Annotated in this window: 57 protein-coding genes (2 of these 57 only partly in view); 33 read left to right on the top strand and 24 right to left on the bottom strand. The window is 68.9% G+C overall.

Features of this window, described 5'->3' with window-relative positions:
* The 4 genes in view from DPV79_RS05865 to DPV79_RS05880 are tightly spaced (at most 60 nt apart) and all read right to left on the bottom strand, a layout consistent with a single transcriptional unit that may run on beyond the window.
* Nucleotides 1–705 carry the 5' portion of an ABC transporter permease gene (locus tag DPV79_RS05865; RefSeq protein WP_060126225.1) on the bottom strand. It extends 198 nt beyond the left edge of the window, so 705 of the gene's 903 nt are visible here — the first part of the coding sequence; its start codon is at nt 703–705; its stop codon lies beyond the left edge, outside the window.
* 10 nt (nt 706–715) lie between these two features.
* Entirely contained in the window at nt 716–1,540 is an 825-nt protein-coding gene (locus DPV79_RS05870; RefSeq protein WP_060357387.1) for an ABC transporter permease, read from the bottom strand.
* A 17-nt stretch (nt 1,541–1,557) separates the two neighbouring features.
* Nucleotides 1,558–2,586 (bottom strand): ABC transporter substrate-binding protein, encoded by a 1,029-nt coding sequence (locus DPV79_RS05875; protein ID WP_021159576.1) that lies wholly within the window; start codon nt 2,584–2,586, stop codon nt 1,558–1,560.
* Nucleotides 2,587–2,646: 60 nt separating this feature from the next.
* Nucleotides 2,647–3,672 (bottom strand): LacI family DNA-binding transcriptional regulator, encoded by a 1,026-nt coding sequence (locus DPV79_RS05880; RefSeq protein ID WP_021159575.1) that lies wholly within the window; start codon nt 3,670–3,672, stop codon nt 2,647–2,649.
* 952 nt (nt 3,673–4,624) lie between these two features.
* Between DPV79_RS05880 and DPV79_RS05895 the strand changes: the two genes are divergently transcribed.
* The 5 genes from DPV79_RS05895 to lpdA all read left to right on the top strand — a co-directional run bounded on the left by DPV79_RS05895 (nt 4,625) and on the right by lpdA (nt 10,669).
* Entirely contained in the window at nt 4,625–5,251 is a 627-nt protein-coding gene (locus DPV79_RS05895; protein WP_042975097.1) for a flavin reductase family protein, read from the top strand.
* A gap of 406 nt (nt 5,252–5,657) precedes the next feature.
* Nucleotides 5,658–6,890, top strand: coding sequence for a 3-methyl-2-oxobutanoate dehydrogenase (2-methylpropanoyl-transferring) subunit alpha (locus tag DPV79_RS05900; RefSeq protein WP_042975095.1), 1,233 nt, complete (start codon nt 5,658–5,660; stop codon nt 6,888–6,890).
* A gap of 2 nt (nt 6,891–6,892) precedes the next feature.
* Nucleotides 6,893–7,933, top strand: coding sequence for an alpha-ketoacid dehydrogenase subunit beta (locus tag DPV79_RS05905; RefSeq protein ID WP_034195800.1), 1,041 nt, complete (start codon nt 6,893–6,895; stop codon nt 7,931–7,933).
* Nucleotide 7,934: 1 nt separating this feature from the next.
* Nucleotides 7,935–9,272 carry a dihydrolipoamide acetyltransferase family protein gene (locus tag DPV79_RS05910; RefSeq protein WP_060230963.1) on the top strand — a complete coding sequence of 446 codons (1,338 nt, stop codon included), beginning with the start codon at nt 7,935–7,937 and terminating at the stop codon, nt 9,270–9,272.
* Nucleotides 9,273–9,277: 5 nt separating this feature from the next.
* Complete coding sequence (gene lpdA / locus DPV79_RS05915; protein WP_113044997.1) at nt 9,278–10,669, top strand: dihydrolipoyl dehydrogenase; 1,392 nt, start codon at nt 9,278–9,280, stop codon at nt 10,667–10,669.
* 96 nt (nt 10,670–10,765) lie between these two features.
* Here lpdA and DPV79_RS43605 read toward each other — a convergent pair whose 3' ends face one another.
* Nucleotides 10,766–10,894 carry a hypothetical protein gene (locus DPV79_RS43605; protein ID WP_279636543.1) on the bottom strand — a complete coding sequence of 43 codons (129 nt, stop codon included), beginning with the start codon at nt 10,892–10,894 and terminating at the stop codon, nt 10,766–10,768.
* Nucleotides 10,895–11,352: 458 nt separating this feature from the next.
* Here DPV79_RS43605 and DPV79_RS05930 point away from each other — a divergent pair, with 458 nt between their 5' ends.
* Nucleotides 11,353–11,982 (top strand): NAD(P)H-binding protein, encoded by a 630-nt coding sequence (locus tag DPV79_RS05930; RefSeq protein WP_059486676.1) that lies wholly within the window; start codon nt 11,353–11,355, stop codon nt 11,980–11,982.
* A 102-nt stretch (nt 11,983–12,084) separates the two neighbouring features.
* Here the strand turns inward: DPV79_RS05930 and DPV79_RS05935 are convergent, their stop codons facing one another.
* Nucleotides 12,085–13,002: a LysR family transcriptional regulator gene (locus tag DPV79_RS05935; protein ID WP_113044998.1), complete on the bottom strand. Its 918-nt coding sequence runs from the start codon at nt 13,000–13,002 to the stop codon at nt 12,085–12,087.
* 127 nt (nt 13,003–13,129) lie between these two features.
* Between DPV79_RS05935 and speB the strand changes: the two genes are divergently transcribed.
* From speB to DPV79_RS05965, 5 genes are all read left to right on the top strand, one after another.
* Nucleotides 13,130–14,095, top strand: a complete 966-nt coding sequence (speB, locus tag DPV79_RS05940; RefSeq protein WP_059554907.1) for an agmatinase — start codon at nt 13,130–13,132, stop codon at nt 14,093–14,095.
* Entirely contained in the window at nt 14,088–14,552 is a 465-nt protein-coding gene (locus tag DPV79_RS05945) for a GNAT family N-acetyltransferase (protein ID WP_060058154.1), read from the top strand. Before speB ends, DPV79_RS05945 begins: the two co-directional genes overlap by 8 nt.
* 136 nt (nt 14,553–14,688) lie before the next feature.
* Nucleotides 14,689–15,366, top strand: coding sequence for an SOS response-associated peptidase family protein (locus DPV79_RS05950; RefSeq protein WP_021159549.1), 678 nt, complete (start codon nt 14,689–14,691; stop codon nt 15,364–15,366).
* A gap of 303 nt (nt 15,367–15,669) precedes the next feature.
* The gene (locus tag DPV79_RS05960) at nt 15,670–17,100 is read left to right on the top strand and encodes a purine-cytosine permease family protein (RefSeq protein WP_048023706.1); all 1,431 of its coding nucleotides are present in this window, start codon (nt 15,670–15,672) and stop codon (nt 17,098–17,100) included.
* A gap of 160 nt (nt 17,101–17,260) precedes the next feature.
* Nucleotides 17,261–18,331 (top strand): porin, encoded by a 1,071-nt coding sequence (locus DPV79_RS05965; protein WP_060052112.1) that lies wholly within the window; start codon nt 17,261–17,263, stop codon nt 18,329–18,331.
* Nucleotides 18,332–18,389: 58 nt separating this feature from the next.
* On the opposite strand, the gene DPV79_RS05970 is transcribed toward DPV79_RS05965, so the two are convergent.
* Nucleotides 18,390–19,346 (bottom strand): LysR family transcriptional regulator, encoded by a 957-nt coding sequence (locus tag DPV79_RS05970; RefSeq protein WP_113044999.1) that lies wholly within the window; start codon nt 19,344–19,346, stop codon nt 18,390–18,392.
* A gap of 188 nt (nt 19,347–19,534) precedes the next feature.
* Here DPV79_RS05970 and DPV79_RS05975 point away from each other — a divergent pair, with 188 nt between their 5' ends.
* From DPV79_RS05975 to DPV79_RS05990, 4 genes are all read left to right on the top strand, one after another.
* Nucleotides 19,535–20,845 carry an MFS transporter gene (locus tag DPV79_RS05975; protein WP_113045000.1) on the top strand — a complete coding sequence of 437 codons (1,311 nt, stop codon included), beginning with the start codon at nt 19,535–19,537 and terminating at the stop codon, nt 20,843–20,845.
* Between the two features lie 31 nt (nt 20,846–20,876).
* On the top strand, nt 20,877–22,148 hold the full coding sequence (locus DPV79_RS05980) for a Zn-dependent hydrolase (protein ID WP_113045001.1): 1,272 nt from the start codon (nt 20,877–20,879) through the stop codon (nt 22,146–22,148).
* Nucleotides 22,149–22,201: 53 nt separating this feature from the next.
* Nucleotides 22,202–23,224 (top strand): histone deacetylase family protein, encoded by a 1,023-nt coding sequence (locus DPV79_RS05985; protein ID WP_113045002.1) that lies wholly within the window; start codon nt 22,202–22,204, stop codon nt 23,222–23,224.
* A 105-nt stretch (nt 23,225–23,329) separates the two neighbouring features.
* Nucleotides 23,330–23,629 (top strand): hypothetical protein, encoded by a 300-nt coding sequence (locus DPV79_RS05990; protein WP_133295617.1) that lies wholly within the window; start codon nt 23,330–23,332, stop codon nt 23,627–23,629.
* 32 nt (nt 23,630–23,661) lie between these two features.
* Here DPV79_RS05990 and DPV79_RS05995 read toward each other — a convergent pair whose 3' ends face one another.
* From DPV79_RS05995 to DPV79_RS06020, 6 genes are all read right to left on the bottom strand, one after another.
* The gene (locus tag DPV79_RS05995; protein ID WP_113045004.1) at nt 23,662–24,624 is read right to left on the bottom strand and encodes a Csu type fimbrial protein; all 963 of its coding nucleotides are present in this window, start codon (nt 24,622–24,624) and stop codon (nt 23,662–23,664) included.
* Complete coding sequence (locus DPV79_RS06000) at nt 24,621–26,930, bottom strand: fimbria/pilus outer membrane usher protein (protein ID WP_425267351.1); 2,310 nt, start codon at nt 26,928–26,930, stop codon at nt 24,621–24,623. The genes DPV79_RS05995 and DPV79_RS06000 overlap by 4 nt, the downstream gene beginning before the upstream one ends.
* An 82-nt stretch (nt 26,931–27,012) precedes the next feature.
* Complete coding sequence (locus DPV79_RS06005) at nt 27,013–27,732, bottom strand: fimbrial biogenesis chaperone (RefSeq protein WP_048023676.1); 720 nt, start codon at nt 27,730–27,732, stop codon at nt 27,013–27,015.
* A gap of 15 nt (nt 27,733–27,747) precedes the next feature.
* Nucleotides 27,748–28,245: a Csu type fimbrial protein gene (locus tag DPV79_RS06010; RefSeq protein ID WP_113045006.1), complete on the bottom strand. Its 498-nt coding sequence runs from the start codon at nt 28,243–28,245 to the stop codon at nt 27,748–27,750.
* A gap of 576 nt (nt 28,246–28,821) precedes the next feature.
* Entirely contained in the window at nt 28,822–30,027 is a 1,206-nt protein-coding gene (locus tag DPV79_RS06015; RefSeq protein ID WP_027787910.1) for an MFS transporter, read from the bottom strand.
* A gap of 740 nt (nt 30,028–30,767) precedes the next feature.
* Entirely contained in the window at nt 30,768–31,679 is a 912-nt protein-coding gene (locus DPV79_RS06020) for a LysR family transcriptional regulator (protein WP_059486699.1), read from the bottom strand.
* Between the two features lie 179 nt (nt 31,680–31,858).
* On the opposite strand from DPV79_RS06020, the gene DPV79_RS06025 reads away from it, so the two are divergent.
* The gene (locus tag DPV79_RS06025) at nt 31,859–32,779 is read left to right on the top strand and encodes a pyridoxal-phosphate dependent enzyme (protein WP_021164262.1); all 921 of its coding nucleotides are present in this window, start codon (nt 31,859–31,861) and stop codon (nt 32,777–32,779) included.
* Between the two features lie 190 nt (nt 32,780–32,969).
* Here DPV79_RS06025 and DPV79_RS06030 read toward each other — a convergent pair whose 3' ends face one another.
* Together DPV79_RS06030 and DPV79_RS06035 are read right to left on the bottom strand one after the other, a co-directional pair.
* Nucleotides 32,970–34,193, bottom strand: coding sequence for a DUF2242 domain-containing protein (locus DPV79_RS06030; RefSeq protein ID WP_113045052.1), 1,224 nt, complete (start codon nt 34,191–34,193; stop codon nt 32,970–32,972).
* A gap of 115 nt (nt 34,194–34,308) precedes the next feature.
* Nucleotides 34,309–35,202: a LysR family transcriptional regulator gene (locus DPV79_RS06035; protein ID WP_059554891.1), complete on the bottom strand. Its 894-nt coding sequence runs from the start codon at nt 35,200–35,202 to the stop codon at nt 34,309–34,311.
* A gap of 108 nt (nt 35,203–35,310) precedes the next feature.
* On the opposite strand from DPV79_RS06035, the gene DPV79_RS06040 reads away from it, so the two are divergent.
* On the top strand, nt 35,311–36,066 hold the full coding sequence (locus tag DPV79_RS06040; RefSeq protein ID WP_113045007.1) for a TerC family protein: 756 nt from the start codon (nt 35,311–35,313) through the stop codon (nt 36,064–36,066).
* 96 nt (nt 36,067–36,162) lie between these two features.
* Nucleotides 36,163–36,498 (top strand): TFIIB-type zinc ribbon-containing protein, encoded by a 336-nt coding sequence (locus DPV79_RS06045; RefSeq protein ID WP_027787904.1) that lies wholly within the window; start codon nt 36,163–36,165, stop codon nt 36,496–36,498.
* Nucleotides 36,499–36,592: 94 nt separating this feature from the next.
* Here the strand turns inward: DPV79_RS06045 and DPV79_RS06050 are convergent, their stop codons facing one another.
* Nucleotides 36,593–37,003: an Hsp20/alpha crystallin family protein gene (locus DPV79_RS06050; protein WP_048025420.1), complete on the bottom strand. Its 411-nt coding sequence runs from the start codon at nt 37,001–37,003 to the stop codon at nt 36,593–36,595.
* 16 nt (nt 37,004–37,019) lie between these two features.
* Entirely contained in the window at nt 37,020–37,460 is a 441-nt protein-coding gene (locus tag DPV79_RS06055) for an Hsp20/alpha crystallin family protein (protein ID WP_021162690.1), read from the bottom strand.
* A 247-nt stretch (nt 37,461–37,707) separates the two neighbouring features.
* Between DPV79_RS06055 and DPV79_RS06060 the strand changes: the two genes are divergently transcribed.
* On the top strand, nt 37,708–38,625 hold the full coding sequence (locus DPV79_RS06060; RefSeq protein WP_059486706.1) for a 3-hydroxyacyl-CoA dehydrogenase NAD-binding domain-containing protein: 918 nt from the start codon (nt 37,708–37,710) through the stop codon (nt 38,623–38,625).
* 54 nt (nt 38,626–38,679) lie between these two features.
* Here the strand turns inward: DPV79_RS06060 and DPV79_RS06065 are convergent, their stop codons facing one another.
* Together DPV79_RS06065 and DPV79_RS06070 are read right to left on the bottom strand one after the other, a co-directional pair.
* The gene (locus tag DPV79_RS06065; RefSeq protein ID WP_048025418.1) at nt 38,680–38,958 is read right to left on the bottom strand and encodes a DUF4148 domain-containing protein; all 279 of its coding nucleotides are present in this window, start codon (nt 38,956–38,958) and stop codon (nt 38,680–38,682) included.
* 170 nt (nt 38,959–39,128) lie between these two features.
* A complete protein-coding gene (locus DPV79_RS06070; protein WP_021162693.1) occupies nt 39,129–39,977 on the bottom strand; it encodes a LysR substrate-binding domain-containing protein in 849 nt (282 codons plus the stop codon).
* A gap of 328 nt (nt 39,978–40,305) precedes the next feature.
* Between DPV79_RS06070 and madL the strand changes: the two genes are divergently transcribed.
* The 11 genes from madL to DPV79_RS06125 all read left to right on the top strand — a co-directional run bounded on the left by madL (nt 40,306) and on the right by DPV79_RS06125 (nt 49,057).
* Nucleotides 40,306–40,701: a malonate transporter subunit MadL gene (gene madL, locus DPV79_RS06075; protein WP_021162694.1), complete on the top strand. Its 396-nt coding sequence runs from the start codon at nt 40,306–40,308 to the stop codon at nt 40,699–40,701.
* Nucleotides 40,702–40,712: 11 nt separating this feature from the next.
* Nucleotides 40,713–41,480 (top strand): malonate transporter subunit MadM, encoded by a 768-nt coding sequence (gene madM / locus DPV79_RS06080; RefSeq protein WP_021162695.1) that lies wholly within the window; start codon nt 40,713–40,715, stop codon nt 41,478–41,480.
* A 135-nt stretch (nt 41,481–41,615) separates the two neighbouring features.
* Complete coding sequence (mdcA, locus tag DPV79_RS06085; protein WP_027787897.1) at nt 41,616–43,262, top strand: malonate decarboxylase subunit alpha; 1,647 nt, start codon at nt 41,616–41,618, stop codon at nt 43,260–43,262.
* A 10-nt stretch (nt 43,263–43,272) separates the two neighbouring features.
* A complete protein-coding gene (mdcC, locus tag DPV79_RS06090; RefSeq protein ID WP_021162697.1) occupies nt 43,273–43,587 on the top strand; it encodes a malonate decarboxylase acyl carrier protein in 315 nt (104 codons plus the stop codon).
* Nucleotides 43,584–44,519, top strand: coding sequence for a biotin-independent malonate decarboxylase subunit beta (locus DPV79_RS06095; protein WP_059681973.1), 936 nt, complete (start codon nt 43,584–43,586; stop codon nt 44,517–44,519). Before mdcC ends, DPV79_RS06095 begins: the two co-directional genes overlap by 4 nt.
* The gene (mdcE, locus tag DPV79_RS06100) at nt 44,506–45,213 is read left to right on the top strand and encodes a biotin-independent malonate decarboxylase subunit gamma (RefSeq protein ID WP_048025415.1); all 708 of its coding nucleotides are present in this window, start codon (nt 44,506–44,508) and stop codon (nt 45,211–45,213) included. The genes DPV79_RS06095 and mdcE overlap by 14 nt, the downstream gene beginning before the upstream one ends.
* Nucleotides 45,200–45,868 carry a malonate decarboxylase holo-[acyl-carrier-protein] synthase gene (gene mdcG / locus DPV79_RS06105; protein WP_059498152.1) on the top strand — a complete coding sequence of 223 codons (669 nt, stop codon included), beginning with the start codon at nt 45,200–45,202 and terminating at the stop codon, nt 45,866–45,868. Before mdcE ends, mdcG begins: the two co-directional genes overlap by 14 nt.
* Nucleotides 45,865–46,731 (top strand): triphosphoribosyl-dephospho-CoA synthase MdcB, encoded by an 867-nt coding sequence (mdcB, locus tag DPV79_RS06110; protein ID WP_113045008.1) that lies wholly within the window; start codon nt 45,865–45,867, stop codon nt 46,729–46,731. The genes mdcG and mdcB overlap by 4 nt, the downstream gene beginning before the upstream one ends.
* On the top strand, nt 46,728–47,660 hold the full coding sequence (mdcH, locus tag DPV79_RS06115; protein WP_113045009.1) for a malonate decarboxylase subunit epsilon: 933 nt from the start codon (nt 46,728–46,730) through the stop codon (nt 47,658–47,660). The genes mdcB and mdcH overlap by 4 nt, the downstream gene beginning before the upstream one ends.
* A gap of 105 nt (nt 47,661–47,765) precedes the next feature.
* Complete coding sequence (locus tag DPV79_RS06120) at nt 47,766–48,287, top strand: phospholipase D-like domain-containing protein (protein ID WP_059681979.1); 522 nt, start codon at nt 47,766–47,768, stop codon at nt 48,285–48,287.
* A 125-nt stretch (nt 48,288–48,412) separates the two neighbouring features.
* The gene (locus DPV79_RS06125) at nt 48,413–49,057 is read left to right on the top strand and encodes a phosphoribosyltransferase (protein WP_059681981.1); all 645 of its coding nucleotides are present in this window, start codon (nt 48,413–48,415) and stop codon (nt 49,055–49,057) included.
* 7 nt (nt 49,058–49,064) lie between these two features.
* On the opposite strand, the gene DPV79_RS06130 is transcribed toward DPV79_RS06125, so the two are convergent.
* Nucleotides 49,065–50,282, bottom strand: a complete 1,218-nt coding sequence (locus DPV79_RS06130) for a polyhydroxyalkanoate depolymerase (RefSeq protein ID WP_113045010.1) — start codon at nt 50,280–50,282, stop codon at nt 49,065–49,067.
* 171 nt (nt 50,283–50,453) lie between these two features.
* Here DPV79_RS06130 and DPV79_RS06135 point away from each other — a divergent pair, with 171 nt between their 5' ends.
* Both DPV79_RS06135 and DPV79_RS06140 read left to right on the top strand, forming a co-directional pair.
* Complete coding sequence (locus DPV79_RS06135) at nt 50,454–51,083, top strand: glutathione S-transferase family protein (protein WP_113045011.1); 630 nt, start codon at nt 50,454–50,456, stop codon at nt 51,081–51,083.
* Nucleotides 51,084–51,256: 173 nt separating this feature from the next.
* Entirely contained in the window at nt 51,257–51,463 is a 207-nt protein-coding gene (locus DPV79_RS06140) for a hypothetical protein (RefSeq protein WP_081064585.1), read from the top strand.
* Nucleotides 51,464–51,571: 108 nt separating this feature from the next.
* Here DPV79_RS06140 and proP read toward each other — a convergent pair whose 3' ends face one another.
* Nucleotides 51,572–53,059 carry a glycine betaine/L-proline transporter ProP gene (proP, locus tag DPV79_RS06145; protein WP_027787885.1) on the bottom strand — a complete coding sequence of 496 codons (1,488 nt, stop codon included), beginning with the start codon at nt 53,057–53,059 and terminating at the stop codon, nt 51,572–51,574.
* A gap of 540 nt (nt 53,060–53,599) precedes the next feature.
* Here proP and DPV79_RS06155 point away from each other — a divergent pair.
* Nucleotides 53,600–53,932 (top strand): YnfA family protein, encoded by a 333-nt coding sequence (locus DPV79_RS06155; protein ID WP_060062026.1) that lies wholly within the window; start codon nt 53,600–53,602, stop codon nt 53,930–53,932.
* A gap of 27 nt (nt 53,933–53,959) precedes the next feature.
* Here the strand turns inward: DPV79_RS06155 and dnaQ are convergent, their stop codons facing one another.
* The 3 genes in view from dnaQ to DPV79_RS06170 are tightly spaced (at most 37 nt apart) and all read right to left on the bottom strand, a layout consistent with a single transcriptional unit that may run on beyond the window.
* A complete protein-coding gene (gene dnaQ, locus DPV79_RS06160) occupies nt 53,960–54,694 on the bottom strand; it encodes a DNA polymerase III subunit epsilon (protein ID WP_113045012.1) in 735 nt (244 codons plus the stop codon).
* 37 nt (nt 54,695–54,731) lie between these two features.
* Nucleotides 54,732–55,175, bottom strand: coding sequence for a ribonuclease HI (gene rnhA / locus DPV79_RS06165; protein WP_021163370.1), 444 nt, complete (start codon nt 55,173–55,175; stop codon nt 54,732–54,734).
* Nucleotides 55,172–55,828 carry the 3' portion of a class I SAM-dependent methyltransferase gene (locus DPV79_RS06170; RefSeq protein WP_027787882.1) on the bottom strand. 156 nt of this gene lie beyond the right edge of the window, so 657 of the gene's 813 nt are visible here — the last part of the coding sequence; its start codon lies off the right edge, out of view; it ends in the stop codon at nt 55,172–55,174. Before DPV79_RS06170 ends, rnhA begins: the two co-directional genes overlap by 4 nt.

Here is a 55,828-nt window from a genome sequence, read left to right on the forward strand (position 1 = left end):
GTTGAATTCGCCGATCGACAGCGTGAGCACCGCGAGCGCGCCCGCAACGATGCCGGGGCGCAGGTTCGGCAGCACGATCGTGACGAAGCGCGTGACGAACGATGCGCCGAGGCTGGCCGCACCTTCCTCGAGCGTGCGCAGGTCGGCACCGGCCGCGACGGCTGCCACCGCGCGCACCATGAACGGCAGCGTGAACACGACGTGGCCGGCGACGATGAACCACAGGCTCATCCGGAACGCGGTGAAGCCGCCGTAGACGACCAGCAGCGCGAGCGCCGACGCGAGGCCGGGCAGCGCGACGGGCAGCACCAGTGCCTCCTCGATCGCGCGTGCGACGCGGTGCTTGCTGCGCGCGAGCGCATAACCGGCCGGCACGCCGACGACGAGCACGATCGCGAGCGTCGCGAACGCGACGTAGAGCGACAGCGCGACCGAGCCGTGATACTGCTGCCACACTTGTTCCAGCCAGCGCAGCGTGAGGCCGCTCGACAGGCCGCGAAAGTAGTTGACGGTGAGGCCCGCGAGCACCGACATCACGACGGGCACGATCAGGAACGCGCACAGCAGCAGCGTGACGCCCCATTGCAGCGCGGCGATCATGCGCGCGCCGGTGACGCGCGGCGCGCGGCGGGCGACACCGTTCGCCTGCGCGGGAGCAGGTGCCGGCGAAGGCGACGGCGCGGAAGAGCCGGAAAGCGATTGCATGCGGAAATCCTCAGGCCGCGGCGGCGGCGGTGTGGCCGGTGAAGCGGCGCGCGAGCGCGAGCACGGCCCAGGTGACGATGCCGAGCACGATCGACAGGCCGGCCGCCGTCGCGATGTTCGCGTTCAGCGTGAACTCGGTGTAGATCGTCATCGGCAGCACGTTCAGGTCGGTGGCGAGCGTGAATGCGGTACCGAACGCGCCCATCGCGGTCGCGAAGCAGATCGCGCCCGCCGCGATCAGGCCCGGCGCGAGCGCCGGCAGCACGATGTCGACGAAGATGCGCCACGGCGACGCGCCGAGCGAACGCGCGGCTTCCTCGAGCGACGCGTCGAGCTTCGATGCGGCCGCGATCACGGTGACGATCACGCGCGGAATCGAGAAGTACAGGTAGCCGACGAACAGCCCGGCGACCGAGTACGCGAACACCCACTTGTCGCCGGTGAGCTTCGCGGACAGCATGCCGATCAGCCCCTGCCGGCCGGCGAGCATGATCACCATGAAGCCGACCACGACGCCCGGGAACGCGAGCGGGAACGTGAGCAGCGCGAGCAGCACGCGCTTGCCCGCGAATTCGCGGCGCGCGAGCAGGAGGCCCGAGACGGTCGACAGCGCGAGCGTCGCGAGCGTGACGCCCGCGGAGAGCGCGACGGTTTCGCCGAGGCTTTTCATGTAGCGTGCATTGCCGAGCAGGGCCGCGTAGTGCGGGAAGAATGCGCCGTCGGCGGACACCCGGACGAGCGCCGCCATCGGCAGCAGCCAGAACGCGGCGAACACCGCGAGCGCCGGCGCGACGAGCGCGACGCGCCAGCGCAGCGGGAAAGTCAGGTCGAGCATCGGTTGCGTCCTGGCGCTTACTGCATGACCTGCAGGTACTGCTGGCCGAATGCCTGCTGGCCGGCCGCCATCTTGCCGAAGTCGACCGATTTCGCGCGGGCGTATTCGCTCGCCGGCAGGAACTTCGACGCGACGTCGGCGCCGAGCGCTTGAGCGCGAACCGGACGCAGGTACGCGTTGGCCCACAGCTTCTGGCCTTCGTCGGACAGCACGAAGTCGAGCACCTTCCTGCCGTTCGCGTCGTGCGGTGCGCCCTTCACGAGACTCATCACGTACGGCACCGCGATCGTGCCTTCCTTCGGAATCACGAACTCGACGTTCGCGCTGTCCTTGTACTTCGCGCGATACGCATCGAAGTCGTAGTCGAGCAGGATCGGAATCTCGCCCGACAGCACGCGCGCATACGCGGTCTGCTTCGGCACGATCGGCGCGTTCGCCTTCAGCTTCCTGAACCAGTCGAGCGCCGGCTTGAAGTTGTCGAGGCTGCCGCCGAGCGCCTGGTTCACGGCGACCGCGCCCGCATAACCGACGAACGCGCTCGACGGGTCGAGATAACCGACCATGCCCTTGTATTCCGGCTTCAGCAGGTCGGCCCACGAGCGCGGCACCGGCTTGCCGTCGAGCGCGTCCTTGTTCACGAAGAAGCCGAGCGTGCCCGAGTGGATCGCGAACCAGTAGCCTTGCGGGTCCTTCAGGTTCGCGGGGATGTCGTTCCAGTGCGCGGGCTTGTACGGCGCGATCACGCCCTTGTCCTTCGCCTGGAACGCCGACGACACGCCGAGGTAGACGACGTCGGCCACCGGGCTCTTCTGCTCGGCGATCAGCTGCGCGATCGACTGGCCCGAGTTCTTGTTGTCGAACGGCACGCGGATGCCGGTCTTCTGCTTGATCGCGGCGATCTGCGCGGCCCAGTCGGCCCATTCGGGCGGGCAGTTGTAGCAGATCGCCGTTTCGTCGGCGTGGGCGGCGGGCGCGCCGGCGATAAGCGCGGCGCAGGCTACGGGAGCTGCAAGCGCGCGCAGCAGCGAGGTCAGGCGAAAGGACACGGTAGGTCTCCGGGCGAGGGTGAGGCGCTGGGGTGAGGCGATCAGGGGCGGTGTGCGCGTTCAGGCCTTGCGCAGTTGCAGGTCGGTGGCCGGCGGGGCGACGGTTGCGCCGTCGCGCACCACGTGCGGCAGGATCAGCGACGAGCGTTCGATTGCCGCGCCGCCGATGCATTCGACGAGACGTTGCCATGCATGGCGACCGATGTCGCGGTTCGGCGTCGCGACGCTCGCGAGCGGCGGCGCGAGCAATTCGCCGATCGCGATCCCGTCGAAGCCGAGCACCGACAGGTCGTCCGGGATCGAGAAGCCCGCGCGGCGCAGGCCGCGCATTACGACCATCGCGAGCAGGTCGTTGCTGCAGAAGAGGGCGGTCGGGCGCGTCGCGTGTGCGGTGAGATGCGCGAGCACCGCATCGGGCAGCTCGGGCGCGTTGAAGTCGACTTCGACCGGAGGCAGCGTGGCAACGCCGCTTTCCTCGAGTGCCTGCGCATAACCGAGATGGCGCTGGCGTGCGCGATCCGACGCGGCGAGCGAGCCGGCCAGCATCAGCACGCGGCGGTGACCGCGCGCGGTCAGCAGGCGCACGCCGTCATAGGCGGCGCTGCGGTTGTCGACCGACACCGACGGGCGGCGCTGCGTGTCGTTGTGCATCAGCACGTAGTGCGGGCCTTCGTGGTCGAGCATGTCGAGCAACGGGTGCGTGTCCGCGTCGGCGACGGTGAGGATCAGCCCTTCGACGCGCTGCTCGCGCAGCGTCTCGATCGCGTGACGCTCGCGCGCCGCATCGTATTCGGTCGTCATCAGGATCAGCTTGAAGCCGGCCGCGGTCGCGAGCTCGTCGATGCCTTGCAGGCAGTCGGCGAACACGGGGTTCGACAGCGTCGGCACGACGACGCCGACGAGCCGCGTGCGCTCGCCGCGCAGTTGCCGGCCGAGCGGGCTCGGGCGGAATTGCAGCGTGTCGATCGCGGTGCGGATGGTCTGCAGCGTGGCGGGGCTGACGGTATGCGGTGCGTTGATCGCGCGCGAGACGGTGGCGATCGAGAAGCCCGCGAGGGCAGCGACGTCCTTGATGGTCGAGGTCATGAAATAACGCGATGTAAACGTTTTCGGCCGGGAAATTATCGAAAACGTTTGTGACTTCGCGATGACGCAAGCGATGCCTGTTTCGCAAAGAGCGCGATACAAACATCTGACGGATGAGGCCGCCGGACGACGCGGATCCGATTGTATCGGGGATGTTGCGGCGCGGGAGAAAATCGTGGGCGGCGCTGTTCCGGCGTCGATTGCACAGGATGAATCCGTGCGGCGCCGGGAGATGTCGCCATGCGGCGGCGCAGAATAAGGGAACGCATGCGCAAGCAATGGTAGAATCGCGTCCGCCCTCTTGCCGGGGTGATGAAATTGGTAAACATAGCGGACTTAAAAGATTGAGTGCCCGGCCGGAAACGGTCGGTGCAGAACCCTTCAAATTCGGCGAAACCCCTGATGCGCGCATCGAGGCAACGCCGAGCCAAGCCTCGCGGCATCCGCGAGGAAGGTGTAGAGACTAGACGGGGGGCGCCTAAGGCGCACGGGCAGCAGGCACGCCCGCGCGCGACGGTGAAGGCATAGTCCAGCGCACGAACGGCATCGCGTCCGCGACGCCGGCTTTGAAAGAAGCAGTGTGACGAAAATCCGCCGCCTTAACTGGCTTGCCGGTTCGAGTCCGGTCCCCGGCACCACGATCGCTTTCAGCGCGATTCGATGAAGGGAAGAAAGCCCGCGAGAAGCCATATGCTCGCGGGTTTTTTGTTTTTGGTGCGTCCGGACGCGCGTGAGCGCGGAACGTTGCCGCTGTCGCGCTGCCTTCGTCCGGTCGTTCGATCCGCGCGACGGCGCCTTGCGGTTCATCTGCGTCCACCGGCCCTTCGAGGCAGCGAACGCGACGCCATGTGATACTGGCCGCGCACGTCGTACCGAACGCCGTTACCGTCATCGGCCCGCGTGATTCGCCGATGGAATCCAACGCAGTTTGCATGCCGCAAGACCGCCCGTCATGACCGATTCGACCCACCACTATTACGAACCGTCGCAAGGCCACGGCCTTGCACATGATCCCTTGAATGCGATCGTGGGCCCGCGCCCGATCGGCTGGATCTCGTCGCGCGGCAGCGACGGTACGGTCAACCTCGCGCCCTACAGCTTCTTCAACGCATTCAACTACCATCCGCCGATCATCGGCTTTTCGAGCGTCGCCGCCAAGGACAGCCTGCGCAACGTGCAGGAGACCGGCGAGTTCGTGTGGAACCTCGCCACGCGCGAGCTTGCCGAGCGGATGAACCAGACGTGTGCCGCGGTGCCGTATGAGGTAGACGAGTTCGAACTTGGCGGCCTGACCGCCGTGCCGTCGCGCCTGGTCGACGTGCCGCGCGTGGCGGAAAGCGGCGTCAACTTCGAATGCAAGGTGACCGACGTGGTTCGCCTGCGCGATCACCAGGGCGTGGAAACGCCGGCGTCGCTGGTGCTCGGCGAGGTCATCGCCGTTCATATCCGGCAGGATCTGCTGAAGGACGGCATCTTCGACACGTTCGGCGCCGGCATCATTCTGCGCGCGGGCGGCCCGTCGGCCTACGTGCACGTCAAGCCCGACAGCCGGTTCGACCTGTTTCGCCCCGACGCATGATCCGTCGCACGCCGCAACGATCGCCCAGGGCGCGCTGACGCGCCCGAACAGACGACAAGAGACCCCGCGGATATCCAGGATTCCGCGGGGTCTTTTGCTTCGTGTCGTCATGCAGCCCGGGTGCGCCGATCCGTCCGGCGTCGATGCCCCGGCACTGCGCACCGGGTACCGCACCGCCGCAAATGCGTCATGGGTTTACCCCGCCGGCAATGCAGATGGCCTGCCGACGCCCGTCATGGCAAATCTGCTCACCGCGATCGAGCGGCTTGGGCATCGACGTCCGTCGCCGCAGGGCATAAATTTTGAAGGTTGACGTGCTTATCCGCCCGTCAGCCCACGCGCAGGCCGGCAACCGGTCGCGCGTTCCCAAACAGCGTGAGACACAATCGAGCGTGGAGACGACACGATGAGCCTGTCAGAGCCATTGCGTCTGCATGTGCCGGAGCCCACCGGGCGCCCGGGCTGCAAGACGGATTTTTCCTATCTGCATCTATCGCCGGCCGGCGCAGTCCGCCGCCCGCCGATCGACGTAGCCGCGGCGGACACCGCCGATCTCGCCCGCAGCCTCGTGCGCGTGCTCGACGACAACGGCAAGGCCGTCGGCCCGTGGGCACCGGATCTCGACGATGCGCGGCTGATCGCCGGCCTGCGCGCGATGCTCAAGACCCGCATTTTCGACGCGCGCATGATGATCGCGCAGCGCCAGAAAAAAATCTCCTTCTACATGCTGAGCCTCGGCGAAGAGGCGATCGGCACCGCGCATGCGATGGCGCTGCGCGACGGCGACATGTGCTTCCCGACCTACCGCCAGCAGAGCATCCTGATCGCACGCGACGTGCCGCTCGAGCGCATGATCTGCCAGCTGATGTCGAACGAAGGCGACCCGCTCAAGGGCCGCCAGCTCCCCGTGATGTACTCGGATCGCGACGCGGGCTTTTTCTCCATTTCCGGCAACCTCGCGACGCAGTTCATCCAGGCGGTCGGCTGGGCGATGGCGTCGGCGATCAAGGGCGACACGAAGATCGCGTCCGCGTGGATCGGCGACGGCGCGACGGCCGAATCCGACTTCCACACCGCGCTCACGTTCGCGCACGTGTACCGCGCGCCGGTCGTGCTGAACGTCGTCAACAACCAGTGGGCGATCTCGACGTTCCAGGCGATCGCGGGCGGTGAGGGCACGACGTTCGCGGGGCGCGGCGTCGGCTGCGGGATCGCGTCGCTGAGGGTCGACGGCAACGACTTCCTCGCGATCTACGCGGCGTCGAGCTGGGCGGCCGAACGTGCGCGCCGCAACCTCGGCCCGACGCTGATCGAGTGGGTGACCTACCGTGCGGGCGCGCATTCGACGTCGGACGATCCGACCAAGTACCGGCCGAGCGACGACTGGTCCCATTTCCCGCTCGGCGACCCTGTCGAACGCTTCAAGCGTCACCTGATCGTCAAGGGCATCTGGTCGGACAGCGCACACGAAGCGTTGACGGCCGAGCTCGAGGCCGAGGTGATCGCCGCGCAGAAGGAAGCGGAAAAATTCGGCACGCTGGCCGACGACCGGATTCCGTCGCCGGCCTCGATGTTCGACGACGTCTACAAGGAGCTGCCCGCGCACCTGCGCCGTCAGCGCCAGGAACTGGGAGCATGATCATGGCGCAACACGAGACAGGCACGGCAACGCAGCCGATGACGATGATCCAGGCGCTGCGCTCGGCGATGGACGTGATGCTCGGGCGCGACAGCGACGTGGTCGTGTTCGGGCAGGACGTCGGTTATTTCGGCGGCGTGTTCCGCTGTACCGAAGGACTGCAGAACAAATACGGAAAGTCGCGCGTGTTCGATGCGCCGATCTCCGAAAGCGGGATCGTCGGCGCGGCGGTGGGGATGGGCGCATACGGGCTGCGCCCGGTGTGCGAGATCCAGTTCGCCGATTATTTCTACCCGGCATCCGACCAGATCGTGTCGGAAGGCGCGCGGCTGCGCTATCGCTCCGCCGGCCAGTTCACCGCACCGATGACGATCCGCATGCCCTGCGGCGGCGGCATCTACGGCGGCCAGACGCACAGCCAGAGCCCGGAGGCGATGTTCACGCAGGTGTGCGGGCTGCGCACGGTGATGCCGTCGAATCCGTACGACGCGAAAGGGCTGCTGATCGCGTCGATCGAGAACGACGATCCGGTGATCTTCCTCGAGCCGAAACGGCTGTACAACGGGCCGTTCGACGGCCATCACGACCGGCCCGTCACGTCGTGGCTCAAGCATCCGTCGAGCGCGGTGCCCGAGGGCTACTACACGGTGCCGCTCGATACGGCCGCCGTGGTGCGTCCCGGCAACGACGTGACGGTGCTGACCTACGGCACGACGGTGCACGTGTCGCTCGCCGCAGCCGAGGAGACGGGCATCGATGCGGAGGTGATCGACCTGCGCACGCTGTGGCCGCTCGACCTCGACACGGTCGTCGCGTCGGTGCGCAAGACCGGGCGCTGCGTCGTGGTGCACGAGGCGACGCGCACCTGCGGTTACGGGGCGGAACTGGTGTCGCTGGTCCAGGAACATTGCTTCTACCACCTCGAGGCGCCGGTCGAGCGCACGACGGGCTGGGACACGCCCTATCCGCATGCGCAGGAGTGGGCGTACTTTCCGGGCCCGGCCCGGGTCGGTGAAGCGTTGCGACGCGTGATGGAGGCGTGAGATGGGGATTCATGTCATCAAGATGCCGGATATCGGCGAAGGGATTGCCGAGGTCGAACTGGTGGCCTGGCACGTGGAAGTCGGGCAGACGATCAAGGAAGACCAGCCGCTCGCCGATGTGATGACCGACAAGGCGGCGGTCGAGATTCCGTCGCCGGTGACGGGCAAGGTGATCGAACTCGGCGGCCGGATCGGCGAGATGATGGCGGTCGGCAGCGAGCTGATCCGCCTCGAGGTCGAAGGCGCCGGCAACCTGAAGGCCGGCGCACCGGTGCGGGAATCAAAGGTAGAAACCGCACCGGTCGCGGCCGCGCCGTCGACGGCGGCGGCCGACGCGCCGGCAGAGTCGCCCGCCAGGCCGGCGACGAAGCACGCGCCTGCGGAGCCGCGTCAAGCGAAGCACGCCGAACGCAAGGAACACGTGGAGCCGCCGCGCGCGGCACTCGCGCCGGGTGAACGGCCGCTCGCGTCGCCGGCCGTGCGCCAGCGCGCATGGGACATGGGCATCGAGCTGCGTTATGTGCGCGGCACGGGGGAAGCCGGCCGGATCCTGCACGCGGATCTCGATGCGTATGCGGGCAGCGGTGGCGGTGCGGCGCGCGGCGCACGCGGATCGCGGGCGCACGGCTACGACGAACGCAACGACGAAACCGAGGTGCCGGTCATCGGCTTGCGGCGCGCGATCGCGCGCAAGATGCAGGAAGCGAAGCGCCGCATTCCGCATTTCAGCTACGTCGAGGAGATCGACGTCACCGAGCTCGAATCGTTGCGGACGGATCTGAACCGCCGCTACGGCGACACGCGCGGCAAGCTCACGCCGCTGCCGCTGCTGATCCGCGCGATGGTGATCGCGTTGCGCGACTTTCCGCAGATCAACGCGCGTTTCGACGACGAAGCGGGTGTCGTCACGCGCTACGGCGCGGTGCACATGGGCGTCGCGACGCAGACGGACAGCGGCCTCACGGTGCCGGTGCTGCGTCACGCGGAAGCGAAGGACGTGTGGTCGATTTCCGCCGAGATCGCGCGGCTCGCCGACGCGGTGCGCACGAACCGCGCGCAGCGCGACGAACTGAGCGGCTCGACGATCACGATTTCGAGCCTCGGCGCGCTCGGTGGCATCGTGTCGACGCCGGTCATCAATCATCCCGAGGTCGGCATCGTCGGCGTGAACCGGATCGTCGAGCGGCCGATGTTCCGCGACGGCGCGGTCGTCGCCCGCAAGATGATGAACCTGTCGTCGTCGTTCGACCATCGTGTCGTCGACGGCGCGGACGCGGCCGAATTCATCCAGGCGGTGCGCGCGGTGCTCGAGCGCCCGGCACTGCTGTTCGTGGAGTGAGCGCAATGAAGAACGAACACACCACGCTACTGGTGATCGGCGGCGGCCCGGGCGGCTACGTCGCCGCGATTCGCGCCGGCCAGCTCGGCATCCCGACCGTGCTCGTCGAGCGCGACCGTCTCGGCGGCACGTGCCTGAACATCGGCTGCATTCCGTCGAAGGCGCTGATCCACGTGGCCGACGCATTCGAACAGGCGCGCGGCCACGCGGGCGAGGGCGCACTCGGGATTCGTGTGAGCAAGCCCGAGATCGACATCGCAAAAAGCGTCGCATGGAAGGACGGCATCGTCGACCGGCTCACGCGCGGTGTCGGCGCGCTGCTCAAGAAGAACGGCGTGCGCGTGCTGCACGGCGACGCACAGGTGGTCGACGGCAAGACCGTCGACGTCGTCGCCGGCGGCCACACGACGCGGATCAGTTGCGAGCACCTGCTGCTCGCGACCGGTTCCGAACCGGTCGCGCTGCCGTCGATGCCGTTTGGCGGGCATGTCGTGTCGTCCACCGAGGCGCTGTCGCCCACGACCTTGCCGAAGCGGCTGGTCGTGGTCGGGGCCGGATACATCGGGCTCGAACTCGGGATCGTCTATCGCAAGCTCGGCGTCGACGTGAGCGTCGTCGAAGCGGCGGAGCGCGTGTTGCCCGCGTACGATGCCGAACTCGCGCGGCCGGTTGCCGATTCGCTCGCGCGGCTCGGCGTGCGGCTGCTGCTCGGCCACAAGGTGCTCGGCCTCGCGGAACAGGGCGCGGTGCGCGTGCAGGCCGCCGACGGCGCGGAGCAGACGCTGCCGGCCGATCGCGTGCTGGTTGCGGTCGGCCGCCGGCCGCGTGTCGACGGTTTCGGGCTCGAGTCGTTGCCGCTCGATCGCAACGGCCGCGCGCTGTGGATCGACGACGAATGCCGGACGTCGATTCGCAACGTCTGGGCGATCGGCGACGTGGCTGGCGAGCCGATGCTCGCGCATCGCGCGATGGCACAGGGCGAGATGGTGGCCGAGCTGATCGCCGGAAAGCGCCGCAAGTTCATGCCCGCGTCGATCCCGGCCGTGTGCTTCACCGATCCGGAGATCGTCACGGCCGGCTGGTCGCCGGACGACGCACGGGCGGCCGGTGTCGATTGCGTGAGCGCGTCGTTCCCGTTCGCGGCGAACGGGCGCGCGATGACGCTGCAGGCGACCGACGGCTTCGTGCGCGTCGTCGCGCGGCGCGACAACCACCTGATCGTCGGCTGGCAAGCGGTCGGGCGCGGCGTGTCGGAGCTGGCCGCGGCGTTCTCGCAGTCGCTGGAAATGGGCGCGCGGCTGGAGGACATCGGCGGCACGATCCATGCGCATCCGACGCTGGGTGAAGCACTGCAGGAGGCCGCGCTGCGCGCGCTCGGGCATGCGTTACACATCTGACGGGCGCAGGTGACACGAAGCCGCCGGTGCGCAACGCGTGCATCGGCGGCTTTTCGTTTGCTGCGCCGGATTCCGCGCCGGCGCTTGCGCCGTTCGTCATGACGGCGCGCGCAGGTCGACGTGGGGCGCCGTCACGTCGCGATGGAACGCATCGATCGCATCGATCATCTGCGGCAGCCCGGGCTGCTCGAGCGGATAGCGGCCCGCGTTCTCCGGCATCGTCACCTGGGCGGCTGTCGATCAAGGAAATCGCGCAGGAACCGGGATTCAGCGACATGTCGTCGTTCTCGCAGGCATACGAGCGCTGGACGGGGGTCGCGCCGAGCGTGTCGCGACAGGAGACGGCCGGTTTGTAGTGGACGCCGGCACCTTGTTCAAAAGACGGCGGAAAATGAACGCTTTCTTTTTCAGTGGTCGCGTCATTTGTCGTATCGATGTCGAATAAATATCGATACCGAGCGCTTTGATGCGATAAAAATTTCGAATGTGCGTGGAAATGAAGCGTCGGCGAACCGTGGCGGGAGGCGTGCCGCGTCAAGTCGGAGCGTTGCCATGAGCCCGGCCTGTAACTTTTCGAGATGTTGGGCGCTTGTCGGCGCCGAGTCGGCCGACGATCATGTGGGAAGCCGGAAACCGGGGCGTTCCCGCTCCGCCCACGCAGGCTCCACACGGAAGAACCGGACATGAAATTGCTGCTCGTCGGCGCGACCGGACTCGTCGGGCGTCACGTCCTCGAAGTCGCGCTCGCCGATGCGCGGGTCGATCAGGTGATCGTCCTCGCGCGCCGCCCGTTGTCGCCGCACCCGAAGATGCGTGCGATCGAGGTCGATTTCGATCATCTGCCCGACGTGGCCGACTGGTGGCATGCCGATGCCGTGATCTGCACGCTCGGCACCACGATGCGGGCCGCCGGCTCGAAGGCGGCGTTCCGGCGCGTCGACCACGACTATCCGCTCGCGGTCGCGCGGCTCGCGCACCGCCACGGCACCCCGGCCTATGTCCTGAATTCCGCACTCGGTGCGGACCCGGCATCGAGCATCTTCTACAACCGCGTGAAGGGCGAGGTCGAGCAGGCGCTCGCCGGCGTCGGGTTCGCGTCGCTCACGTATGTGCGGCCCGGGCTGATCGGCGGCAGCCGCGACGAATTCAGGCTCGGCGAGCGGCTGATGGTGTTCGCGTTGAACGCGGCTCGCCCCGTGTTGCCGGCGAAGTGGCGCGTGAATCCCGCGTCGCGGATTGCCCGCGCGCTGCTCGACGCGGCGATCGACGCGCGGCCGGGCGTGCAGGTCATCGCGTCCGACCGGCTCGCCTGACGCGCATTCGGCCGCCCGCTTTCCCGGTTATTCGCCTGACGCGCATTCGGCCGCCCGCTTTCCCGGTTATTCGCCTGACGCGCAACGGGCGGCGCGCGCCGGTCACGGGCCAGCGAAGCCATCGAGCTCGCCGAACTGTTCGGCGAGCGCCGCCGTGAACGCTTCCAGCGCTTCGCCGCCGTCGCAGTTGCGCGGCGTCGCGAGCTGGAATTCCACCGTATGGCTCAGCTTGCTCGCGAGCAGCCGGCGCATCTTCCCGGCGGCGACCCACGGCGCCGCGACATGGTCGGGCAGGAAGCCGACATGCGCGCCGGACAGGATGAAGATCACGTCGGCGTCGACGTTTTCGGAGAACGCGGTCGGCTGCGCGTTGCGCAGCGCCGCACCCGACGTGTTCGTCTTGTAGAGCCGCGCGACGTTGCTCGCGCGCGCGATGTCGTTGACCGACACGGTCTTTTTCGCAAACAGCGGATGCCGGGCGCCGCAGTGCAGCGACTGGTGCTCGACGAACAGCGGTGCGTAGTGCAGGCCGGCCTGGTGGCCGGAAAAGTAGCCGATCGCGAGCTGCAATTCGCCCTTCAGCAGCCTGCGCTCAAGTTCGTCGGGCGGAACCGCGATCATCTCGAGCAGTACATCAGGCGCCCGTTCGCGGAAGCTGCCGACAGCCGCCGCGATCGATTCGACGACGTCCGGTGCGAGCCGCTCGGACAGCCCGATACGCAGCTCGCCGAGCAACGTGCCCGACACGTGCTGCGTATCGCGCGTGAACACGTCCATCGCATGCAGGAGCCGCCGCGTCGACTGCAGCACGCGTTCGCCCTTCGGCGTCAGCCGGAAGCCGCTCTTGCCACGATCGCATAGCCGGAACCCGAGACGCGTCTCGAGCTTGGCCATCTGCGTGCTGATGGTCGAAGGCGCCATGCCGAGCGTGCCCTGCGCGGCGCTGAAGCCGCCGCTTTCGACGATCGTCAGAAAGAGCCGCAGCAGCTGCACATCCATGTCTCTCAAGCGGGTCAGCATGGCGATACGTCGCATTTTGTGAAGTTGGCTTATGTTAGTTCATATTTTTCGTCGGATGCCGGGGCGGCAGAATCGGGCACGAGGTCGCCAGCCGCGCGGCCGTCCCCCTTCAGACAGGAATCCGACGATGAGCCAGAACGATTTCGCATTCACGCGCGACAGCCTCTACGGCACGCAGGCCGAGCCGACCTTCGCGGGCGCGACGAGCTTCATGCGCCGGCGTTTCAGCCGCGATCTCGACGGCGTCGACCTCGCGATCACGGGCGTGCCGTTCGATTCCGCCGCATCGCACCGGCCCGGCACGCGCTTCGGCCCGCGCGGGTTGCGGATCGCGTCGACGGGCATCGCGTGGGAGCGCCCGTGGCCGTGGTCGTTCGATCCGTTCGACGTGCTGGCCGCGGTCGACTACGGCGATTGCGCGTTCGATCTCGGGCAGCCCGAATCGGTGCCGGGCGCGATCGAGCGGCATGCCGACGGAATCCTCGCGCGCGGCTGCGCGATGCTGACGCTCGGCGGCGATCACTTCATCACGTATCCGCTGCTGAAGGCGCACGCGAAAGTGCACGGGCCGCTGTCGCTCGTCCATTTCGATGCACACACCGACACGTGGCCCGATCACGGCGTCAAGCGTATCGATCACGGGACGATGTTCTATCACGCGGCGCGGGAAGGATGGGTCGTGCCCGGACGGTCGGCCCAGGTCGGCATCCGGACGACCAACGACGCGCCGATGGGTTTCGACATCCAGGATGCGCGCCACGTGCATGCGTCGACGCCCGCCGCGATCGCCGCGCGCATTCGCGACCGGGTCGGCGATCACCCCGTGTACCTGACGTTCGACATCGACTGCCTCGATCCGGCGTTCGCGCCGGGTACGGGTACGCCGGTCTCGGGCGGGCTGTCGAGCCACCAGGCGTTCGAGATCCTGCGTCACCTGGAGGGCATCAACCTGGTCGGCATGGACGTGGTTGAAGTGTCGCCGCCGTATGATCATGCGGAAATCACGTCGCTGGCCGGCGCGACGATCGCGCTGGAGCTGATCTGCCTGTATGCGTCGCGCCGGCGCGCCACGGAAAAATCGAACGATGACTGAACTCACCTGGCGCAAGGCCGTTCCCGACGACGCGGCCGCGTGCATCGAACTGCGCGGCAAGACGCGCGAGAACGCATTCACCGACGCGCAGTTGCGCGACCTCGGCATCACCGTCGAAAGCTGGGGCGACGGCATCCGGGACGGCCTGGTCTCGGGCCGGGTCTGCTGCGCGAACGGGCGCATGGTCGGCTACTGCTTCGGCGACACCGGATCGGGCGAGATCGTCGTGCTCGCGATCCTGCCCGAGTACGAGGGGGCGGGGATCGGCAAGCGGCTGCTGCGGCAGGTGATCGACGCGTTCGCCGCGAACGGCTTCACGTCGCTGTTTCTCGGCTGCTCGACCGATCCGGCGTCGCGCTCGTACGGCTTCTACCGGCATCTGGGCTGGACGCCGACGGGCACGCTCGACGAAGCCGGCGACGAAATCCTGACGCTGCGGATCGCGCGGCACGCATGACGGCACGCGTCGGAGGCGCGAGGCGCTGCGTCGATTCTTCGAATCGTAAAACTGTTTCGTCATACCAAGCGATAACGTGACCGCGGCGCCTGCGCTGACCTACGATGGAGACATTGCTTCCACCGTCCACCGAGCCGTGTGCACCCACTACCGCGCTCCCGATGAAGACCCGGGCATCAGCGAACTGAAGATCGGAATCGGCGACCTGTTCCGCCGCGACCCCTGGGCACCCGACGTGTATCCCGACTACGCGGCACCGGTCGCGCGCGCCGACGGCGACGGCCTCGAGGTCGTCGCGGCCGTGTTCGGTTTCTGGCCGAAATTCATGCAGCCCGAGCGGATCGACGAGCACGGCCGAAAAAGAAAGAAACTCGATACGGTGAACGCGCGGGCGGAAACGGTCGGCGCGTCGCGGCTCTACGGCACCGCGTGGCGCAACGGCCAGCGCTGCCTGATTCCGGTGCGCTGGATCGTCGAGCCCTGTTACGAAACCGGTCGCAACGTGTGGCACCGGATCGGCGTCGCCGGCTGGCAACCGTGCTGCGTCGCCGGCATCTGGCGGCGCTACGAAGGCGCCGACGGCCGCGAACGCGTGGGCATGGCGATGCTCACGGTCAACGCCGACGCGCACCCGCTGTTTGCGCGGATGCATCGACCCGGCGAAGAGAAGCGGGGCGTCGTGATCCTGCGCCGCGACGATTACGACGAGTGGCTGCACGTGCGCGATATCGAGGCAGCCCGGCGCATGCTGAACCTGCTCCCCGCCGACGACATGACGGCCGAACCCGATCAGGCATCGCCCGCGCGCACCTGAGCTTTCATTATTCCGACGTCCTGCTTTCGACCAAACTGGCCGAACGTGTGCCGATTATTCGGACGATTTCGAAAATCGGCCGATACCGGGTAATCACCGATATCTCGCAAGTTGTATATACAAGATCATCCGCTGGCAATGTCGGCACACGTCGTGCCGCTTGCGCGCCAGCGCGCAAACCGTGCGTGCGTGGCGCATGCCGGCGATCCACGGCGCCCCGCACCCGCAGAGCCGAAAGGGCGGCTCGCAGCTTCCCGTCTTGTTCGAACCATTTGTGATCCTGAGTATTTTGGAGATTTGCCCGTGTCAACGAATCCCAGTGGAAAAGCCGGCGGCCTGATCGAAGTCCGTTCGATCGACTTCATTCCCGACGCCGAGCGCCACGGCGGCCTGCTGAGCCAGTTCACCCTGTGGCTGTCGGCCAACCTGCAGATCACGGCCATCGTCACGGGCGCGCTCGCCGTCGTGCTCGGCGGCGACGTGTTCTGGTCGCTGGTCGCGCTGCTGCTCGGCCAGCTCGTCGGCGGCGCGGTGATGGCGCTGCACGGCGCGCAGGGGCCGCAGCTCGGGTTGCCGCAGATGATCTCGAGCCGCGTGCAGTTCGGCGTCTATGGGGCGATGATCCCGATCGTGCTCGTGTGCCTGATGTACATCGGCTTTTCCGCGAGCGGCTCGGTCCTGGCCGGGCAGGCCGTCGCGCAGTTGCTGCACGTCGACGACGCGGCCGGCATCCTGCTGTTCGCCGCCGTGATCGTCGTGCTGACCGTGTTCGGTTATCGCGCGATCCATGCCGTCGGCCGGGTCGCGAGCGTGATCGGCATCGCCGCGTTCGTCTACATGTTCACGCAGCTGTTCGCGAACCACGACATCGGCGCGCTGCTCGCGAACCGGCATTTCTCGCTCGCGAGTTTCCTGCTGTCGATGTCGCTGTCCGCGTCGTGGCAGATCGCGTTCGGTCCGTACGTCGCCGATTATTCGCGTTACCTGCCGCGCTCGACGTCGTCGGTCGCGACGTTTCTCGCGGTCGGCCTGGGCTCGGTGATCGGCGCGCAGGCGGCGATGGTGTTCGGCGTGTTCGCGGCCGCACTGGCCGGCAGCCAGTTCGCGCACCATGAGGTGGCGTATATCGTCGGCCTCGGCTCGACCGGCGCCGTGGCCGCACTGCTGTACTTCAGCATCGCGTTCGGCAAGGTGACGGTGACGGCGCTCAACGCCTACGGCAGCTTCATGTCGATGGCGACGATCGTCAGCGGCTTTCGCGGCAAGGGCGCCGTGTCGTCGAAGAGCCGCCTCGTGTACATCTTCGGGATGATCTGCGTATCCACGCTCATCGCGCTCGCGGGCCGCCATTCGTTCCTGAAGGAATTCACCGCGTTCATCCTGTTCCTGCTCGCGTTCTTCACGCCCTGGAGCGCGATCAACCTGGTCGACTACTACTGCTTCACGCGCTCGCGCTACGACGTGCCGGCGCTGTCCGATCCGGACGGCCGCTACGGCCGCTGGAACGTGATGGCGATCACGATCTACGTGGTCGGCATCCTCGTGCAGTTGCCGTTCATGTCGACGCACATCTACACGGGCCCGCTCGTCGATGCGCTCGGCGGCACCGACATCTCATGGATCCTCGGCCTGATCGTGCCGGCCGTGCTGTATTACATCGGCGCGCGCGCGTCGCGCCGCAGCATTCCCGAACGCCTGATCCTGCCGCTCGAACGCGGCGAAGTTCACCACTGACGACACGTCACGCGCATCGGGCCGGCCGGCTGCCGGCCTGATTGCCGCGCGAGCCGGGCGCTGCCTGCGCCGGGTTCTTCCACACGTTTTCCTTTCGACGATGCCGGTGCGGCGCGGCTGCCGCGCGCGGTGTCGTTTCATTCTCAGGCCATTGAATAGTATGACTAAGAAAATGACAGCCCGCGGCAGCGATGCCCGGGCGCGGATGGTGCACGCCGGTCTTCGCGTGACGGTGGCGGCGGCGTGCGCCGCCGGATCGGGCGCGGCGCTCGCGCAGGACGGCGTCACGCTGTACGGCGTGATCGACGAGTTCGCGCAATACGTGAACACGGGCAACGGCTATACGGCGGCGATCGGTTCGGGCGGCCAGTGGGGCAGCCGGTTCGGGCTGAAGGGCGGCGAGGATATCGGCGGCGGGCAGAAGATCGAGTTCGCGCTGGAGAACGGCTTCAACCCGAACGACGGCTCGCTGGCGAGTTCGGGCAGCCTGTTCAACCGGCAGGCATGGGTCGGCATCGCGGGGCAGTGGGGCAAGGTACGCGCGGGCCGCCAGAATTCGCCGCTGTTCAACGACCAGGGCGGGCAGGATGCGTTCGGCGGTGTCACGCAGGCGTCCGGCATGGACAACCTGACCGTGTTCGCGTTCCGCACCAGCAATACGCTGTCGTACCAGAGCCCGGAGATCGCCGGCTTCCAGGGCGGGCTGTACTTCGGGTTCGGCGATGCGGGCGGCGTGCGCTCGGCCGGCGCCAGCCAGCAGTTCGACCTGACTTACGAACACGGGCCGTTCGGCGCGTTCGTCGCCGGCCAGTGGCTGAAGAACGCGACGGCGACCACGACCGATCGCACGATCATGGCCGGCGCGTCGTACGAGATCGGCAAGGCGACCGTGTACGGCGGTTTTTCCGCGGTGAAGTGGGCCGATCTCGGCATCGATTCGCGCGTGTACGGGCTGTCGGTCAAATACCAGTTCAATCCGGCGAACTACGTGGCGCTCGGCTACGCGTATCTGCACGACCAGTCGTCGCAAGGCAACAATGCGGACCAGCTCGGGCTGATGTACGAGTACGACCTGTCGAAGCGCACGAGCTTCTACGGCGCGCTGTCGTACCTGCGCAACCGCAACCAGGCCGGCTACACGCTCGCCGGTGCGGCGAACCCCGGCCTGCCGCTCGCGTATCCGGGCGCGAATGCGCGCGGCGTGCAGCTCGGCATCGTGCATCGCTTCTGACGTTGCCGACGCGCCGGGCCGGGTGCGCCCGGCGCTTTCCTCCGGCGCGCTCGCGCCGCTACTTCCCCAGCCGCTCCGCAAGCGAATGGCGCTGCATGCAGCGCTCCATCGCGTCGAGAAACGCGTGCTCGGCCGCGTTCATCTTGCGATCGCGATGCCACAGCAGGAACACGTCGACGTCGACGAGCCCTTCGTCGGGCGGCAGCCGCCACAGCCGCTGTTGCGCGATGTCGTCGCGCACGATGTGTTCGGGCAGGCAGCCGATCCCGTAACCCGCGAAGATCAGCCGCCGCACTTCCTCGAGGCTCGGCGACGATGCGACGATGCGCCCCGTGAAACCCTTCTGGTCACGAAACACGGTGAGCGGCGACAGGCTGTCGCCGATCTGGTCGCTCGTGAACGACACGAAATTCTCGGCGAGCAGATCGTCCATGCGCAGTTGCGTTTGCCCGAACAGCCGGTGATGGCGGCCGCAGTAGATCGCATAGCGCTGGCGCAGGAAGCAGCGCATCTCCAGCTTGTCGTGCGGCGTGCGGCACAGGCCGAGCCCGGCCGTGGCGGTTTTCTGCAGCAGCGAAGAAAGGATGTCCGACGAGCGCATCACCTCGATCTGCAGGTCGATGCGCGGATACGCGCGATGGAATTCCGCGAGGAATTCGTCATAGACGGGCGACTCGATGCGGCTCACCGTCAGCAGCCGGATCGAGCCGGTCAGGTCGGCCGTGCTGTCGTCGATTTCGGTTTCGAGGCGCGAGATGCCGCCGTAGATGTCGCTCGCGATCCGGTACACGGCTTCGCCCGCCGGCGTCATCGCGAAGTGCGTGCCGCGCCGCTCGATCAGCTTGCGTTCGAGCGTGTCCTCGAGCCGCCGCAATGCCTGGCTCACGGCCGGCTGCGTCACGTGCAGGCGCGCGGCCGCGCGGCTCACGCTGCGCTCCTGCACGATGACGAGGTAGGTGCGCAACAGGTTCCAGTCGAGACGGTCGTTCAGGAACGGGGCGAGGTCGGGGCGCATCGGGTCTCCGGGCGAGGCGTCGGGTGAATATTAGTTGAATTTATACGGCGAATAATAACTTGAAATTTGACTAATGATTTGCGGTCGCCGATAAAGGAGGGGCGCCGCAGCGTGCGGCGCAAGGCCGCGACAGACGGCCGTCCACGATATTGCGCGTCGCGCCGCAGCGGCGCGCGTCAGGAGCCCGCATGACCCAGTCCCTTCCTTCCGCCCGCCAGCCGGGACGCGCCGCGACGGCCGCGTTCATCGGCACGATGATCGAGTGGTACGACTTCTACATCTACGCGACCGCCGCCGCGCTCGTGTTCGGCGAACTCTATTTCCCGTCGCATGACCGCTTCGTCAGCACGATGGCGTCGTTCGCGACCTTCGCGGTCGGCTTCTTCGCGCGGCCGCTCGGCGGCGTGATCTTCGGGCACCTCGGCGATCGCATCGGCCGCAAGAAGGCGCTGATGACGACGCTGATGATGATGGGCGTCGCGACCGTCTGCGTCGGGCTGCTGCCCGATTATTCGACGGTCGGCCTGCTCGCGCCGGTGCTGCTCGTCGCGCTGCGCGTGGTGCAGGGGATCGCGGTCGGCGGCGAATGGGGCGGCGCGGTGCTGATGGCGGGCGAGCATGCGCCGCAGGGGCGCCGCACGTTCTTCGCGTCGTTCGCGCAGCTCGGCAGCCCGGCCGGGCTGATCCTGTCGCTGATCGCGTTCCGTGCGGTCACGTCGATGGACAAGGCGGACTTCCTCGCATGGGGCTGGCGCCTGCCGTTTCTCGCTAGTTCGGTGCTGCTCGTGGTCGGCATCCTGATCCGGCTCGGCGTGAACGAGTCGCCGGAATTCGCGCGCGTGAAGGAAACCAACCGCACGGTGAAGCTGCCGGTTGCGGAAGTGTTCCGCTCGGCGTCGGGGCTCGTGTTCCTTTGCATCGGCGCGAACACGATCGGCATCGCGGGCGTCTATTTCACGAACACGTTCATGATCGCGTACACGACGCAGTACGTCGGCGTCTCGCGATCGCTGATCCTCGACAGCCTGTTCGCGGTCGCGATCATCCAGTTCTTCGCGCAGCCGGTCGCCGCGTGGATCGCCGAGCGCATCGGCGGCGCGCGTTTCCTGAAACTCGCGGCGCTGCTCGCGATGCTGTCGCCGTATCCGATGTTCATGCTCGTGCAGGGCGGCACGTCCGCGTCGCTGATTGCCGGCATCGCGCTCGCGGTGGTCTGCATGGCCGGCTTCTATTCGGTGATCGCGGGTTTCGTGAGCGACGTGTTTCCCGCGCACGTGCGCTATTCGGCGATCTCGCTGGCTTACCAGATCTGCGGCGCGATCGCGGGCGGGCTGACGCCGCTCGTCGGCACGTGGCTCGCGCATCGCTTCGCGGGCCAGTGGTGGCCGCTCGCGGTGTTCTACACGTGTCTGGCCGGCGTCTCGCTGCTCTCCATCGTCGCGATCGACGCACGCCGCGCCGCGCGGCCGACCGTCGCCGAAGCGCTCGGCTCACAGTGACTCTCAACGAACGAATTCATCCGGAGTGCACATGAAAGACCTGCTGGAAATCGACGGCGCCCGCTTGTGGCAGAGCCTGGCGGACATGGCGCGCGTCGGCGCGACGCCTCGCGGCGGCGTGCGGCGCCTGGCGCTCACCGACGACGATCGTCGCGGGCGCGACCTGTTCGCGCAGTGGTGCCGCGACGCGGGGATGACGGTGAGCGTCGACGCGGTCGGCAACCTGTTCGCGCGGCGCGACGGCGTCGATCCGCAGGCCGCGCCGGTGCTGATCGGCAGTCATCTCGACACGCAGCCCGAGGGCGGCCGGTTCGACGGCGTGTATGGCGTGCTCGCCGCGCTCGAGCTCGTGCGCACGCTGAACGACGCAGGCATCGCGACCGGCAAGCCGCTGGAAATCGTGTCGTGGACCAACGAGGAGGGCGCGCGTTTCGCGCCGGCGATGCTCGGCTCGGCCGTGTTCACGGGCGCGTTGCCGCTCGACGATGCGCTCGCGAAGCAGGACGCCGACGGCATCACGCTCGGCGCGGCACTGGACGCCTGCGGTTATCGCGGCGCGCGCGCGACGGGCGGCGCGGTCGATGCGTACTTCGAAGCGCATATCGAACAGGGCCCGGTGCTGGAGGCCAACGGTACGACGATCGGCATCGTCACGGGCGGGCAGGCGATCCGCTGGCTCGACGTGACGGTGACGGGCGTGGCCGCGCATGCGGGCACGACACCGATGCCGTATCGCAAGGACGCGTATTTCGCGAGCGCGCAGATGGCGCTCGAACTCGAACGGATCGTCGCCGGTCATGCGCCGCGCGGGCTCGCGACGATCGGGCAGGTCGGCATCCGCAACGCGTCGCGCAACACCATTGCCGGCGACGTGACGTTCACGGTCGACCTCCGTCATCACGACGATGCGCAAGTCGACGCGATGGAGCGCGAACTGCGCGATGCGTGCGCACGTGTCGCCGCGGCACGCGGCGTGCAGGTCGCGATCGACACCTGCTGGCGCAGCCCGGCGACGCCGTTCGATCGCGACTGCGTCGAGCTGGTCGCGCAGGCGGCTGCGGCGTTCGGCTATACGAACGAGCGGATCGTCAGCGGCGCCGGGCACGACGCGATCCTGCTCGCGCGCCGCGTTCCGACCGCGATGGTGTTCATCCCGTGCGTCGACGGCCTGTCGCACAACGAAGCCGAGGACGCCCTGCCTGCCGACGTGACGCGCGGCACGAACGTGCTCCTTCATGCGGTGCTCGCGCGCGCCGGTGTCGCGGCGAGCGTTGCCGTGGCGGCCGCCACGCAGGATGCGTGACACCGCGAACCGATCGATCGACAGACAGACAGAACAACCGACGAGGGCAAACGATGAACACCTATTTCCATCCCGAGCAACTGCTGCACCATCCGCGCAGCTACCTGTCGCGCGGCCGGATGCGCGAGCCGCAGGAAGTGCCCGAGCGCGCGGCGCGGCTCGTCGCGGCCGTCCGGTCGCTCGACTTCGACGTACGCGAGCCGGCCGACCGCGGCACCGCGCCGATCGCGGCCGTGCACGACATGAACTACCTGCGCTTTCTGGAAGAAGCGCACCGCGACTGGAAGCGGATGCCCGACGACTGGGGCGACGAAGTGATGTCGAACGTGTTCGTGCGGGACCCGAACCCGCTGCGCGGCGTGCTCGCGAAGGCCGCGCGCTATCTCGCCGACGGCAGTTGCCCGGTCGGTGCGAACACGTGGCGCGCCGCGTACTGGTCCGCGCAGAGTGCGCTGGCGGCTGCGGCCGACGTCAACGACGGCGCACGCGACGCGTACGCACTGTGCCGGCCGCCCGGCCATCACGCGCGCCGCGACGCGGCCGGCGGCTTCTGCTACCTGAACAATGCGGCGATCGCCGCGCAGTCGCTGCTCGGCCGCCATCGCCGGGTCGCGATCCTCGACACCGACATGCATCACGGGCAGGGCGTGCAGGAGATCTTCTACGGCCGCGACGACGTGCTGTACGTGTCGATCCACGGCGACCCGACCAACTTCTACCCGGTCGTCGCGGGTTACGAGGAAGAGACGGGCGCGGGCGCCGGCGACGGTTTCAACCTCAACCTGCCGATGCCGCACGGCGCGCCCGAGTCGGCGTTCTTCGAGCGGCTCGACGACGCGCTGCGCGCGCTCGCGCGGTTCCAGCCCGATGCGCTCGTGCTCGCGCTCGGCTTCGATATCTACAAGGACGATCCGCAATCGCAGGTTGCCGTCACGACCGACGGTTTCGGCCGGCTCGGCGGGGCCATCGGCGCACTCGGGTTGCCGACGGTGATCGTGCAGGAAGGCGGCTATCACCTCGAAAGCCTCGACGCCAACGCGCGCGCGTTCTTCGGCGGGTTCGCCGCCGCGCTCTGACCGGCGCGGCGGGGTTCGGTCGAATGCGTGCGGATTGAGGTTTTCCGCGCGCATGCCGATAATGCGCGCATCTGCCTGGATGGATGCACGAAGGAGGGCCGCACGATGACAGCCGGCCGGATCACACGCCGTGCGATCGCGCTCGCCGCGCTCGCCGCACTGGGCGCAGGGTCGCTCGCGAGCGCGGCGGAACCGTCGATTCCGCTGCGAGTCAGTCTCGTCATTCCGGAAACCTGCACGATCGACACCGGCGCGCCGCAGGCGGCTGCCGATGCCGGCATGCCGAGCGTCAGCTGCGTGCACGGCACGCCGTTCGTGCTCAGCCACGCGGCGCTGCCCGATGCGCGCCCGGCGCCGCGCGGCATCGGCACGGGCGCGCCGTCCGCATGGACCGTCACGTTCTGAACGGCGCGCCCGCCCGTTCATGCCGTTGAACGCTAGAAACTGATCGTCGCGGTGATCGTGTCGCTGTAGCTGCCGGGCGCGGGCGTGGTCTGTGCCGGCACCGCGCCGTACACGGTCACGACCTGCGACGTGCCCGTGCCGACGCCCGTGACCGTCGCGCTGCCGCCCGTGCCGTCGCCCCATCGGATCGAGTGCGCGGCGTCCGTATACAGCCCGTAACCGATCGTCCCGCCACCACCGCTGCGCTTCATCTGGCGCGCCGTCACGTCGCCGCTGCCGCCGCTGCTCAGCGCGATTTTCCACGCGTCGCCGTTGGTGCATTGCGCGGTAATCGTCCCCGTTGCCGCGAGCGTGCCCGACAGGATGCTCGCGGTGCCGAAGCTCACGTTGGTCGCGTTGATGTTGCAGTTGTTGATGACGTCCGCCGTCGCGCCGAACGGGAAGGTGCCGCTCGACGTCGTCAGCGATGCGCAGGTCGGCGCGACGAGCAGGTAGAACCCGGTGTTGATCGATGTCGTGCTGCCGCCGAACTGCTGCGAATAGGTCGTGGTGCTGTTGCCGGTCGTCGGCACGGTCGGCTGGTTTCCGGTGATCTGTCCGTACACGGTGACCGTCGCGGACGCGCTCGTCCCGAGCGCGGGTTTGGCGAGCGTGACGGACGCCGGTGTCGTGCCGGAATACACGGAGCCCCACGCGACCGAATGTCCGCCGTCGAGATAGAGGTCGTACTGCATCGCGTTCGTGCCGTTGACGAGGCTGCGCGGGCTCGTGCCGCCGAGGTTCAGGCACACGAGCACGTTCGGCACCAGCGAGACGGCCGACCACGTGCAGGTGACGCTGACGGTGCCGGTCGCGGTGACCGGCGCGTTGGAGATCGGGCTGACCGATCCGAAACTGACCGTCGACGCCGTGGCCGTGCAGGACTCGGCCCGCGCGTGATGCGGCACGCCGCACCACGCGGCGAACGCGATGACGAGCAGCAGCGCGAGCCTCATGGCGCCGCCCGGCAGGTGAGGGGCCCGATGGTCGGCAGCGTGCCGTCGCCGGGTGCGGTGAACGCGAATTCCGTGATGCAGCGCTGCGTGCCGGAGTCGATCACGAGGTGGTTGTCCTCCTTCAGCCCGTCGATGAACGTGAGCCCGTCGTAGCCGACGATCGTATCCGCGCCGCTTTCGGCGTGATGCACGCGCGCGCCGGCCGGCAGCGGGCGGCCCTCGGCGTCGCGCAGGATCACCGACGCCGCGCGATAGCGCGACACGCCGAAATGCGCGACGACACCCGATTGCGCCTGCGGCACGACCGTCATCGACGTGCGGGCGATCCGCGCATCGGCGGGCAGCTTCATCGAGTCGATCGCGATCTGGTTGTTCTGGTACGCGTTCAGGTCGGGCACGAGCAGGTGCCCCGCGCGGTCGGTCGTGCCGATCACGCGGTTCTCGTGCAGCACGGGAATGCCCGCGACGCCGTCGGTCGACACGAGCGCGAAGCCGTCGTCGATGCGGCGCGACACCTGCAGGCTGCTGTCCATGAACACGAGCGCGCCGCTCACGTCGAGCGACGCGCCGGCCTGCCGGTCGATCTGCTGCGCGGCTGCGATGACTTCGCCCGCGTGGCCGAGATACCGCAGTTGCGCCTGCCGGTAGGGCACCGCGCCCGTGCCGCCCGTCTGCACGCCCCAGCCCCAGCCGCCGCCGTAGTCGGGCGGGCGGCTCGCGTCGACGGTGTAGTTCGACTGACCGCGCTGGCGGCCGACGGTCGTGTTGATCGACGTGTTGCGGCCGAGCCCGATGTTCAGCGACACGAACGCGCCGTTCGCACCCTGCTGCGCGAAGTCGCGGTACGCGCTTACGCTCAGCGACGCGAGATCGCCGAAACCCAGCGTGTACGACACCGTGCCGATCCGCGTACCCGGGCCTTGCGGCATCCGGAAGCCGATATAGCTGAGCGACAGGGTCTGGCGGTGCATGAACGGCAGCGCGAGCGTCGCCTGGTCGGTCGCCGCCGGCGCCGTCGCGCCGTCGCGCGATGCCAGGTCGCCGTAGCGGCCGAACGCGCGGATCGTCTGCGCGTTGATCGAGAAGCGCGGCTCGATCAGCTGGTAGCCCACGCTCACCTGCGTGCCCGGAAAGCGGCCGGCGCTGCCCGCGACCGCGCCGCTCACGACGCCCGCGTAGCCGAGCCGCAGCAGCGCGCCGACGCCGGCGTTGAGCACGCCGCCGGTCGCTTCCGCATGCCCCTCGACGGTCAGCACGTCGGTGACGCCGCGCCGCATCGAGCCGCTGATGGCCGGCCGCGCGTCGTAGTCGAACGACTGCAGCCCGTAGTGGCGGCGCAGGAAGCCGGCTTCGAACGAATAGCTCGACAGCCCGGCGGACAGCATGCGTGTATCGACGTAGAGCGGCACGGAGGTCGCGACGGTGCGGCCGAGCGCGTCGCGCGTGATGACGGTCGCCTGGCCGGCCCCCCTGATGCCTGGCACGTCATGGATGAGGAACGGGCCGCTCGGCACGTTGCCGGTGTACTGGCGCACGTTGTTGATGTACAAGTCGACGGCCGACGGTACGGCGGCGGAGCCCGCGAGCGATGGGATCGGGAACGTGACGAGATCGGGGCGCAGCGCGAAGTTGCTGCGCCACTGGAAGCCGCCGATGCGCACCGAGCGCGTCCACGCGAGCGACCCCGAGATCGTGTCACCGAGCTGCGTCGTGCCTGGCCGCGCCGGGTCCGAGCGGCTCCATGACGTATCGAAGCGCGTGTAGCGCCGCTGGCCGTTGTAGAAGGTCGCGGCGCCCGTGGTGTCGAACACGCCGCCCGGATCGAAGTAGCGCACGTCGGTGTAGAGCGAGTACTGCCGGTCGCCGATCGTCTGCGCGTACGCCTCGTAGTTGATCGCGACGCCGCGCGACGCGCTGGCCGCCTGCGTGGGCGGCAACGCACGGCTGTCGACCGCGTATGGCCGGCGCAGCGAGTCGGGCATCTGCAGGTCGACGCTCTGGCGTGCCGCGTCGTAGCGGTAGCGCAGGCCGGGAATCGCGTCGAGGTCGACCGTCGCCGCGTCGGCGAGGCCGAGCCGGTCGGTGGCAACGCCGATCGTGCGCAGGTCGGCGCCGCTCGCCGACAGGCGGCCGTCGCGTTCGCGGAAGTGCGCGAGCAGCGTCGTGTTTTCGCCGTTGACGCTGACTTCGAGGATCACGTCGTGCGTCCCGTCGGTCATCACGAGCACCGGGAGTTCGTCAGCGCGCACCGGGCCGAATGCGAGCAGGCCGCCGGCCACGACGGCCGCGAGCACGGCGCGCGGCAAGCGGCGCGGCGCTCCGCGTCCATTGGCCGGGGCCATGCCGGCGCGTGGCGAAGGGGGAGAGGCCGGGCGGCGCACCGGCGGTCTAGCCCGGCGGCTCCACCGCGACGACCGCACTGGCCGGCTGCGAATTGACGGCCGCCCGCACCGTGACCTTGCCGCCGAGCGCGACGCCGGCCGGCAGCGGCACGCTCCACTGGCCGGTTCGGCCCGCGAGCGCGTAACCGAGCAGCCCGCGCGTGAGCGGGTACGCGCGCCCGTCGCCGGTCACGAGTTCGACCGACGCGAGTTGCGCGCGCCGCGTGCCGCCGTTGTGCACGCGCAGCACCCAGCCGCCGTTGCTGCGCAGGAGCGCCCAGTCGAGCTGCGGCGCGCCGCTGGCGGCAGGCTCGACGAACACCGGAATCGAATAGCGCAGCCGGATCGACACGCCGTTGGCCGGTGCCTCGCCGGGCTGCGGCAACTCGTCGATCAGCAGCCGGTAGGTCTGCTCGGTACCGGCTGGCGTACGCGAAGCGCGCACGACGCGGATCAGCTGCTCGGCCTGCTTGCCGACCTCGATCAGCGGCGGGCTGGCGAGCAGATCCTGGGTGGGCGTCAACGCATCCTCGCCATTGGCCTGATCCCAGCGGAACACGCGCACCTGCCCGTACACCGGGCGCTCGCCCGGATTGCGGAGCGTGATGCCGGTGGCCGTGTCGTCGGCGCCGAATTCGATCGTGACGGGGGAAATCTGCAGCGACGCGGCGTGCGCGGCGCCGGCCGCGCACAGCAGCGCGGCGAGCGTTCGACGTAATGCGGACATGGGAAGCAGCGCCGGTCAGAAGTAGGCGGTTGCGGTGATGGTCGTCTGATAAGTGTCCGGCTTCGGCGTGGCTTGCGTGGGCACCTGGCCGTAGACGGTGAAGGACTGTGCGGACCCCGTGCCGGTGCCGGCCACGGTGTCCGTGCCTTGCGTGTTGCCCCAGATCGTCGTCCGTCCGGCGTCCTGGTAGAGCTGGAAGCCGACCGTCGTCGACGTGTTGCCGGTTGCCGTGCCGGCCATCAGCCGGCTCGCGACGGTCGACCCCGTGACCTGGCCCGCGTCGAGACCGACGTTGTACGGCGTCGTGTTGGTGCAGGTGACGCTCAAGGTCGTCTGCTGGTTGATCGCGGCGGACAGCACGCCGTTCGTGCCGAAGGCCAGCGGGTTCGCCGTGATCGTGCAGTTCGGTTGCAGCGTGAGCGTGACGTTGAAGGTGGCGGTCGACGTGCCGTTCGAATAGATGGCGGCGTCTGCGGCGGGCGTCGAAAGGCCGACTGACAGCGCGAGCGACAATGTGGTGGATACGATGGCGACTTTCACGCAGATCCCTCATCGATCGAATTTTCGTTGGATTTATGCCGCGTTTCGCAGGCCACGGTATCGCAGATGCTGATACGAACCGGCAATTCTTTCAATATTAAAATCGGCCCTGTTTCATTTTGTTACATCTGGGTTGGGTGTTGGGTAAATAAACTCGGAAAGCATTTCTATTTGTGATTTCAATGTGCGAATTGAATGAAATATTTTCCTGCGATGTAGCAAGTACTTCATGAATCATGCCGGATTCGGCCGTGATTTTTTGCCTGAGCGGGCGGGGTGAATCAGCCTGTACGGAATGGTTGATTGATGAATCTGGCGGAATTGAGAGGATGAAAAATGAATCATTCAAGGGGATTGGGTTGATTCCGGCAATTCGCGAGAGAATTTTATTCTTGTCGAAACGGGATTCGCGGATATTCCGGATATTCGGGCTTGAAGATCGAATGAAGTGGAATTGACGGTTGAAAACGAACGCGGCCGCATCGAGCGGCCGCGAACGTGGTGCGGGGGGTGATCCGGCATTCGTCGCCGGTGGACGGCGTGTCGCGATTACGAATTCGCGGCGGCCGGTGCGCGGCGCTGTTGCGCGATCTGCAGGAAGACGAGCGCGAGGCCGGCCGCGGCGATCAGCCCGCCGACGAGCGGCACGGCCGCATACCCGAAGCCCGCCGAGATCGCCGCGCCGCCGGCGGCCGCGCCGAGTGCGTTGCCGAGGTTGAACGCGCCGATGTTGACGGCCGACGCAAGGCCCGGCGCCTCGTGGGCCGCCCGCATCACGCGCATCTGCAGCGGCGGCACGACCGCGAACGTCGCGATGCCCCACACGAGCAGCGTGACGGCGGCGCCGGCATGCGTGCTGGCGAGCACCGGGAACGCGACCATCGTTGCGATCAGCAGCAGCAGGAAACCAATCAGCGTGCCGTCGAGCGAGCGGTCGGCCAGGCGCCCGCCCGCGATGTTGCCGATCGAGAAGCCGACGCCGATCAGCACCAGCATCGCGGTCACGAAGCCGGGCGTGGCGCCGGTCAGGTGCTCGAGCGTCGGTGCGACATACGTGTAGAGCGTGAACATCGCGCCGGCGCCGAGCACGGTCGTCCCGAGTGCGCCGAGCACCACGGGGCGTGTCAGCACCGAGAGTTCGGCGCGCAGGTCGGGCATCTTGCCGGCTTCGCCCTTCGGCAGCGCGGCGAACAGCCCCGCGATCGCGACCAGGCCGAGGCCCGCGGTCGCGGCGAACGACATGCGCCAGCCGATGATCTGGCCGAGCCAGGTCGCGGCCGGCACGCCGCCGACGTTCGCGATCGTGAGACCCATGAACATCGTCGCGACCGCGCTGGCCTGCTTTTCGCGCGGCACGAGGCTGGCCGCGACCACCGAGCCGAGCCCGAAGAAGGCGCCGTGGTTGAGGCTCGTCACGAGGCGGGCGAGCAGCAGCGTCGTGTAGCCCGGCGCGAGTGCCGACAGCAGGTTGCCGATCGTGAAGATCGACATCAGCGCGATCAGCGCCGAGCGGCGCGACCAGCGCGCGAGCAGCAGCGTCATCAGCGGCGCGCCGACCATCACGCCGATCGCGTAAGCACTGATCAGCATGCCGGCTTGCGGAATCGACACGTGCACGCCTTCGGCGATCACCGGCAGCAGGCCCATCGGCGAGAACTCGGTCGTACCGATGCCGAATGCACCGGCGGCGAGCGCCAGCAGCGGCAGCGCGGCGCCGCCGCCCGGGCGGGAAGGAGAGGAAGTCGTGGGATTCACGCGATGTGCTCCTGTAATCGAGAAACAACGGCACGGGGCCATTGAGGACAGTGCGAAGTGTGCCTGCTTCACTTTTGCGGAAAAAGCCGTATCCGGACGAAATTATCTTGATTTCATTTCAACAATGCAGCGTGCAGCGAAACCGGCAGGCGGCGCGGGCGAACGAGTAGGGGGCTTTTGTGAAAGCAGGTTGTAAAGGTGGGCGAGTGACTCTCGACCGGGAGACTGCGATCCATGGGCGCTTCGACGCGGACAGATACCCGTTTTGCCCTTTTTCGCCCGGTGGCCCGGAAGCCGTCCGCCGCCCGTCCGGCGGCGTGGATCCGGCGGGCCGGCGAGGTGACGGCCATCGCCCGGCGCGAGCGTCGCGTCACCACCGTAAACCCTTGGCAGACAAGGCACGCAGGCAAAAAAAGCCCCGGCCACAGGGGGGCCGTGACCGGGGCAGAAACGCATCCTCTCTTTGGCACGAGGGTTGGATGCGCGCGAAGTATATTTCGACGCGTGACAATTCGAACCGGCGTTAAACGGCCGTTTTGGGTGTCAATTTAAAAACACCGGCGCTGCGGCGTCTCCCGTCGGCGTTTTGAAAGATGTTTAGCGCAAGGGGTGCGCGTGATTAGTACGTCAGGCCAGTCGAACCGGCGTTTTGACGGAGGGGCATCCGGTCGTGGATCGACGGGGCGAATTCGGCTGCCCGGATCGTAGGGCGGACGCGTCTTCGGTCGAACCGCGCCCGGTCAGTTCGCTTCGCCGGCCGCATCGCGCACGGCCGCCAGAAACCGCGCGACGACGGGCGACGGCGGCACGGCGGCGCCGTCGAACACGAACTCGATGTCGAAGCGGCTCGCGAGTTCGTCGAGCGCGACGAGCCTGACCGTGTGCGGGCAGGTCGGCGACGCGCTTTCCGGCACGAACGCACAGCCCATTCCGGCCGCGACGAGGCCGATCAGCGTCGGGATGTCGCTGCCGACCTGCGCGATGCGCGGCGTGAAGCCGGCCTGCCGGCACTGCGCCATCAGGAACCGGTGATGCGCGGCGGAGCGCTGCGCGTCGAACCATACGAACGGCTCGTTCGCGACGTCGGCCAGCGTGCGCGGCGCGGTGAAGCGTCCGCCCGGCGGCGCGGGCATCGCGAGCACGAAGCGGTCGCTCAGCAATCGTACGCCGGACAGGTGCGGCGCCTCGTCGCGGCGCCACGCCATGATGCCGCCGTCGAGCTGGCCGCGCACCAGCGCGTTCGCCTGTTCGGCCGACAGCATCGGCGCGATCGACAGCTTGACGTCCGGGCAGGCATCGCGAAACGCCCTGAGGACGTTCGCGACGACGGGCAACGGCAGGCAGTTCGGCAACGCGCCGAGCCGTAGTTCGCCCAGCTGGCCGGCCGCGCTGCGCAGTGCGCGCTCACGGCTGTCCTGCAAGGTCGCGAGCAGGCCGGTCGCGTCCTGCAGGAAGCTCGTGCCGGCCGCCGTGAGCGTGACGCCCGTTGTGCGGCGGATCAGCAGCGGCGTGCCGATCGCGTCCTCGAGTTCGCGGATCTGCCGCGACAGCGCGGGCTGGACGATGCCGGCCGCACGGGCGCCCGCCATCACGCTGCCGGCTTGTGCGACGGCGACGAAGTAGCGCAGGTGACGCAATTCGATCTGGCGCATGCGGTATCCGTTCCGGTTCGTTGATATACCTGTGAAGCATAACAAGTGCCATGCAATGGTATTGGAAAGCATGGGGAGCCTGCCGTACGATGGCCGTCATCGCCGCTCGCCCTCGCGCGTCGCGTGCGCTTCTTCCGCGAGTTTCTTCCGTTCGCTCCGATCCCATTGGTTCCGTCCCCATGCCGCTTCATATCCCGACCCCCTATATCCGCTCGCAAATCGCGTCCCGCCGGCTCGGCAGGACCATCCGGCTGAAGCTCGATGCGCTGCAGCCGTCGGGCTCGTTCAAGCTGCGCGGCATCGGTGCCGTCTGCGAAGCGCGGCACGCGGCCGGCGCGCGGCGCTTCGTGTCGTCGTCGGGCGGCAACGCGGGCATCGCGGTCGCCTATTGCGGCCGCGCACTCGGCGTGCCGGTACGTGTCGTCGTGCCGGAAAGCGCATCGGCCCGCGCCCGCGAGCTGATCCGTGTCGAGGGCGCGGAGCTGATCGTGCACGGCCCGAGCTGGGCCGAGGCGAACGCGTTCGCGCAGTCGACGCTCGGCGAGCACGATGCGTTCGTGCACCCGTTCGACGACCGCGTGCTGTGGCAGGGCCACGCGACGATGATCGACGAGATGGCGGCGGCCGGCCCGAAGCCCGACGCGGTCGTGCTCGCGGTCGGTGGCGGCGGGCTGCTGTGCGGTGTGCTCGAAGGGCTGGCGCGCAACGGCTGGCACGACGTGCCGGTGGTCGCGGCCGAAACGGAAGGCGCCGACTGCTATGCGCGCTCGCTCGCGCAGGGGCGCCCGGTCGAATTGCCGGCGATCACGAGCATCGCGACGTCGCTTGGCGCGAAGCGGCCGTGCGACGCGGCGGTCGAATGGGCGACGCGGCACGAGATTCATCCGGTCGTCGTGTCCGACGCCGACGCGGTGGCCGCGTCGCTGCGCTTCGTCGACGAACACCGCATCGTCGTCGAGCCCGCCTGCGGTGCCGCACTGGCTGCGCTCGAGCGGCCGGTGCCCGTGCTCGCGTCGGCGAAGGATATCGCCGTGATCGTCTGCGGCGGCGTGACGGCGACTGTCGAGCAGTTGCAGACGCTGCGCGCGACGTTGCGGTAGATAACGCGGCCGTCGATCGCGGCGAACGCGTGCATTGGCGCGTAGTCCCGCCGCGAAGCGTCGGCGCCATGCCGGCTACGCAACGGACAGGCAGCCGCCAGCGTGGAAATTCATGCGACGAACGACGGGGAAGGGTGCGTATCGTCGCGCTGCGCCGGTTACGGCCGGGCGCGGCGATACGGGTGGCCGGTCAGTTTGCGGCCGGTGCGCTCGCGCCGGACGGGGCGGACGAGGCGACAGGATTGGCCGCGGCAGGCGCGGGTGCCGAGCTCGAGGGCGCCGATGCCGGTACGGCGGCCGATGCGGCGGACACGGGCGCAGGCGCGGCCGGTGTCGGTGTCGGTGTCGGCGTCGCAGCGGCGGGTGGGGAAGCGGCGGGCGCCGAGGCCGCTGTGGCGGGTGTCGATGCCGGACTGGAAGCGGAAACAGGCGTGGAAGCGTGCGCGGGCGCCGATGCCGGTGTGGATGCCGTCCCGGACGCTGTTGCAGGTGCCATCGCCGGTGCGGGCGTCGACGCGGCGGTTGGAGCCGGTGCCGCACCCGCAGCCGGAACCGAAGCCGGAGCCGAAGCCGGAGCCGATACCGGAACCGAAGCCGGTACCGAAGCCGGTACCGCACCCGAACCCGACGCGCCCACCGGCGCGGCAGCACGCATCGCCGCCGGCGCGACCACGGCCGACGCCGCGGCCGGCACGGCATGCGCGCCCGATTCGGGGGCGACGGCCGGCAGCGAAAGCGGCACCGGCGCCGCGGGCGGCGTCGGCACGGCCGGGGTCGTCATCTTCATCGGCTCGCCCTGCGGCGTCGGCGCGGGTTCGGGCAGCGGCGTGACGGGTTCCTTCTCGGCGGCCTTGACGGTCGCGCGGTCGCGGCGGGCCGGGTCGATCTTCAGGAAATGCTCGACGAGATTGAAGAAGCGCTCATAGAACACGCCGGCTGGAATCGTCTCGCTGGCGGTCTTGACGAGCGCGTCGTCGCTCGACCCGATCGGCAGCGACAGCGAGCCGAACACGCTGAGCCCGACGCTGGCCGACGTATTCGACTTCTTCAGCGTGTAACGATCCTGCACCGCGTTGACGTACGCGATGCTCGACGAGCCGTCCGCGTTCGCGTCCGCGCACACGACGTGAAACTCGATCACGACGTGCATGTCGTTGTTCGGCTGGAAATTCTTGCTGCCGTCGACCGCATCGTTGCGCGACGACGACACCACATAACCCTGGCTCAGCAGCGCGCGCCGCGCGGCCTCGCAGGCCGCGTCGGATTTCGAATGGAACGTATGCGCATACGGGCTGCTCGTCGCGTCGAACTGTTCCTGCTGGTAGATCGGCTTGGGCGGCGACGAGCACGCCGCCAGCACGGTCGCGGCCGCGAGCGCGCACGAAACGGAAAACAGGCGAAATCGGTTGTGCATGGCGTCTTTCAGAAGGCTTGGCGAGAGGCCGCGCAACGGCGGTGCCTGGATGAAGCGCGCGGCAATCTCGTAAGGCCGGGGCGCCATTATAGTTTCGTTTGATGTCGCACTCGCTTCAGTCGGCCGGCGCGCCGCGCGCCGCGTCCAGCAATTGCGACGTCAGCGGATGGTGTTCGCCGCGCCGCGAGCGGATCGCGTGGATCTCCTCGGTCACGTCGCCCGCGCGCCCGAGCCGCCGCAACCCGCGCAGCAGCGACGCATCGTTCGCGCCGAGTTCGCTCAGCGGAAACACGCCGAGGCCGCGCGCCGCGAACACGGCCATCAGCGCGCTGTCCTCGAATTCCCCGGCCACGCGGGGCACGATCCGCTCACCTTCCAGCCACCGGTCGAGGCGCGCGCGCAGCGCCGAATGCGCGGTCGGCAGCAGCACGGGCAGCTCGGCGAGGCACTGCGGAAAGTGCTCCCGCGCGGCCGGCGTGACGAGTGCCGCGGGGCCGTACCAGTCGACCGGCGACGCGACGAGCCGCTCGCTCGTCACGCGCAGGTTCGAACCGGACGGCGCGCCCTCGCCGGCCAGCACGAGATCGAGATGATGCAGCGCGAGCTCCGCGAGCAGCGCGTCGTGCTCGCCCTCGTGGCACAGCAGCCGCAGCGTGGGGGTATCCAGCACGGGTGCCAGGATCGCGTGCGCGGCTAGCTTGGAGATGCCGTCCGCGAGGCCGACCGCGAGCCGCACGGTCGGCTGGCTGGCCGCCGCGCGCACTTCGTCGGGGATCAGCCGTCCCATCTCGAAGATCGCCTCCGCGCGCGCAAACGCGGCCTGGCCGGCGTCGGTCATCGCGACGCTGCGTCCGGCCGGGCGCAGCAACTGGTGCCCGAGCGCCTTCTCGAGCTCGCGCACCTGCGCGCTGATGGTCTGCACGGCCATGTCGAGCCGTCCGGCCGCGCGCGCAAAGCCGCCTTCCTTCACGACGACCCAGAAGTAGTACAGATGTCGGAAATTGAGCATCGGATCGTAATTTCGGAAAAACCGAACCAAAAATCAGATTCTCTCTGATTTTTACGAAGTTCTGGGCGGCATATCATCGGACTTTCCACTTTCGAATCGGCCCATTTCATGGACTACCTGCTGACGCTTGCCGCCGACCCCGCCGTCTGGGCGGCGCTTCTGACGCTCGTCGTGATGGAAGTCGTGCTCGGCATCGACAACCTGATCTTCATCTCGATCCTCAGCAACAAGCTGCCCGAAGCGCAGCGCGCCCGCACGCAGCGCCTCGGCATCGCGCTCGCGCTGGTGATGCGCCTCGCGCTGCTCGGCAGCGTCGCGTGGATCGCAAGCCTCACCGAACCGGTGTTCACGCTGTTCGACCATGCGTTCTCGTGGCGCGACATGATCCTGCTGTCGGGCGGCCTGTTCCTCGTGTGGAAGGCGACCACCGAGATCCATCACCACGTGTCGCACGACGGTGACGGCACGGGCGGTGCCGGCGGCGCGGCAGGCCTGACGATGTGGGCCGCGATCGGCCAGATCGTGATGCTCGACATCGTGTTCTCGATCGACAGCATCGTGACCGCGATCGGCATGACCGAACACGTGCCGATCATGTTCGTCGCGGTGATCGTCGCCGTCTCCGTGATGCTGTTCGCCGCGCAGCCGCTCGCACGCTTCATCGACCGCAACCCGACCATCGTGATGCTCGCGCTGTCGTTCCTGGTGGTGATCGGCATGACGCTGATCGCCGAAGGTTTCGGCTCGCATGTGCCGAAGGGTTACATCTACGCGGCGATGGCGTTCTCGGCGTTCGTCGAAGGCATGAACATGCTGGCGCGGCGCGCGAAGGCGAAGCGCGCGGCAAGGACGGAAGGCCGCTGAGCGGCCGCGCGCGACACCGGCTGCCGCTCAGGCGGCACCCGGCTCGCGCGTTTCATACGGCATCCAGACGAAATTCGCACGGAAAGGAGAAGCGCGATGAAATGCCCTGTCTGCAAGACGCCCGACCTGCTGATGGCCGAGCGCCAGTCGATCGAAATCGACTACTGTCCGACCTGCCGCGGCGTATGGCTCGATCGCGGCGAACTCGACAAGCTGATCGCGCGCGAGGCCGGCGACGCGCCGGTGCGTCGCGACGAGACGCCCGTGCGGCACGATGCGCAAGCGCCGCGCGGCCATGACGGCGGGTGGGGGCGCGACGGCCGCGCTCACGACGACCGGGACCGGCACGATGGCCGCTCGCACGGCGATCGTTACAAGCATGACGGCCAGCGTCGCCGGAAATCGGTGTTCGACCTGTTCGACTTCGACTGACTCCGCCGATGTCGTCATGTCGTTGAAAAGCCCCGCCGGGCGCGTACCCGGCGGGGCTTTTTCACGCGTGCGGGACGACGGCACGCACCGATGCCTACGCGTTGCCGGCCGTCACGTCGATGCGGCGCGGACGCGTTTCCTCGCGGCGCGGAATCGTCAGCGTCAGCACGCCGTCGCGCAGGTTCGCGTCGATCCTCGACGTGTCGAGGTCGGGGCTCAGCACGAAGCTGCGCGCATAGCGCGTCGCGCGGATTTCGGCATGCCGCACGCGGAGGTCGGCCGGCGTATCGAGGTGCGTGTCGGCCTCGATCGTCAGCGTGTTGTCGTGCACCTTCACGTCGAGGTTCTCGCGCGGCACGCCGGGCAGGTCGGCCCGCAGCGTGACGCCGAGGTGATTCTCGACGATGTCGACGGCCGGCGTGATCGCGGGCCGGCGCGCCGCTTCGGCGGCAGCGGGGTGGACGGTGCTCGATTGGCGTTCGGCCAGGGTCGGGTTCGCATTCATGTCGGTATCCTGAGTATTATTGAACGGTGATCGCGCGCGGCTTCGATGCCTCGCGCCGGCCGACGCGAATCAGCAGGCAGCCGTTTTCATAGCGGGCGCTGACCTGGTCGGGATCCGCGTCACGCGGCAGCTCGACGACGCGGCGGAACGCACCGTGAAAGCGCTCCTGCGCATAGGTGCGCAGGTCGTCGCCTTCTCCGCCTGGCGCCGGCTTGCGCTCGCCGCTGATCGTCAGCAGGTCCTTGTCGATCGACACGTCGAAGTCGGCCGCGGCCATGCCGGGCGCGAACGCGACGATCTCGATCGCGCTGTCGGTGGCGCCGACGTTGAGTGCGGGAAAGGCGCCGGGCCGCACCGCGCGAATGCCGGACGGACGATCGCCGAGCAGGTTCGCCACCTGCCGCTGCACGCGGGCGAATTCGTCGAACAGGTCGCTGCCGAAATGGATACCGCTCATGTGAGTCCTCCTGAACAGGGAACGCGGGAGACGTGACGGCGCGACGCCGGCGGCGGGCGCGACGCGGGGGCTCCACTGGGTCGAAACGGGGGCAGTGCGTGGTGCGGTGCGCTGCCCGACGACGCGTAGTTAGTGGCCGCCGCAGCGCATTTCAAGAGGGGACCCACAATCTGCATCAATGCAGGCCCGTGCGGTTCGATGCGACAATCGCCGCGATCTATCCGCAGACCAACGACACGGGACAACCATGGACATTCGACGCATCGCGATCGTCGGCGCCGGCGTGATCGGCGCCAGCTGGGCCGCTTTCTACCTGACGCAGGGCTTCGACGTCGTCGCGACCGATCCGGCGCCGCAAGCCGACGCGCGGCTGCGCGACGCACTGGCCGCGTTTCTCGGCGAGCGGGCCGCCGAGCTTTCCGCGCGGCTGTCGTTCGATGCCGATCTCGTGCGTGCGCTCGACGGCGTCGACTTCGTGCAGGAGAACGGCCCGGAGCGGCTCGACCTGAAGCGCGCGCTGTACCGGCAGATGGACGACGTGCTGCCCGCGCACGTGCCGATCGCGTCGAGTTCGTCGGGCCTGAAAATGTCGGACATCCAGACCGCGTGCGAAAGGCATCCGGAACGTTGCCTGATTGCGCATCCGTTCAATCCGCCGCACCTGATTCCGCTCGTCGAGCTGGTCGGCGGCGAGGCCACCGGCCAGGACGTGATCGCGCGCGTGAAGGCGTTCTACGATGCGCTCGGCAAGCAGACGATCGTCCTCAACAAGGAGATGACCGGCCACGTCGCGAACCGGCTCGCGGCGGCGCTGTTTCGCGAGGTGTATCACCTCGTCGGCGAAGGCGTCGTTAGCGTTGCCGATGCGGACAAGGCCGTCGCATGGGGGCCCGGCCTGCGCTGGGGGCTGATGGGGCAGTGCCTGACCTATCACCTCGGTGGCGGCGCGGGTGGAATCGCGCACTTCCTCGAGCACCTGTCGGGGCCGATCACGAGCTGGTGGGACGACCTCGGCACGCCCTCGTTCAACCCGGACGTCGATCGCAAGCTGAACGACGAATTGCGCGCGATCCAGGGCGAGCGCTCGATGCAGGAACTGGCGGCCGAACGCGACCGCCTGCTCGTCGAGCTGATCGACGCGCGGCGCCGCAGTTTCCTGCCGTGATCGTGCCTGGGCGGAGCGTTTCGGTCGGGCCGCGATCGGTCGGGCCGCGCTCCGCTACTGCTGCGCGGCGGTTTGCGGTGCCCGCGGCGTCTGGGCAAGCCACGACGGGCTCGCGGCCTGCACGAGTTCGCGGTTGCGTGCGCGCGTCTCGGCGCTCGGCGGGTAGTTGCCGTCGTTCGTCGGCAGTTCACCGTCGAGATAGGCCTGCTTGAGCTGGGCGATGACTTCCGCGCGTGTCAGGCCCGGTTCGGGCGCAGCGGCATCGGTCTGGGCAAAGGCGGGGGACAGCAGGGCGGCGGCGGCGGTCGCGACGGCGAATCGCAAGACATTCATGGTGTGCTCCGATCAAGGGGACGGGACACCGGATGCGCGCGGCGGCTGCCGTGCGTTCCGATGGGGCCCATTGTCGTGAGCGGGTGCTGCGCGGACGATGACGCGTTCCGGGCAGAACGGTCAGTTGCAGGCGCGGCCGGCCGCGCACGCGTGCGTCGTGCCCGGTGAGCTTACAACTCCGACGCGGCCGTGATCAGCGTGGCTTCGAGCGCGAGCGTCGATCGCGACGCGGCCGCCGGCCGGTCGATCACGTACTCGAGTTCGCCGAGCTCGGGCAGCCCCGCGTCGAGCCGCGCGAGCCCGGCCGGGATCACGTAGCCCGCGAACGCGCTCACGCCGAGCCCCGCGCTCGCGGCGGCGCGCAACACCGCGACGCTGCTGCTGACTACCGCGATCCGGTACGGCCGCCCGACGGCTTCGAGCGATTCGAGCACGCGGCGGCGCGACACGCTCGGCTCCGGATGCATCGCGAGCGGCAGCACCGTCTCGTGGCCGGTGATCCGCGAATCGGGGCCCGTGCACCAGTACAGCGGCTCGCTGCGGATCACGCGGCCGCGCCGGCTGCCCGCGATGCGCTTCGCGAACACGAGATCGTGCCGCCCTTCGTCGAGCGCGTCGAACAGGTCGCCCGACAGCCCGGTCGAGATCGCGAGCTCGACCTCCGGATTGCGCTGCACGAAGCTTGCGAGCGCGGCCGTCAGGTGCGCCGACGCGAAATCCTCCGACATCGCGAGCCGCACCTTGCCCGACAGCGGCGGGCCGCACACCGACGTGACGGCCTCGTCCATCAGTTCGAGGATGCGCACCGCGTAGCGGAACAGCGCGTCGCCGTGCTGCGACAGGTGCACGTTGCGCGTGTCGCGTTCGAACAGCGGCCGGTCGAGCAGCTCCTCAAGGCGGCGGATATGCTGGCTGACGGTCGACTGCGACAGGCTCACGCGCTCGGACGCGGCGGTGAAGCTGCCGGACTGGGCGACGGCGACGAAGCTGCGCAGCAGCTCGGGCGGTAACGGGCGCATTGCTAAATCCACTGAATCGGTTTCGACAACTTCATAAATGGCCGGATATTGCGGCGCTAGTATCGGATCACGCCCCGGTGCGTGCCCGTCACGGCGCGCACCGGATGCGTAGCCCGCGTCGTGCCGGCGGCTGCATCGGTCAGTCTACGGCATCCGGCGTCCGGCCCGAAACCGCATCATCCCATCGACCGCCCGAGAACGCGCCCGCACGACGGGCCGCCGGGCCGCGGCGCACCGCCGCAGGAGACAAGTCCGCGCACGGGATCGGCGTGCGGGGCCGGTTCCTGCATGCGTCCGGCGCCCGTCACGAAGAGACTGGAGACGACTCATGATCATCTACGGAACCGCGCTGCTGGCGTTCTGCCACCTGGCCGGCCTGTTCCTCGGCGACCTGCTCGGCAGCGCGATCGGCGTGAAGACCAACGTCGGCGGCGTCGGCATCGCGATGCTGCTGCTGATCTGCCTGCGCCTTTGGCTGCACCGGCGCGGCTGGCTGCCGAAGGAAACCGAGGCCGGCGTCGGGTTCTGGGGCGCGATGTACATCCCCGTCGTCGTCGCGATGGCCGCGAACCAGAACGTCGTCGCCGCGCTGAAGGGCGGCCCCGTCGCGCTGCTGGCCGCCGTCGGCGCGGTCGCGATCTGCGCATGCTGCATCGCGGTACTCGTGCGCACCGGGCGCGACGACACGGCCTTCGCGGCCGTGCCGCAATTCGAAGAACAGTGACGGAGGCCGCCATGCTGCAGATGCTCGAAAAAGTCGTCGCCCACAACGGGCTCGTCGCGTCGTTCGCGCTGGTCGGCCTGATCATGTGGCTGTCGTCGATCGCGTCGCGCAAGCTCACGTTCGGCCGTGTACACGGCTCCGCGATCGCGATCGTCATCGGCCTCGTGCTCGCCTATGTCGGCGGCGCATTCACCGGTGGCGAGAAGGGGCTGGCCGACGTCAAGCTGTTCGCCGGCATCGGCCTGATGGGCGGCGCGATGCTGCGCGATTTCGCGATCGTCGCGACCGCGTTCGAAGTGCAGCCGACCGAGGCACGCAAGGCCGGGCTCGTCGGCGTCGTGTCGCTGCTGCTCGGCACCGTGCTGCCGTTCATCGTCGGTGCGTGCATCGCGCGCGCGTTCGGCTACACCGACGCGGTCAGCATGACGACCATCGGCGCGGGCGCCGTCACCTACATCGTCGGCCCCGTGACCGGCGCGGCGATCGGCGCGAGCTCCGACGTGATCGCGCTCAGCATCGCGACGGGGCTCGTGAAGGCGATCATCGTGATGGTCGGCACGCCGGTCGCGGCCAACTTCATGGGCCTGAAGACGCCGCGTTCCGCGATGATCTTCGGTGGCCTGGCCGGCACCGTCAGCGGCGTGAGCGCGGGGCTCGCCGCGACCGACCGCCGGCTCGTCCCGTATGGCGCGCTGGTCGCGACGTTTCATACGGGTGTCGGCTGCCTGCTCGGGCCGTCGGTGCTGTTCTTCACGACGCGCGCGCTGGTCGGCGCGTAGCGCGCTGCGATGCGGCTGCAAGCGTGCGGGCCGCATCCATCGCGGCGTCCTCTGAGTCGCATTCGTCAACATCATCAATCGGCGGCGGCGCCCGGCTTAGAATGCCGCTGAACCATCGAAGCGGGAGAACTGTTCATGACGGGATGGAATCACGCGCGGCAGGCGCGCGATGCACGCCTCGCGGCCGGTGCGCGTTTCGCGCAGGGCAAGCGGGTCGATGCGCGCGACGCCGTCGCGTTGCTCGAAGCGGTGCTGCGGCCCGGCGACCGCGTGTGCCTCGAAGGCGACAACCAGAAGCAGGCCGACCTGCTCGCGACGGCGCTCGCCGACGTCGACAGCGCGAAGATTCACGACCTGCACATGGTGCAGTCGGGCGTCGTGCTGCCCGAGCATCTCGACGTGTTCGAGCGCGGCATCGCGAAGCGCCTCGACTTCGCGTATTCGGGCCCGCAGTCGCAGCGCATCGCGAAGCTGCTGTTCGGCGGCAAGATCGCGCTCGGCGCGGTGCACACCTATCTCGAGCTGTTCGCGCGCTACTTCATCGACCTCACGCCGCAGGTCGCGCTGATCGCCGCGGTCAGCGCCGACGCCGACGGCAACCTGTACACCGGCCCGAACACCGAGGACACGCCGACCGTCGTCGAGGCCACCGCGTTCAAGGACGGCATCGTGATCGCGCAGGTCGACCGCATCGTCGACAAGGTGCCGCGCGTCGACATTCCCGGCGACCGCGTGCACTTCGTCGTCGAGGCGGGCCGGCCGTTCTACGTCGAGCCGCTGTTCACGCGCGACCCGGCCGCGATCACCGAGACGCAGATCCTCACCGCGATGCTCGCGATCAAGGGCATCTACGAACCTTACGGCATCAAGCGCCTGAACCACGGGATCGGCTTCAACACGGCCGCGATCGAACTGCTGCTGCCGACCTACGGCGAGAAGCTCGGGCTGAAGGGCAAGGTCTGCTCGCACTGGGCGCTCAATCCGCACCCGACGCTGATTCCCGCGATCGAATCGGGCTGGGTCGAGCAGATCCACTGCTTCGGCTCGGAAGTCGGGATGGACGACTACATCCGCGCGCGTTCCGACATATGGTTCACGGGCTCCGACGGGTCGCTGCGCTCGAACCGCGCGTTCTGCCAGACGGCCGGCCTCTACGCGTGCGACATGTTCATCGGCTCGACGCTGCAGATCGACCTGTCCGGCCATTCGTCGACGGTCACTGCCGAGCGCATCGCCGGTTTCGGCGGCGCGCCGAACATGGGCAGCGATGCGCGCGGCCGGCGTCACCCGAGCGAGCCGTGGCTGAAGGCCGGCGCGGAAGCCGACCCCGATACGCCGGCGGCACTCAGGCGCGGCCGCAAGCTCGTCGTGCAGATCGGCGAGACGTTCGGCGACAAGAACGTGCCGATGTTCGTCGAGAAACTCGACGCGCTGAAGCTCGCCGACAAGCTGCAGCTCGACCTCGCGCCGATCATGGTCTACGGCGACGACGTCACGCACATCGTCACCGAGGAAGGGATCGCGAACCTGCTGATGTGTCGCGACAAGGACGAACGCGAGCATGCGATCCGCGGCGTCGCCGGTTATACGGAGATCGGCCGCGGCCGCGACCGGAAGATGGTCGAGCGGCTGCGCGAGCGCGGCGTGATCCGCCGCCCGGAGGATCTCGGCATCGATCCGCTCGACGCCGATCGCCGCTGGCTCGCCGCGCGCTCGATCAAGGATCTCGTGCACTGGTCGGGCGGGCTCTATGCGCCGCCGGCCCGGTTCCGCAACTGGTGAGGAAGAGGGCATGGAACAGTTGAACTATCGCTTCACCGCGCGCGAGCGCGCGAAGGGCGAGCTGGCCGCGGCGCTCGTCGGCGTGGTGGCATCCGGCAATCTCGAGGTGCTCGTCGAGCGCGTGCTGCCGGGCAACGAATGCGAGATCGACATCCGCACCGCGGCGGTCGGTTTCGGTGCGGTGTGGCAGGCCGTCGTCACGGATTTCGTCGAGCGGCGCACGCCGGGCGGCCTGAAGCTGTCGATCAACGACGGCGGCGCGCGGCCCGACATGGTGTCGCTGCGGCTCGCGCAGGCCGTGCGCGCGATCGAGGGGGACGCATGATGAACGATGCGATCCACGACACGCCCGCGTTCGTCGCGAATGGGGCGAGCTGGTACGAAGCGTCGGCGCGGCAGCGCGTCGACGGGCTGCTCGACGCGGGCAGCTTCGACGAATTCCTCGGGCCGGCCGAACGCGTGACGAGCCCGCACTTGCCGCTGTTCGACCTGCCGCAGCAGTTCGACGACGGGATGGTGGTCGGCCACGGCCGCCTCGACGGGCAGCCGGTGTTTGTCGCCGCGCAGGAGGGCCGCTTCATGGGCGGGGCGTTCGGCGAAGTGCACGGCGCGAAGCTCACCGGGCTGCTGCGCGCCGCGCGCGAAGTCGGCAAGCCGGTGCTGATCCTGTTCGATACGGGGGGCGTGCGGCTGCAGGAGGCGAACGCGGGCGAACTCGCGATTGCCGAGATCATGCGCGCGCTCGTCGAAGCGCGTGCGGCCGGCGTGCCGGTGATCGGGCTGATCGGCGGGCGCGCGGGCTGCTACGGCGGCGGCGGATTGCTCGCCGCGTGCTGCTCGGCGCTCGCGGTGTCGGAGCAGGGCCGTATCAGCGTGTCGGGCCCCGAGGTGATCGAAACCAATCGCGGCGTCGAGGAGTTCGATTCGAAGGACCGCGCGCTGATCTGGCGCACGATGGGCGGCAAGCACCGGCGGCTGATCGGCGGCGCGGATCGCTACGTGGCCGACACGCCGGACGCATTCCGCGCGGCGGCGCTCGAGCTGATCGGGCGTGCGCCGACATTCGATGCGGCGATGCTGCGTGCCGAGCAGGCGCGTCTCGAGGCGCGTGTCGAACGGTTCGGCGCATGCAACGATGCGCTCGACGTCTGGCGCGCGCTCGGGGCCGACAAGCCGGAAGCGATTCCGGGCATGCCCGACGACACGTTCGCGTCGCTCGCGGATCAATTGCAGGAGAGCACGCATGACGCTCGATGAAGTGCTGAACGCCTTGTTTCCCCAGGGCCATTCGATCGCCCGCACCGGCGGCCTGTTGACGGGGCATGCGGAACTGGCCGGTACGCGCGTCGACGTGATCGGCGTCGCCGACCGCTTGCCGTTCGGCATCGACGAGGCGCTGACGCTCGCGGCCCGCGTGCTCGACACGATCGCGCGCGGCGGCGACACGCCGATCCTCGTGCTCGTCGACAGCGACAGCCAGCGGATGAGCAAGCGCGACGAACTGCTCGGCCTGAACGAGGGGCTGTCGCATCTCGCGAAGTGCCTGATGCACGCGGATCTCGCCGGGCACCGGACGATCGGCGTGCTGTACGGCCACACGGCCGCCGGCGCGTTCATCGCGACCGCGCTCGCGACGCGCACGCTGCTTGCGGTGCCGGGCGCCGAACCGGAAGTGATGGACCTGCCGTCGATGTCGCGCGTGACCAAGCTGCCGATCGACGTGCTGAAGGAGATGGCGCGCTCGACACCGGTGTTCGCGCCGGGGCTCGACAATCTCGTGAAGATGGGCGCCGTCGACGCCGTGCTCGATCCGGCCCGCGCGCTCGACGCGCAGGTCGGCGAATGGCTCGGCAAGCCGGCCGACCGCGTCGACCGGCGCGCTGCGCGCGGCCGGCCGGTGGCTGCCGATGTCGCGCGGCGCGTCGAGGCGCTCGCGCGTGCCGCGCGCTGAGATGCCGCTGCGCCGCCACACGCTCGTCACGTTGACGGCGGCGGGGTGGGGCGCGGCATTCGCGCGCGATCCAGCGCTCGCCGCCGATCCGCTCGTGCAGGCGTGGGCCGCGCGCGGCCGGCCGCTGATCGTGCGCCGCGCGTCGCCCGACGAGGCCGATGCCGGCCGCGTGCCGCTCGGCCTGCCGCTGCCGCCGTCCGCGGGCAAGCGGCGCATCGCGCTGAACGCAGCGGCCGATGCGCTCGCGACGGTCAGCCCGCTGCCCACGTTGTCCGACGTGCTCGCGGCCGCGCCCGACGCATGGCGCGCACCGTTGCGCGAGCTCGATGCGCTCGGCGCGCGGTGCGGCGTGCAGGGTCGCGTGTTCGGCAGCCTCGCATGGCAGGCGCTGACGGGCGAGCCGTACCTGGGCGAGTCGTCCGACCTCGACATCGTGTTCCCGCTACCGGAAGCGGCATCGGTCGCGACGCTGCTCGACGGCCTCGCGGCGATCGACGGGCGCGCGCCCATGCGCATCGACGGCGAACTGCTGCGCAACGACGGCGCGGGCGTCAACTGGCGCGAACTGCACGCGCGGCAGCCTGAAGTCGCGGTCAAGACGGCGATCGCCGTCGAACTGATGCCGGTCGACGCCTTCACCGGGGGTGCGCGATGAGTGCATGGGCCGCCTGCCGCATACCGGCGCCGTCCGAAGCCGAGCGCATCGCCGAACTGGCCGAGCGCAGCCTCGTGCTCGAGATCGAGACCTATCCGAAGCCGGGGCTCGTCAGTCACGTCGACACCGGCAGTCATGCCGACATGGATGCCGCGACGTTCGCACGCAGCGCCGCCGTGCTGCGGCCTTACTTCGCGGAACTGGCCGACGCAGGCGCGCGCGATGCGGACATGGCCGTGCTGCGCAAGATCGGCCTGCGCGCCGAGCACGCGATGCTCGCCGCGACCGGCGGCGTCAACACGCATCGCGGCGCGATCTTCGGGCTCGGGCTGCTGTGTGCGGCGGCGGGCCGGCGTGCGACGCCGGGCGCCGTGCCGGGCGGGACGACGCTCGGCGCGTTCGTCTCCCGCCGCTGGGGCGCCGACATCCTCGGCGGCCCGCGCCTGCCCGACAGCCACGGCGAACGCGCGAGCCGCCGCTACGGCGTCGGCGGCGCGCGCCGCGAGGCGGCCGACGGTTTCACGACCGTCTATGCGGTCGGGCTGCCCGCGCTGCGCCGCGCGCGGCGCGACCTGCCCGGCGACCCGGAAGCGGCGCGCGTCGACGCGTGTTTCGCGCTGATCGCCGCGCTCGACGACACGAACCTGCTGCACCGGGGCGGGCAGGACGGCCTCGAATTCGCGCAAGCAACCGCACGCGCGTTCGTCGCACGCGGCGGCGTGCGGGCGCGCGACTGGCGGCTACGCGCGGCCGCCGCGCATCGAGAGTTCGTCGCGCGCCGGCTGAGCCCGGGCGGCGCGGCCGACCTGCTCGCGATGAGCGTCTTCGTCGATGCGCTCGAAGCCGACGGAGGCGCGCGATGACGCTGGCCATCCTCTGTTCGGGACAGGGTGCGCAGCGCGCCGACATGTTCGACCTGACCGGCACCGCACCGCAGGCCGATGCGCTGTTCGCACACGCCGGCCGGCTGCTCGGCGACGATCCGCGCGCGTGGGTGCGGCAGGCCGGGCCGGACGCGCTGCGTGAAAACCGTGCCGCGCAGATCCTCTGCACGGTCCAGGCGCTCGCGGCTTCCGCGCTGCTCGATGCGGTGTGGCCGCGCCGGCGCTGCGTCGCCGGCTACAGCGTCGGCGAAGTCGCGTCGTGGAGCGTCGCGGGGATGATCGAGCCGGACACCGCGCTCGACCTGGCCGATGCGCGCGCGCGTGCAATGGATGCCGCGAGCGGCGGCGACGAGCGGATGGTGTTCGTGCGCGGCCTGACGCGCGCTCGGCTTGCGCGATTGTGCGACGGCCGCGACGCGGCGATCGCGATCGCGAACCCGGGCGACGCGTTCGTGGTCGCGGGGCGCCAGCCCGATGTCGATGCGGTGGCCGACGACGCGTCGCGCGACGGTGCGCTGCGCGTCGCGCCCGTCTGCGTGCGGATCGCGTCGCACACGCGCCGGCTCGCCGCGGCCGTGCCGGTGTTTCGCGCGTCGCTCGCCGCGGCTCACGTGCGGCGGCCGTTGCCCGGCACGCGGCTCTTTTCGGGTATCGACGGCGCGTCGGTGCTCGACGTCGGCGCGGGACTCGACAAGCTGGCCCGGCAGATCGCGGAGCCGGTCGAGTGGGCGGCCTGCCTTGCCGCGTGCGTGGAGGCCGGTGCGACCGCGTTCCTCGAGCTCGGCCCCGGCCGCGCGCTGGCCGAGATGGCCGGTAGCGCATATCCCGCGCTGCCGGCGCGCAGCCTCGCGGATTTCCGTTCCGTCGACGGCGTCGCGAGCTGGCTCGCGCGTGTCGCGGCGGGCTGATCGACGGCCCGGAAGACCCTCGCCCGAGTCGCCTTTCGCGCTGTGTGTTGCGCCGGCGCAGCAGCCTTGCAGCCGGCGCTTGCCACACGAATTGGCGTCGCTAAAATGGCGCCCGCCATGAGACCAGCCGCCTTCCTTCTCGCCGCGCTCTGCTGCGCGGCGAGCGCCCACGCCAGCCAGATTCCGTCCGACGCCGCATCGGTCGGCACATACTTTTCGTATGACAATGCGGCGGCCGACGCGACCGTCGACCTGATCGAGCAGGCGCAGCGTCGCGTGCTGCTGGCCGGCTATACGCACGTGCCGCCGGCGGTCGCGAGCGCGCTGCGCGCGGCCCGCTCGCGCGGGATCGAGGTGCGTGTCGTGCTCGTGCGTTCGCCGCACGCGGGCCGGTACAGCGGTGCGGGCTATCTGAAATCGTCGGGTATCGACGTGGCGATCGAGTCGCGGCACGGCGATCCCGCGCCGCGCTTCGTGATCGTCGACGACAGCGTCGCGCTGACGACGCTGTCCGAAGGGGCGGCTGCGCATGCGGAAACGGTGAACGTGTTCCAGCGCGCGCCCGAGCTCGCGCAATCCTATGCGCAGTCGTTCTGGCGGCTGTACCGGCAGGCCGGCGGCCTCTGACCCTTTCCTTCGGTGCCCCGCGCGCCGGTGTGACCCTGCTTGCATCGGCGCCGACGATGAACCATGCTCGTTGACAGGCGCCGGCGCGGGTTTCGCGCATCCGGCGCAACGGCAGGGAGCCGAACGTGTTCGAGTGTTTTGCCGATCGCACCGATGCCGGCTGCCAGCTGGCCGACGCGTTGCGCGATTATGCGGGCCGCGGCAATGTCGTCGTGCTCGCCTTGCCGCGCGGCGGCGTGCCCGTCGCTTATCCGGTCGCCTGCGCGCTGCACGCGCCGCTCGACGTGCTGGTCGTACGCAAGCTCGGCGTGCCGTCCGATCCCGAGCTCGCGATGGGCGCGATCGCGACGGGCGGCGCGATTCATCTGCAGCGTTCGGTGCTCCGCTCGATGAGTGTGTCCGACGCGCAGCTCGCCGATGTGATCGCGCGCGAGACGGTCGAGCTGCATCGCCGCGAGGCGCTGTATCGCGGTGCCGCGCCGCCGCTGCCGGTCGAGGGACGCATTGCGATCGTCGTCGACGACGGTGTCGCGACCGGCGCGTCGATGCGCGTCGCGCTGCAGACGTTGCGCGAGCGTCACCCGGCGCGCATCGTCGCGGCTGCGCCGGTCGCGCCGGCGGGCGCGCGGCACGCGTTCGACGATCTGGCCGATGCGTTCGTCACGGTGTGGCAGCCGCTGCCGTTCTTCGGGATCAGCCAGTTCTACGCGCGCTTCGAGCAGACCAGCGATGACGAGGTACGCGCGTTGCTCGACGCGGCCCGGCCCTGACGCGGCATCAGGTGCGCCTGATGCGGCGCGGGCGGGGGCGGCGGGTTTCGGCCCGCGCGAGCAGGCGCTGCAGCATCGGATGGACCTCCCCGCGCCAGCGCACCCCGGTAAACAGCCCGTAGTGATCGCAGTCGCCGATGTCGACGCGGTAGCGCTCGTCGTCGGCGAGGCCGCTGCACATGTCGAGCGCCGCATGCGTCTGGCCGGCGCCCGTGACCGCGTCGCATGCGCCTTCGACGGTCAGCAGTGCGACGCCGCGCAGCGCGGCCGGCTCGACGCGCTGCCCACCCACGTCCCAGGTACCGACCGCGAGGCTCATGCGCTGGAACACGATGTCGATCGTGTCGAGGAAATACTCGGCCGGCATGTCGAGCAGCGCCGTGTATTCGAGCAGCGCACGCCGTGCGCCGGCGAGCCCGGTCATGTCGAAGCGCGACGCGGCCAGCGCGTACGCTTCGATCAGCGACAGGAAGCGCTGCGGGTACACGAGCGCGATCTCGCCCTGCTGCAGATAGGTGGGAAACACGTGGCGGCCATGCCCCGCGAAACCCGGCGGCACGATGTCGATCAGGTGGCGGCGGCACCAGCCCAGCGAATGGGCCGCGGCGGCGGTGCCGAGCGCACTCGGATTCCGGCGCGCGTCGAGCGGGCCGCCGATCAGCGTGACGCTCGCGGGCGGCGCGAGACCGCGAGCGGCGCGCAGCGCGAGCGCGCCGAGCACCGGCACGGTTGCCTGGCACACGGCGACGACATGCAGCGGCCGGTCGTCGTGCGCGAGCCCGTCGACGAAGCCGTCGAGCGTCGCGACATATTCGTCGAGCCCGAAGCTGCCCGCCGCGAGCGGCACGTCGCGCGCATTGCGCCAGTCGGTCACGCAGACGTCGCCGTCCGCGAGCAGCGTCTCGACGGTTTCCCGCATCATCACGGCCGCATGCCCGGCGAGCGGCGCACACAGCAGTACCGTGCGCCGCGCATCGACGCGCGTGAAGCGCCGCAGGTCGCAGAACGGCGTGCGCGCGACGATGCGCTCGCCGACGGCCGGCCACCCGATGTCGAAGTGCGGGGGCTCGCCCGGCGGCCCGAGCAGCGGCTCGAACAGGTCGTCGTAGCACGACGATGCGGCGTGCGGCAGCGTGGCCGCGGGCCACGCGTCGAACGCATGCCGCGTCGCCGCGCGCCAGGCGCGCATCCATTCCCGCTGCTGCTCGACGAGGGCGTACCACATGGCGAACCTTGGGGCCGAAGGGGCGTGAACTTGCATTATGGTCACTGTGGCCGGACAACGTGAGCCCCGCGTGCGGCCGGCTGATGTGCATCAAGCGCACGGGCGCGCTAGGCGAAGCCCTGCGGCGCTGCTACAGTCGTCGATCCCATTCCCTCAAGCGGAGCGTTTGCGATGAAGCTGATCGGCATGCTGGATTCCCCGTTCGTGCGCCGTGTCGCCATTTCGGCGAAGCTGCTCGACCTCCCGTTCGAACACGAGTCGATCTCGGTGTTCCGTCATGTCGAGCAGTTCAGGGCGATCAATCCGGTCGTCAAGGCACCGACGCTCGTGACCGACGATGGTGCGACGCTGATGGATTCGTCGCTGATCGTCGATTATCTCGACCATCGGGTCGCGCCCGCGCAGCGGCTGCTGCCCGAGGATGCCGCCGCGCGCCTGAACACGCTCGTGCCGGTCGGTTTTGCGCTGGCGGCCGCCGAGAAGAGCGTGCAGGTCGTCTACGAGCAGGCGCTGCGTCCGGCCGACAAGCAGCACGCGCCGTGGCTCGAGCGCGTGTTGAGCCAGATCGAGGGCGCATACGGTGCACTGGAGCCGCTCGTCGCCGCGGCGAACGGCTGGTTCGGCGGCGCGCGCCTGCTGCAGTCCGACGTGACGGTGGCGGTCGCGTGGCGATTCACGCAGTTCATGGCGGCCGACTACCCGGTGCTCGCGCGGATCGATCCGGCCCGTTATCCGGCGCTCGCCGCGCATTCCGCGCGGGCGGAAGCGCTGCCGGCCTTCGTCGAAACGCCGCTCGCGTAGGCCCGCCGGCGGGCCATCCGGCTGCGGCGGGCCGCTGCCGGCTGCCCGCCGGGACTTGCCAGGCAAGCGTCGGCCGATTGTTCTCCGCGGCTGACAAGTGACTTCGCATTCGTGCGGTTTATCCGGCGGGCGCCGATCCCTAGAATCCACTCCATCGAATGACGCCTTGCCTGATGGAGCTGATGATGCGAACCCTGATCGAATCGAGCCTGTACCACCCGTCCGTCGTGTTGCCGCTTGCCGCGCTGACGCAGTTGATGGTCGAGCGCGATTTCAATCTCGGTCAGGTCGGGCTGATCGTCGCGACGCGCGGTGCACAGGCGGCCGTGTCGCGATCGCGCGCACTGCTGTTCTGCCGCCACTGCGAAGCGCACGCATGAACGCGTACGCGGCGAGGGGATGAAAAAAAGCCCGGCCGGCGCAAGCCGGTCGGGCGGATCGGATTCGATCGGGCCCCGGCTTCGGCCGGGGTTTTTCATGGGCGGCGCTCAGGCGCGTGCGGTCGACACGGCAGGGTACATGCCCGAATCGTCGTCCTCGCGCATCTGGCGCACGAGCTGGTGCGCTTCGCGGCGCGTCGCGACGGCCGGCGGCGAGCCCTTGAGCGGCTGGCGTGCGGTTTCGGCGAGCGCGACGACCGATACGATGCCGATCACGGCGGCGCCCATCATGTAGTACGCGGGCATCATCAGGTTGTGCGTGACGTCGACGAGCCACGCGGTGACCAGCGGCGTCGTGCCGCCGAACAGCGACACCGACACGTTGAAGCCGATTGCGAGCGCGCCGTAGCGGATCTCGGTCGGGAACAGGGCCGGCAGCGCCGACGGCATCACGCCGGTAAAGCACGACAGCAGCACGCCGAGGATCAGCAGGCCGCCGAACACCGATGCCGTGGTGCCGGCATGGATCAGCATCATCGACGGAATCGACAGCGCGAGCAGGCCGACGCAGCCGGCGAGCATCACGGGCTTGCGGCCGATCCGGTCCGACAGGCGGCCGGCGGCGAGCGTCAGCGGCATCATCAGCACCATCACGATCAGCACGAGCACGAGGCTGTGCGATTCGTCGAAATGCAGCGTCGACGACATGAAGCTCGGCAGGTACGACAGCACCATGTAGTCGGTCACGTTGAAGATCAGCACGAGGCCGACGCACAGCAGCAGTGCACGCCAGTTGCGCATCAGCGTTTCGCGGAAGCGCGCCTTCGGCACGGCCTTGTCCTGCGCTTCGCGTTCCTCGGCCTGGCGCTTGAACGCCGGCGTTTCCTCGAGCTTCATCCGGATGTACAGGCCGATCAGGCCGAGCGGGCCGGCGATCAGGAACGGCACACGCCAGCCCCACGACAGCAGCGCCTCCTGCGACAGCGACGCGGTGAGCAGCGCGACGACACCGGCACCCATCACATAGCCGATCAGCGTGCCGAATTCGAGGAAGCTGCCCATGAAGCCGCGGCGCTTGTCGGTCGAGAACTCGGCGATGAAGGTGGCCGCGCCGCCGTATTCGCCGCCGGTCGAGAAACCCTGCACGAGGCGGGCGACGAGCAGCAGCACGGGGGCCATGATGCCGATCGACGCGTAGCTGGGAATGAGGCCGATCGCGAAGGTGCCGACGGCCATCATGATCATCGTGGCGGCGAGCACGCGCTGGCGGCCGATGCGGTCGCCGAGCGGGCCGAACACCATGCCGCCGAGCGGGCGCACGAGGAAGGCGGCCGCGAACGTGCCGAAGGTGGCGAGCAGCTGCGCGGACGGGCTGCTGGACGGGAAGAACACCTTGCCGAGCGTGACGGCGATGTAGCTGTAGACGCCGAAGTCGAACCATTCCATCGCATTGCCGATGGCCATCGCGCTGACGGCGCGCTTGAGCAGGCTCTGGTCGACGACGGTGATGTCGTCCGCGACGAGCGGGGCTTCGCCGGACGACGAAGCGGAGGAAGAAGCAGCGGTCGGGCTGACGTGTGTTGCGGTCAAGGTCATGCACTCCTTTGACTGCGCCGGAACGGGCGGGCCGTCCGACACGGTTTGCCGGCGAGCGCGGTGTCGTGTGCGGCGCGTCGGGGCAGGCCATTAAGCACTTACTGCACAAGCGGCGGTAAAGGGCCGTAAGGGGCTGCTTCGACGCGGGCCCGATGGGCCGTCGCGACAGTGCGCTCATGAAGAATGGGCCGCGTGATGCAAGCGGCAGATGCCGGTGCGGACGATGTCCGGCGTTCCGGCAAGCGCCCCGGAGGGGCAACGAAACGAGAAAAGCGGGCCTGTCGGGCGGGCTTTCCTGTGGGTGCAATTTCGGTCGAAGGGCTGGCCCGCAACGCGCGGACGGACTTCTCTCGAAATCGAATAGACAGAGATTGAATGTTGAAACAGGCGACATGATAGCACGATGACGGATGATCGTGCAAATTGCCGGGAAACGCCCGTCTGGCGGGGCGTTCGGCGGGGGCGGCTCGGGTATGATCGGCGGCGCGCGGCGGGGCCGTGCCGCCTCGCGGTGACGGGGGCGAATTCACGAGGAACCGGATGACCGAACTGATGAGGATCGCGGCGCTGTTCGCCGCCACCGCGCTGGCCGAAATCGTCGGCTGTTACCTGCCGTGGCTCGTGCTGAAGGAGGGGCGGCCGGTGTGGCTGCTGCTGCCGGCCGCGCTGTCGCTCGCGTTGTTCGCGTGGCTGCTGACGCTGCACCCGAGTGCGGCGGGGCGCACCTATGCGGCGTACGGCGGCGTGTACATCGCGGTGGCGCTGGCCTGGCTGCGGGTGGTCGACGGCGTCGCGCTGACCCGCTGGGACGTGGCCGGCGCGGCGCTTGCGCTCGGCGGAATGGCGGTCATCGCGCTGCAGCCGCGCGCGTGAGCGTGGCCGCGGCGCGTGCCGCGTGTTTCAGGCCGTTTCGGCGGCGCCCGCGTCGGCGGACTGGCGCCATACGCAGGTGCCCTTGATCGACTTGTCGAGCTCGTCGAGCTGCGCCTGGTGCGCGGCGAGCTCGTCGTCGCTCGCGGCCACCACGGCCAGGTCGAGCGCGGCGAGCGACACGCGCTGGCCGTTTGCCGTGCCGCCGTCGGCACCCGCGTCGTCGAGCATGTCGATCACGAGGCTGTCCTGGCCGCGCGTCATCGCGAGATAGACCTCGGCGAGCAGTTCCGAGTCGAGCAGTGCGCCGTGCAGCGTACGGTGCGCGTTGCTGATGCCGAAGCGGTCGCACAGCGCGTCGAGCGAGTTGCGCTTGCCGGGGAACATCTGCTTGGCCTGCACGAGCGTGTCGATCACGCCGCCGCAATGTTCGGTGAACGGCGGCAGGCCGAGCCGCGCGAATTCCGCGTCGAGAAAGCCAAGGTCGAACGGCGCATTGTGGATGATCAGCTCGGCGTCCTTCACGAAGTCGCGGATCTGGTCGGCGACTTCCGCGAATTTCGGCTTGTCGCTGAGGAATTCGGTCGTGAGGCCGTGCACCGCCAGCGCGCCCGGATCGCTGTCGCGCTCGGGGTTCACGTAGAAGTGCAGGTTGTTGCCGGTGAGCCGCCGGTTCAGCAGCTCGACGCAGCCGATTTCGATGAGGCGGTCGCCCGTGCGGGCGTTCAGGCCGGTGGTTTCGGTATCGAGAATGATCTGGCGCATGTCGGGGAAAACGTAGGAAACAGGGGGCGGCCCGCGTTCAGGCCGTGAGCGATTCGACGCCGCGATTCGCGAGCGCATCCGCGCGCTCGTTTTCGGGATGGCCCGCGTGGCCCTTGACCCAGCGCCACTCGACCTCGTGCTGCGCGACGAGCGCGTCGAGCCGCTTCCACAGGTCGGCGTTCTTCACGGGCGTCTTCGCCGCGGTGACCCAGCCTTTCTTCTTCCAGCCGTGGATCCACTCGCTGATGCCTTTCTGCACGTATTGCGAATCGGTGTGCACGATCACCTGGCACGGCCGCTTCAGCGCTTCGAGCGCGGCGATCACGCCCATCAGCTCCATGCGGTTGTTGGTCGTGTTCGGTTCGCCGCCGAACAGCTCCTTTTCCTTGTCGCCGTAGCGCATCAATGCGCCCCAGCCGCCGGGGCCGGGGTTGCCCTTGCAGGCGCCGTCGGTATAGATGTCGATCGTATCGATTGTCATGAATGTTCTTGATGGGTGGTCGGGGAGGCCGCCGGCGTCAGGCCCGGTGCGAGCACGGGTTTCTTCATCCGGATCTGGCCGACGAGGCGCATGCCGCGCACGCGCTTGACGGCCGTCACCATGTAGACGGCGCCGAAGATCGGCCACCAGCGGTCGCCGGCGGCTTCCATGAAGCCGTAGCGGGCCAGCCACTTGTCGGTGACGAGCGGCGGCCGGTAGCAGCCGAAGCGGCCGCGTTCGAGGTCGAAGCCTAGCAGCTTGATCCAGTCCTTGAGCCGGATGAACGCGATCTGGTCGCGCGTGGCCGGCACGAACGGACGGTTCGCCATGCGCCCGAACGATTGCCGCATCCCCCACAGGCTGAGCGAATTGAAGCCGGTGATCACGAGCTGGCCTTCCGGCATCAGCACGCGCTCGGCCTCGCGCAGCAGGCGGTGCGGATCGGACGTGAATTCGAGCGTGTGCGGCATCACGATCAGGTCGACGCTCTGCGACTCGAACGGCAGGTCGAGCAGGTCGCACCAGGTCGTGCTGCGATCGGCGGGCGCATGCTCGGGCGAATGGGCTTCGCGGGCCCAAGGATACTGATAGGGCGCGCTCGCGCCGCTCGCCGGGTCGAGCACGAGGCCGCGATACGGCATGCGGTTTTCGCG

This window comes from Burkholderia reimsis, from assembly GCF_003294055.1.
Classification (GTDB): Bacteria; Pseudomonadota; Gammaproteobacteria; order Burkholderiales; family Burkholderiaceae; genus Burkholderia; species Burkholderia cepacia.

Coding starts and splice junctions, on each gene's coding strand:
- DPV79_RS05870 (WP_060357387.1), bottom strand. CDS start 1,540: ATGCTCGACCTGACTTTCCCGCTGCGCTGGCGCGTCGCGCTCGTCGCG.
- DPV79_RS05880 (WP_021159575.1), bottom strand. CDS start 3,672: ATGACCTCGACCATCAAGGACGTCGCTGCCCTCGCGGGCTTCTCGATC.
- DPV79_RS05895 (WP_042975097.1), top strand. CDS start 4,625: ATGACCGATTCGACCCACCACTATTACGAACCGTCGCAAGGCCACGGC.
- DPV79_RS05900 (WP_042975095.1), top strand. CDS start 5,658: ATGAGCCTGTCAGAGCCATTGCGTCTGCATGTGCCGGAGCCCACCGGG.
- DPV79_RS05905 (WP_034195800.1), top strand. CDS start 6,893: ATGGCGCAACACGAGACAGGCACGGCAACGCAGCCGATGACGATGATC.
- DPV79_RS05910 (WP_060230963.1), top strand. CDS start 7,935: ATGGGGATTCATGTCATCAAGATGCCGGATATCGGCGAAGGGATTGCC.
- lpdA (WP_113044997.1), top strand. CDS start 9,278: ATGAAGAACGAACACACCACGCTACTGGTGATCGGCGGCGGCCCGGGC.
- DPV79_RS05930 (WP_059486676.1), top strand. CDS start 11,353: ATGAAATTGCTGCTCGTCGGCGCGACCGGACTCGTCGGGCGTCACGTC.
- DPV79_RS05935 (WP_113044998.1), bottom strand. CDS start 13,002: ATGCTGACCCGCTTGAGAGACATGGATGTGCAGCTGCTGCGGCTCTTT.
- speB (WP_059554907.1), top strand. CDS start 13,130: ATGAGCCAGAACGATTTCGCATTCACGCGCGACAGCCTCTACGGCACG.
- DPV79_RS05945 (WP_060058154.1), top strand. CDS start 14,088: ATGACTGAACTCACCTGGCGCAAGGCCGTTCCCGACGACGCGGCCGCG.
- DPV79_RS05965 (WP_060052112.1), top strand. CDS start 17,261: ATGACTAAGAAAATGACAGCCCGCGGCAGCGATGCCCGGGCGCGGATG.
- DPV79_RS05970 (WP_113044999.1), bottom strand. CDS start 19,346: ATGCGCCCCGACCTCGCCCCGTTCCTGAACGACCGTCTCGACTGGAAC.
- DPV79_RS05975 (WP_113045000.1), top strand. CDS start 19,535: ATGACCCAGTCCCTTCCTTCCGCCCGCCAGCCGGGACGCGCCGCGACG.
- DPV79_RS05980 (WP_113045001.1), top strand. CDS start 20,877: ATGAAAGACCTGCTGGAAATCGACGGCGCCCGCTTGTGGCAGAGCCTG.
- DPV79_RS05985 (WP_113045002.1), top strand. CDS start 22,202: ATGAACACCTATTTCCATCCCGAGCAACTGCTGCACCATCCGCGCAGC.
- DPV79_RS05990 (WP_133295617.1), top strand. CDS start 23,330: ATGACAGCCGGCCGGATCACACGCCGTGCGATCGCGCTCGCCGCGCTC.
- DPV79_RS05995 (WP_113045004.1), bottom strand. CDS start 24,624: ATGAGGCTCGCGCTGCTGCTCGTCATCGCGTTCGCCGCGTGGTGCGGC.
- DPV79_RS06005 (WP_048023676.1), bottom strand. CDS start 27,732: ATGTCCGCATTACGTCGAACGCTCGCCGCGCTGCTGTGCGCGGCCGGC.
- DPV79_RS06020 (WP_059486699.1), bottom strand. CDS start 31,679: ATGCGCCAGATCGAATTGCGTCACCTGCGCTACTTCGTCGCCGTCGCA.
- DPV79_RS06025 (WP_021164262.1), top strand. CDS start 31,859: ATGCCGCTTCATATCCCGACCCCCTATATCCGCTCGCAAATCGCGTCC.
- DPV79_RS06030 (WP_113045052.1), bottom strand. CDS start 34,193: ATGCACAACCGATTTCGCCTGTTTTCCGTTTCGTGCGCGCTCGCGGCC.
- DPV79_RS06035 (WP_059554891.1), bottom strand. CDS start 35,202: ATGCTCAATTTCCGACATCTGTACTACTTCTGGGTCGTCGTGAAGGAA.
- DPV79_RS06040 (WP_113045007.1), top strand. CDS start 35,311: ATGGACTACCTGCTGACGCTTGCCGCCGACCCCGCCGTCTGGGCGGCG.
- DPV79_RS06045 (WP_027787904.1), top strand. CDS start 36,163: ATGAAATGCCCTGTCTGCAAGACGCCCGACCTGCTGATGGCCGAGCGC.
- DPV79_RS06050 (WP_048025420.1), bottom strand. CDS start 37,003: ATGAATGCGAACCCGACCCTGGCCGAACGCCAATCGAGCACCGTCCAC.
- DPV79_RS06055 (WP_021162690.1), bottom strand. CDS start 37,460: ATGAGCGGTATCCATTTCGGCAGCGACCTGTTCGACGAATTCGCCCGC.
- DPV79_RS06060 (WP_059486706.1), top strand. CDS start 37,708: ATGGACATTCGACGCATCGCGATCGTCGGCGCCGGCGTGATCGGCGCC.
- DPV79_RS06065 (WP_048025418.1), bottom strand. CDS start 38,958: ATGAATGTCTTGCGATTCGCCGTCGCGACCGCCGCCGCCGCCCTGCTG.
- DPV79_RS06070 (WP_021162693.1), bottom strand. CDS start 39,977: ATGCGCCCGTTACCGCCCGAGCTGCTGCGCAGCTTCGTCGCCGTCGCC.
- madL (WP_021162694.1), top strand. CDS start 40,306: ATGATCATCTACGGAACCGCGCTGCTGGCGTTCTGCCACCTGGCCGGC.
- madM (WP_021162695.1), top strand. CDS start 40,713: ATGCTGCAGATGCTCGAAAAAGTCGTCGCCCACAACGGGCTCGTCGCG.
- mdcA (WP_027787897.1), top strand. CDS start 41,616: ATGACGGGATGGAATCACGCGCGGCAGGCGCGCGATGCACGCCTCGCG.
- mdcC (WP_021162697.1), top strand. CDS start 43,273: ATGGAACAGTTGAACTATCGCTTCACCGCGCGCGAGCGCGCGAAGGGC.
- DPV79_RS06095 (WP_059681973.1), top strand. CDS start 43,584: ATGATGAACGATGCGATCCACGACACGCCCGCGTTCGTCGCGAATGGG.
- mdcE (WP_048025415.1), top strand. CDS start 44,506: ATGACGCTCGATGAAGTGCTGAACGCCTTGTTTCCCCAGGGCCATTCG.
- mdcB (WP_113045008.1), top strand. CDS start 45,865: ATGAGTGCATGGGCCGCCTGCCGCATACCGGCGCCGTCCGAAGCCGAG.
- mdcH (WP_113045009.1), top strand. CDS start 46,728: ATGACGCTGGCCATCCTCTGTTCGGGACAGGGTGCGCAGCGCGCCGAC.
- DPV79_RS06120 (WP_059681979.1), top strand. CDS start 47,766: ATGGCGCCCGCCATGAGACCAGCCGCCTTCCTTCTCGCCGCGCTCTGC.
- DPV79_RS06130 (WP_113045010.1), bottom strand. CDS start 50,282: ATGTGGTACGCCCTCGTCGAGCAGCAGCGGGAATGGATGCGCGCCTGG.
- DPV79_RS06135 (WP_113045011.1), top strand. CDS start 50,454: ATGAAGCTGATCGGCATGCTGGATTCCCCGTTCGTGCGCCGTGTCGCC.
- DPV79_RS06140 (WP_081064585.1), top strand. CDS start 51,257: ATGGAGCTGATGATGCGAACCCTGATCGAATCGAGCCTGTACCACCCG.
- proP (WP_027787885.1), bottom strand. CDS start 53,059: ATGACCTTGACCGCAACACACGTCAGCCCGACCGCTGCTTCTTCCTCC.
- DPV79_RS06155 (WP_060062026.1), top strand. CDS start 53,600: ATGACCGAACTGATGAGGATCGCGGCGCTGTTCGCCGCCACCGCGCTG.
- dnaQ (WP_113045012.1), bottom strand. CDS start 54,694: ATGCGCCAGATCATTCTCGATACCGAAACCACCGGCCTGAACGCCCGC.
- rnhA (WP_021163370.1), bottom strand. CDS start 55,175: ATGACAATCGATACGATCGACATCTATACCGACGGCGCCTGCAAGGGC.